At 60.4% G+C, this 56,776-nt stretch carries 56 protein-coding genes (2 of these 56 cut by a window edge); 20 read left to right on the top strand and 36 right to left on the bottom strand.

Annotation, left to right across the window (positions count from 1 at the left end; all coding sequences use genetic code 11):
- Positions 1-1,110, top strand: partial view of a thymidine phosphorylase gene (gene deoA, locus J5278_RS00790; RefSeq protein ID WP_209182284.1) — the 3' portion only. Its footprint begins 204 nt before the window's first position; 1,110 of the gene's 1,314 nt are visible here — the last part of the coding sequence; the start codon falls outside the window, past its left edge; it ends in the stop codon at positions 1,108-1,110.
- 6 nt (positions 1,111-1,116) lie between these two features.
- Here deoA and J5278_RS00785 read toward each other — a convergent pair whose 3' ends face one another.
- The 7 genes from J5278_RS00785 to J5278_RS00755 form a co-directional block, all read right to left on the bottom strand.
- Entirely contained in the window at positions 1,117-1,641 is a 525-nt protein-coding gene (locus J5278_RS00785; protein WP_209182444.1) for a TIGR02281 family clan AA aspartic protease, read from the bottom strand.
- A gap of 163 nt (positions 1,642-1,804) precedes the next feature.
- On the bottom strand, positions 1,805-2,434 hold the full coding sequence (gene upp / locus J5278_RS00780) for a uracil phosphoribosyltransferase (RefSeq protein WP_111215855.1): 630 nt from the start codon (positions 2,432-2,434) through the stop codon (positions 1,805-1,807).
- Positions 2,435-2,552: 118 nt separating this feature from the next.
- Positions 2,553-3,521 carry an adenosine deaminase gene (locus tag J5278_RS00775; protein ID WP_209182290.1) on the bottom strand — a complete coding sequence of 323 codons (969 nt, stop codon included), beginning with the start codon at positions 3,519-3,521 and terminating at the stop codon, positions 2,553-2,555.
- Positions 3,518-4,738, bottom strand: a complete 1,221-nt coding sequence (locus tag J5278_RS00770; protein ID WP_209182292.1) for a phosphopentomutase — start codon at positions 4,736-4,738, stop codon at positions 3,518-3,520. Before J5278_RS00770 ends, J5278_RS00775 begins: the two co-directional genes overlap by 4 nt.
- Before the next feature lie 124 nt (positions 4,739-4,862).
- Positions 4,863-5,441, bottom strand: coding sequence for a TadE/TadG family type IV pilus assembly protein (locus J5278_RS00765; RefSeq protein ID WP_209182445.1), 579 nt, complete (start codon positions 5,439-5,441; stop codon positions 4,863-4,865).
- Between the two features lie 38 nt (positions 5,442-5,479).
- Positions 5,480-6,121, bottom strand: coding sequence for a TadE/TadG family type IV pilus assembly protein (locus tag J5278_RS00760; RefSeq protein WP_209182446.1), 642 nt, complete (start codon positions 6,119-6,121; stop codon positions 5,480-5,482).
- A 93-nt stretch (positions 6,122-6,214) separates the two neighbouring features.
- Positions 6,215-6,634, bottom strand: coding sequence for a pilus assembly protein N-terminal domain-containing protein (locus J5278_RS00755; protein ID WP_142829991.1), 420 nt, complete (start codon positions 6,632-6,634; stop codon positions 6,215-6,217).
- A 403-nt stretch (positions 6,635-7,037) separates the two neighbouring features.
- On the opposite strand from J5278_RS00755, the gene J5278_RS00750 reads away from it, so the two are divergent.
- The 9 genes from J5278_RS00750 to J5278_RS00710 all read left to right on the top strand — a co-directional run bounded on the left by J5278_RS00750 (position 7,038) and on the right by J5278_RS00710 (position 15,929).
- Positions 7,038-7,211, top strand: a complete 174-nt coding sequence (locus tag J5278_RS00750) for a Flp family type IVb pilin (protein ID WP_209182294.1) — start codon at positions 7,038-7,040, stop codon at positions 7,209-7,211.
- A gap of 137 nt (positions 7,212-7,348) precedes the next feature.
- A complete protein-coding gene (locus J5278_RS00745; protein WP_209182301.1) occupies positions 7,349-7,858 on the top strand; it encodes a prepilin peptidase in 510 nt (169 codons plus the stop codon).
- 127 nt (positions 7,859-7,985) lie between these two features.
- Positions 7,986-8,795: a Flp pilus assembly protein CpaB gene (gene cpaB, locus J5278_RS00740; protein ID WP_209182305.1), complete on the top strand. Its 810-nt coding sequence runs from the start codon at positions 7,986-7,988 to the stop codon at positions 8,793-8,795.
- Positions 8,792-10,333, top strand: coding sequence for a type II and III secretion system protein family protein (locus J5278_RS00735; RefSeq protein WP_374108248.1), 1,542 nt, complete (start codon positions 8,792-8,794; stop codon positions 10,331-10,333). The genes cpaB and J5278_RS00735 overlap by 4 nt, the downstream gene beginning before the upstream one ends.
- 9 nt (positions 10,334-10,342) lie before the next feature.
- On the top strand, positions 10,343-11,098 hold the full coding sequence (locus tag J5278_RS00730; protein WP_209182307.1) for a CpaD family pilus assembly protein: 756 nt from the start codon (positions 10,343-10,345) through the stop codon (positions 11,096-11,098).
- Positions 11,099-11,144: 46 nt separating this feature from the next.
- On the top strand, positions 11,145-12,413 hold the full coding sequence (locus J5278_RS00725) for a CpaE family protein (protein ID WP_142830001.1): 1,269 nt from the start codon (positions 11,145-11,147) through the stop codon (positions 12,411-12,413).
- A gap of 29 nt (positions 12,414-12,442) precedes the next feature.
- On the top strand, positions 12,443-13,915 hold the full coding sequence (locus J5278_RS00720; protein WP_209182309.1) for a CpaF family protein: 1,473 nt from the start codon (positions 12,443-12,445) through the stop codon (positions 13,913-13,915).
- A 10-nt stretch (positions 13,916-13,925) separates the two neighbouring features.
- Complete coding sequence (locus tag J5278_RS00715; RefSeq protein ID WP_142830005.1) at positions 13,926-14,933, top strand: type II secretion system F family protein; 1,008 nt, start codon at positions 13,926-13,928, stop codon at positions 14,931-14,933.
- Between the two features lie 15 nt (positions 14,934-14,948).
- The gene (locus J5278_RS00710; RefSeq protein WP_209182311.1) at positions 14,949-15,929 is read left to right on the top strand and encodes a type II secretion system F family protein; all 981 of its coding nucleotides are present in this window, start codon (positions 14,949-14,951) and stop codon (positions 15,927-15,929) included.
- Positions 15,930-15,994: 65 nt separating this feature from the next.
- On the opposite strand, the gene J5278_RS00705 is transcribed toward J5278_RS00710, so the two are convergent.
- On the bottom strand, positions 15,995-16,816 hold the full coding sequence (locus tag J5278_RS00705; RefSeq protein ID WP_142830009.1) for a tetratricopeptide repeat protein: 822 nt from the start codon (positions 16,814-16,816) through the stop codon (positions 15,995-15,997).
- Positions 16,817-16,959: 143 nt separating this feature from the next.
- Here J5278_RS00705 and J5278_RS00700 point away from each other — a divergent pair, with 143 nt between their 5' ends.
- The 5 genes from J5278_RS00700 (at position 16,960) to J5278_RS31560 (ending at position 20,597) form a co-directional block, all read left to right on the top strand.
- Positions 16,960-18,351, top strand: coding sequence for a M17 family metallopeptidase (locus J5278_RS00700; RefSeq protein WP_209182318.1), 1,392 nt, complete (start codon positions 16,960-16,962; stop codon positions 18,349-18,351).
- Between the two features lie 85 nt (positions 18,352-18,436).
- Entirely contained in the window at positions 18,437-18,787 is a 351-nt protein-coding gene (locus J5278_RS00695; RefSeq protein ID WP_209182319.1) for a MarR family winged helix-turn-helix transcriptional regulator, read from the top strand.
- Positions 18,788-18,798: 11 nt separating this feature from the next.
- On the top strand, positions 18,799-19,653 hold the full coding sequence (locus tag J5278_RS00690; protein ID WP_209182327.1) for an NlpC/P60 family protein: 855 nt from the start codon (positions 18,799-18,801) through the stop codon (positions 19,651-19,653).
- A gap of 294 nt (positions 19,654-19,947) precedes the next feature.
- Positions 19,948-20,172, top strand: coding sequence for a hypothetical protein (locus tag J5278_RS00685; protein WP_142830017.1), 225 nt, complete (start codon positions 19,948-19,950; stop codon positions 20,170-20,172).
- A 122-nt stretch (positions 20,173-20,294) separates the two neighbouring features.
- Positions 20,295-20,597, top strand: a complete 303-nt coding sequence (locus J5278_RS31560; RefSeq protein WP_374108247.1) for a GCG_CRPN prefix-to-repeats domain-containing protein — start codon at positions 20,295-20,297, stop codon at positions 20,595-20,597.
- A gap of 49 nt (positions 20,598-20,646) precedes the next feature.
- On the opposite strand, the gene J5278_RS00680 is transcribed toward J5278_RS31560, so the two are convergent.
- From J5278_RS00680 to cyoA, 5 genes are all read right to left on the bottom strand, one after another.
- A complete protein-coding gene (locus J5278_RS00680) occupies positions 20,647-21,402 on the bottom strand; it encodes an SURF1 family protein (RefSeq protein WP_209182328.1) in 756 nt (251 codons plus the stop codon).
- A gap of 87 nt (positions 21,403-21,489) precedes the next feature.
- Entirely contained in the window at positions 21,490-21,915 is a 426-nt protein-coding gene (gene cyoD, locus J5278_RS00675; protein WP_142830023.1) for a cytochrome o ubiquinol oxidase subunit IV, read from the bottom strand.
- Positions 21,912-22,541, bottom strand: coding sequence for a cytochrome o ubiquinol oxidase subunit III (cyoC, locus tag J5278_RS00670; RefSeq protein ID WP_209182330.1), 630 nt, complete (start codon positions 22,539-22,541; stop codon positions 21,912-21,914). Before cyoC ends, cyoD begins: the two co-directional genes overlap by 4 nt.
- Before the next feature lie 4 nt (positions 22,542-22,545).
- Entirely contained in the window at positions 22,546-24,549 is a 2,004-nt protein-coding gene (cyoB, locus tag J5278_RS00665) for a cytochrome o ubiquinol oxidase subunit I (protein ID WP_219258297.1), read from the bottom strand.
- Between the two features lie 52 nt (positions 24,550-24,601).
- A complete protein-coding gene (gene cyoA / locus J5278_RS00660; RefSeq protein WP_209182447.1) occupies positions 24,602-25,630 on the bottom strand; it encodes a ubiquinol oxidase subunit II in 1,029 nt (342 codons plus the stop codon).
- A gap of 428 nt (positions 25,631-26,058) precedes the next feature.
- Between cyoA and J5278_RS00655 the strand changes: the two genes are divergently transcribed.
- The gene (locus J5278_RS00655) at positions 26,059-27,396 is read left to right on the top strand and encodes an MFS transporter (protein ID WP_142830030.1); all 1,338 of its coding nucleotides are present in this window, start codon (positions 26,059-26,061) and stop codon (positions 27,394-27,396) included.
- Positions 27,397-27,463: 67 nt separating this feature from the next.
- Here the strand turns inward: J5278_RS00655 and J5278_RS00650 are convergent, their stop codons facing one another.
- Genes J5278_RS00650 through J5278_RS00635 form a run of 4 tightly spaced genes read right to left on the bottom strand, consistent with a single transcriptional unit; the run spans position 27,464 to position 31,056 of the window.
- Positions 27,464-28,327, bottom strand: a complete 864-nt coding sequence (locus J5278_RS00650) for an HlyD family secretion protein (RefSeq protein WP_209182333.1) — start codon at positions 28,325-28,327, stop codon at positions 27,464-27,466.
- Positions 28,324-28,533, bottom strand: a complete 210-nt coding sequence (locus J5278_RS00645) for a DUF1656 domain-containing protein (protein ID WP_209182335.1) — start codon at positions 28,531-28,533, stop codon at positions 28,324-28,326. Before J5278_RS00645 ends, J5278_RS00650 begins: the two co-directional genes overlap by 4 nt.
- Complete coding sequence (locus J5278_RS00640; protein ID WP_209182337.1) at positions 28,530-30,611, bottom strand: FUSC family protein; 2,082 nt, start codon at positions 30,609-30,611, stop codon at positions 28,530-28,532. Before J5278_RS00640 ends, J5278_RS00645 begins: the two co-directional genes overlap by 4 nt.
- Entirely contained in the window at positions 30,601-31,056 is a 456-nt protein-coding gene (locus tag J5278_RS00635; protein ID WP_202617167.1) for a MarR family winged helix-turn-helix transcriptional regulator, read from the bottom strand. The genes J5278_RS00640 and J5278_RS00635 overlap by 11 nt, the downstream gene beginning before the upstream one ends.
- A gap of 231 nt (positions 31,057-31,287) precedes the next feature.
- Between J5278_RS00635 and J5278_RS00630 the strand changes: the two genes are divergently transcribed.
- The 3 genes from J5278_RS00630 (at position 31,288) to J5278_RS00620 (ending at position 35,076) form a co-directional block, all read left to right on the top strand.
- Complete coding sequence (locus J5278_RS00630) at positions 31,288-32,307, top strand: iron ABC transporter substrate-binding protein (RefSeq protein WP_142830039.1); 1,020 nt, start codon at positions 31,288-31,290, stop codon at positions 32,305-32,307.
- Positions 32,308-32,425: 118 nt separating this feature from the next.
- Complete coding sequence (locus J5278_RS00625; RefSeq protein WP_209182339.1) at positions 32,426-34,024, top strand: iron ABC transporter permease; 1,599 nt, start codon at positions 32,426-32,428, stop codon at positions 34,022-34,024.
- Positions 34,021-35,076, top strand: coding sequence for an ABC transporter ATP-binding protein (locus tag J5278_RS00620; protein WP_209182346.1), 1,056 nt, complete (start codon positions 34,021-34,023; stop codon positions 35,074-35,076). The genes J5278_RS00625 and J5278_RS00620 overlap by 4 nt, the downstream gene beginning before the upstream one ends.
- Before the next feature lie 29 nt (positions 35,077-35,105).
- Here the strand turns inward: J5278_RS00620 and J5278_RS00615 are convergent, their stop codons facing one another.
- The 9 genes from J5278_RS00615 to J5278_RS00575 form a co-directional block, all read right to left on the bottom strand.
- Positions 35,106-36,884 (bottom strand): adenine deaminase, encoded by a 1,779-nt coding sequence (locus J5278_RS00615; RefSeq protein WP_209182348.1) that lies wholly within the window; start codon positions 36,882-36,884, stop codon positions 35,106-35,108.
- Positions 36,881-37,804 (bottom strand): nucleoside hydrolase, encoded by a 924-nt coding sequence (locus tag J5278_RS00610; RefSeq protein ID WP_209182350.1) that lies wholly within the window; start codon positions 37,802-37,804, stop codon positions 36,881-36,883. The genes J5278_RS00615 and J5278_RS00610 overlap by 4 nt, the downstream gene beginning before the upstream one ends.
- Positions 37,805-37,807: 3 nt before the next feature.
- A complete protein-coding gene (locus J5278_RS00605; RefSeq protein ID WP_209182352.1) occupies positions 37,808-38,836 on the bottom strand; it encodes an ABC transporter ATP-binding protein in 1,029 nt (342 codons plus the stop codon).
- Entirely contained in the window at positions 38,829-39,608 is a 780-nt protein-coding gene (locus J5278_RS00600; protein WP_209182355.1) for an ABC transporter permease, read from the bottom strand. Before J5278_RS00600 ends, J5278_RS00605 begins: the two co-directional genes overlap by 8 nt.
- Positions 39,605-40,435 carry an ABC transporter permease gene (locus tag J5278_RS00595; RefSeq protein WP_209182357.1) on the bottom strand — a complete coding sequence of 277 codons (831 nt, stop codon included), beginning with the start codon at positions 40,433-40,435 and terminating at the stop codon, positions 39,605-39,607. The genes J5278_RS00600 and J5278_RS00595 overlap by 4 nt, the downstream gene beginning before the upstream one ends.
- A gap of 74 nt (positions 40,436-40,509) precedes the next feature.
- Positions 40,510-41,532: an ABC transporter substrate-binding protein gene (locus J5278_RS00590; protein WP_142830054.1), complete on the bottom strand. Its 1,023-nt coding sequence runs from the start codon at positions 41,530-41,532 to the stop codon at positions 40,510-40,512.
- A complete protein-coding gene (locus tag J5278_RS00585; protein WP_202617172.1) occupies positions 41,529-42,596 on the bottom strand; it encodes a LacI family DNA-binding transcriptional regulator in 1,068 nt (355 codons plus the stop codon). The genes J5278_RS00590 and J5278_RS00585 overlap by 4 nt, the downstream gene beginning before the upstream one ends.
- A 159-nt stretch (positions 42,597-42,755) precedes the next feature.
- On the bottom strand, positions 42,756-44,144 hold the full coding sequence (locus tag J5278_RS00580) for a M20/M25/M40 family metallo-hydrolase (RefSeq protein WP_209182360.1): 1,389 nt from the start codon (positions 44,142-44,144) through the stop codon (positions 42,756-42,758).
- 119 nt (positions 44,145-44,263) lie between these two features.
- The gene (locus J5278_RS00575; RefSeq protein WP_209182362.1) at positions 44,264-44,695 is read right to left on the bottom strand and encodes a MarR family winged helix-turn-helix transcriptional regulator; all 432 of its coding nucleotides are present in this window, start codon (positions 44,693-44,695) and stop codon (positions 44,264-44,266) included.
- 401 nt (positions 44,696-45,096) lie between these two features.
- Between J5278_RS00575 and polA the strand changes: the two genes are divergently transcribed.
- Positions 45,097-48,090 carry a DNA polymerase I gene (gene polA / locus J5278_RS00570; RefSeq protein WP_209182448.1) on the top strand — a complete coding sequence of 998 codons (2,994 nt, stop codon included), beginning with the start codon at positions 45,097-45,099 and terminating at the stop codon, positions 48,088-48,090.
- Between the two features lie 17 nt (positions 48,091-48,107).
- On the opposite strand, the gene phnN is transcribed toward polA, so the two are convergent.
- The 10 genes from phnN to phnK all read right to left on the bottom strand — a co-directional run.
- The gene (gene phnN / locus J5278_RS00565; RefSeq protein ID WP_247748939.1) at positions 48,108-48,710 is read right to left on the bottom strand and encodes a phosphonate metabolism protein/1,5-bisphosphokinase (PRPP-forming) PhnN; all 603 of its coding nucleotides are present in this window, start codon (positions 48,708-48,710) and stop codon (positions 48,108-48,110) included.
- Entirely contained in the window at positions 48,710-49,849 is a 1,140-nt protein-coding gene (locus J5278_RS00560) for an alpha-D-ribose 1-methylphosphonate 5-triphosphate diphosphatase (protein ID WP_142830062.1), read from the bottom strand. The genes phnN and J5278_RS00560 overlap by 1 nt, the downstream gene beginning before the upstream one ends.
- Positions 49,850-49,862: 13 nt before the next feature.
- Entirely contained in the window at positions 49,863-50,558 is a 696-nt protein-coding gene (locus J5278_RS00555; RefSeq protein WP_209182364.1) for a DUF1045 domain-containing protein, read from the bottom strand.
- A gap of 122 nt (positions 50,559-50,680) precedes the next feature.
- On the bottom strand, positions 50,681-52,024 hold the full coding sequence (gene phnE, locus J5278_RS00550; protein WP_209182366.1) for a phosphonate ABC transporter, permease protein PhnE: 1,344 nt from the start codon (positions 52,022-52,024) through the stop codon (positions 50,681-50,683).
- A gap of 7 nt (positions 52,025-52,031) precedes the next feature.
- Positions 52,032-52,997 (bottom strand): phosphonate ABC transporter, permease protein PhnE, encoded by a 966-nt coding sequence (gene phnE / locus J5278_RS00545; RefSeq protein ID WP_209182369.1) that lies wholly within the window; start codon positions 52,995-52,997, stop codon positions 52,032-52,034.
- Positions 52,998-53,075: 78 nt separating this feature from the next.
- A complete protein-coding gene (phnD, locus tag J5278_RS00540) occupies positions 53,076-53,984 on the bottom strand; it encodes a phosphonate ABC transporter substrate-binding protein (protein ID WP_111215945.1) in 909 nt (302 codons plus the stop codon).
- Between the two features lie 89 nt (positions 53,985-54,073).
- The gene (gene phnC / locus J5278_RS00535; RefSeq protein WP_111215946.1) at positions 54,074-54,928 is read right to left on the bottom strand and encodes a phosphonate ABC transporter ATP-binding protein; all 855 of its coding nucleotides are present in this window, start codon (positions 54,926-54,928) and stop codon (positions 54,074-54,076) included.
- Positions 54,929-55,084: 156 nt separating this feature from the next.
- A complete protein-coding gene (locus tag J5278_RS00530; protein ID WP_142830074.1) occupies positions 55,085-55,702 on the bottom strand; it encodes a DapH/DapD/GlmU-related protein in 618 nt (205 codons plus the stop codon).
- Positions 55,703-55,780: 78 nt separating this feature from the next.
- Entirely contained in the window at positions 55,781-56,500 is a 720-nt protein-coding gene (gene phnL, locus J5278_RS00525; RefSeq protein WP_209182371.1) for a phosphonate C-P lyase system protein PhnL, read from the bottom strand.
- A 12-nt stretch (positions 56,501-56,512) separates the two neighbouring features.
- A protein-coding gene (gene phnK / locus J5278_RS00520) for a phosphonate C-P lyase system protein PhnK (protein WP_111215949.1) crosses the window boundary here: on the bottom strand, positions 56,513-56,776 show its 3' portion. The gene runs 513 nt beyond the window's last position; only the last 264 of its 777 coding nucleotides appear in the window; the start codon falls outside the window, past its right edge; it ends in the stop codon at positions 56,513-56,515.

The raw sequence follows: 56,776 nt of genomic DNA, 5'->3' as shown, positions 1-56,776 counted from the left end.
CTGAGCTGGAAGGGCCTCGATAAGCCGGTAGCCGACAAACATTCGACCGGCGGCATCGGTGACAACGTCTCGCTGGTGCTGGCGCCGGTTGCCGCTGCCTGCGGCTTGGCCGTGCCGATGATTTCCGGTCGTGGCCTCGGCCACACTGGCGGCACGCTGGATAAGCTGGAATCGATCCCCGGATACGACATCACGCCGGATGCGGCGCGTTTTCGCAAGGTGGTCGACGACGCAGGCTGCGCGATCATCGGCCAGACCGCTTCGCTCGCTCCGGCCGACCGGCGCCTCTATGCAATCAGGGATGTGACTGCCACCGTCGATTCGGTACCGCTCATCACGGCCTCGATCCTGTCGAAGAAGCTTGCGGCCGGACTTCAGACACTGGTCCTCGACGTGAAGATCGGCAATGGCGCCTTCATGACATCCCGGGAAGAGGCGGAAGTGCTGGCTCGCTCGCTTGTAGAAGTCGCCAACGGCGCCGGCTTGCGGACATCGGCATTGATCACCGACATGAACGAACCCTTGGCCGACGCTGCTGGAAACGTGTTGGAACTGCGCAATGCGATCGAATGCCTGAAAGGCGATAAACCAGGGACCAGACTTGAAACACTGGTACTGGCTTTCGCCGCCGAGATGCTGCTCGGTGCGAAAATGGCGGCCAGCCTCGAGCTCGGCGAGGAGCTGGCGCGTCAAGCGCTGGCATCTGGTGCAGCCGCAGAAGCATTTTCACGCATGGTTGCGGGTCTCGGCGGACCGGCCGATCTCATGGAGCGGCCAGACGCCTATCTCATTGGCTCGCCTGTCCAGAAAGCCGTTCTTTCCACTTCCGATGGCTGGCTTGCGGGCTGCGACGCACGCGCCATCGGTATGGAGGTCATCGCGCTCGGCGCCGGTCGTCTTCGGCCGGAGGATAAAATCGATCATCGCGTCGGTTTCAGCGATTTTCTGCCGCTAGGGTCATTCGTCCGGAAGGGTGACCGCATCGCCACCGTCCACGCAGCAGAGATGTCCGCCGCCGAAAGGGCGGCTTCCATTGTTTCGGCGACATACACAATCACCGAGGAGCGGCCCGATCAGGAACCGCTCATCGTCGCGCGCATTTCAGGATGACGAGGCTTATTGTTCCAGACGGAGCGCGCCATCCTCGACGCTGTAGGAAGCCAGCTTCTTCAGAAAGCTGACGCCGATCAAGGTTGAACTCAATGCTTCATCCTTCAGGACCAGCGCATCGACGTCGCGCACACGGATACCACCGATATCGATATGGTCGAGGCGCACATAGGCAGCCTTCGTCTGGCCATTGGCGGTGTTGACCGCATTGCGGAAATCGAGCGATGTCATCGCATAGCCAAGATGGCGGGCCGTCGTCTCGTTCAGGGCCACATAGGTAGCGCCCGTGTCGATCAGGCCCTGCACGGACTTGCCGTTGATCTTGAAATTTCCGCTGTAGTGACCTTGCGCATCTGCCCTGAGCTGTACATTGCCGTGGGCATCGACTGCCAGCGCCTGTTGTGAAGGTGCGGAGATGCTGAGAAGGGATGGTACCGGATTTTGGGCCGCGCCACTCGTTTGGAAGAACGAGGGCACCTGGGTGGCGAGCGTCGCGAAAACGCCAGCAAATACGAGGCTCCGTACAAGCATCGACAAGAATCCTTCCTGTATAAACCTGGCGTCATGCGAGGCGTGATGTGTTGCAACCCATATCTTAAGATTACTGCCAAGTTACTAATGCCGCGCGGCAGAATCGAGCAGATTTGAGAAACGAAATGCACAACTACAGGCATAGGTTAAGGAAGTATGAAGCCTATTTGGTCCCATACATCCTGTCGCCGGCGTCGCCGAGGCCAGGGACGATATAGCCCTTTTCGTTAAGGTGACTGTCGATCGACGCAGTGTAGACAGGCACATCGGGATGGGCGTCGGTGAAATTCTTCAGACCTTCCGGTGCGGCCAGCAGGCAGAGGAAACGGATGTTGTGAGCGCCGCGTTCCTTCAGCTTGTCGATAGCTGCAATCGATGAATTACCGGTCGCCAGCATCGGATCGACAACAATGATCAGTCGTTCGGCAATATCTTCCGGCGCCTTGAAGTAATACTCCACCGGCTGCAGCGTCTCATGGTCACGATAGACGCCGATATGTGAGACACGTGCTGAAGGCACGAGGTCGAGCATACCCTCGAGCAAGCCATTGCCGGCACGCAGGATCGACGCGAAGACGAGCTTCTTGCCTTCGAGGATCGGCGATTCCATCTCCTGCAATGGCGTCTCGATGGTTTCCATCGTCAGTTCGAGGTCGCGTGTGACTTCATAGCAGAGCAGTGTCGAAATCTCGCGCAGCAGGCGTCGAAAGCTGCCGGTCGAGGTGTCCTTGCGCCGCATGATGGTGAGTTTGTGCTGCACAAGCGGGTGATTGATAACCGTAACGCCGTCCATGATTTCAGCCTTCCGCTTGGATTCCAGAATAAAGCCTGTTCTTCCACGGAAGTTGCCCTCACCGCAAGAGAACGTGGCGATTCGGTTCCAAGCATCCCCAGTCTCTGATCGCCGACGGTCAAATCATCGCTAGCAGCCTTGAACGTGTCTCATCGTCTACAAAGGCTGCTTCCAGACCGGTGCGGGTCATCGCGTTGATCTCGGCCTCGCTGAAGCCGAATGCCAAACTCGCCAGCGCATATTCGCGTTCCAGCGACGTCTTGAAAAACGGTGGATCGTCGGAGCTGATTGTGACGCGGACCCCCGCTTCCTTCAGACGGCGTAGCGGATGCGATTTGAAGTCGGGAAAGACATTCAGAGCGATGTTGGAGCCGGGGCAGACTTCGAGGACAGTGCCGAGATCTGCGAGGCGCCTGACAAGCTCGCTATCCTCGATCGCGCGAACGCCGTGGCCGATGCGGCTCGGGCGAACGAGATCGAGGGCATCCGACACGCTGAAGGCCCCACAGACTTCGCCGGCATGGATCGTCAGGCCAAGGCCCGCGTCGCGCGCGATATCGAACGCCCGGGCGTAATCGGCAACACGCCCCATGCGCTCTTCACCTGCCATGTTGAAACCGGTAATCAGCGGATTGTCGCTCCGGGCGGCATATTCAGCAGCCTTGATGACGCGCTCAGGGCCGAAATGCCGTTCCCCGGTGACAATCAGCCGGGCCTCGATCCCGGTTCTCGCCTTTGCCGCGTGAATGCCGGCCGATACTCCGGCAATATAGGCATCGGCACCAAGGCCTATGCGGTCGCCGTGGTCCGGAGATACGATCAACTCGCTGTAAATCGTTCCGATAGCCGCCAACTCCTCGAGATAGGTCTCGGTCAGGAGGGCATAGTCTTCCTCTGTGCGGTAGACTGACGCGACCTGGTCGTAGGCGACGATAAATTCCGCGAAATCATTCCAGAGATAAGTACCATCGCGCAGGAAGCCGCTGGTATCGACACCGTATTTCAGCGCTTGCTCTGCCGTCAGGCTCGGCGGGGCGGCACCCTCGAGGTGGCAATGAAGCTCGATCTTTTTCAGGTGCGATGTCACAGAAAGCTCCTCCCGTAGGGTCCAGCGGCAATGCCGAGATGGGCAGCGACGGTCTCGCCGATATCGGCAAAGCTTTGACGAATGCCGATGGCACGCGAGCGGAGGCCGGGTCCGTAGGCGATGATCGGGACGCGCTCGCGGGTATGGTCGGTGCCGCGCCAGGTGGGGTCGCAGCCATGGTCGGCGGTCAGGATCACCAGATCGCCCGCCTTGAGCTTGCGATGCACCTCCGGAAGGCGCGCATCGAATGCCTCGAGTGCGGCAGCATACCCGGCTACATCGCGACGGTGACCATAGACCATGTCGAAATCGACGAAATTGGTGAACACAAGATCGCCGTCCTCGGCATATTCCATGGCCTTCAGCGATGCGTCCATCAAAGCGTCGTTGCCGTTTGCCTTGACCTCCGTCGAGATACCCTGATGGGCAAAGATATCGCCGATCTTGCCGATCGCATGGACTTTTCGGCCCCCGGCGACCAGCCGATCCAGCAGCGTCGGCTCCGGCGGCAGGACGGAAAAATCACGACGGTTACCGGTGCGCTCGAAATTTGCAGCCGTATTGCCGACGAACGGTCTGGCAATGACACGCCCGATATTGAATTCATCGAGCAGCGCCCGGGCGATGCGGCACACATGCAGCAGGCGATCGAGCCCGAAACTAACCTCGTGCGCGGCTATCTGGAATACTGAATCCGAGGACGTGTAGCAGATAGGCCTGCCGGTCCGCATATGCTCTTCGCCATGGCGGGCAATGATGTCGGTTCCCGATGCGTGGCAATTGCCGAGGATGCCGGGGATTTCGGCAGCACGGCAGAAGCTCGCCACGAATTCCGGGGGGAAGGCGTCGCCCTCCGCTGGAAAATAGCCCCAGTCGAAGGTTACGGGCGTACCGGCGATTTCCCAATGACCGGAGGGTGTGTCCTTGCCGCGCGACACTTCATTGGCGCATCCATAGAGACCATAAATGCGCTCCGGCATCGTCATTCCGGCGGGGTAGGCACCAGCCGCACTCTTGGCGATCTGCATCAGCCCCAGCGCCGACATGTTAGGGAGCATCAGCGGACCCGCGCGAAGGCCTGCACGGTCTGCCGCTCCTGCGGCGCAAAACTCGGCAATATGGCCAAGCGTATCGGCGCCCTGGTCGCCGTAGGATGCTGCGTCCGGGCCACCGCCGACGCCGAAGGAATCAAGAACGAAGAGAAAAGCGCGCGCCATGAGCTACCCGACAAAGACGATCAGTATCCGCAACGGATCTTCCGGCGGCTTGCAGGCGAGTACCCATATAGTGGCAGTAGGCACTTGGCAATTTCAGCGGGTGTCGTCGTCCTGCGTCAGTGCTTTAGCAATCGTCGCACTTGATCGAAGTTCCGGTGCGCTGACGGTAGAAATATTGCCGCTGCATAGTGATCGAATTCATGCCCGCCGGTAGGAAGTCCGGTCCAAAGCTGATGAGCTTGTAAGGCACCCCAAGCTCGGTTCTGACCAGGAACGAATTTGGTTTGTTGAGTGCTGTCGGCACCCCTGTCACAGCACTGTTGACCGCATAGGCAGTCGTCCCGTCCTGCTCCCACGACCAAAGCACCGTAGCCTTGCTGCTGGCATCGATCTGGATGCCGGTGATCTTCAGCGTCATGCCGGTAGTGGCGTAAGGCACAAAGATTGCATTGACGACGGATGGCATGGTCGAGAGGATAGATTTCGATACCGTCGACTGCTGCGTAACAATATCTGCGACAGTTCCTGCCGCGCGGCTCGTTCGCTGGGCAACGCTGAGCGCGACCGTCGTCTGCAGCGCGCCGAGGTACAGAAGCAGCAGGACCGGAACGAGTATGGCGAATTCGATGGCGCCAACACCGCCCTTGTCGCGCACCAGACGCAAACCGAGGCGCGCAATACGGCTATCGAGCGCCCGTTGCAGCCTCCGGCGAATCCCGTAACTGTGTAGATCCGGGGCGCTCAAGGGTATTTCTCGTTTTGAAAGGCCGTTGTGGCGATAATCAGGAAGTCGGTCGGCATCGAACCGTTGGCCGGTCGGATTGTGGTGATATAGGGCCGCACGATATCGGTTGTAATCTTCCAACGATAATAAGCTCGCACCATGTTGATGGAACTTGGGCCGCCTGGCGCAAATTTGAAGCCCGACGGATCTATGTCGGCGTACGCGGCAGTGGAGACGCGAGGAATTTTCACTGGAATGTCGGCGAAGGACGTGTAGGTCTCAACATCAAGATACAATTTCGCCGGTGTGGCGATCTCGCTCGGGGAGCAGCTGATCATGATGGCAATCTCGGCGCAGAATGCGGTCCGAAACTTCGTTTGATCCATGTCGGTCGCGGTGCGTCCCATCGCGTAGGTAATCTGTCCGGTGCGAAGCTTTCTCGACAGCGTATCCGTGGCATTGACCACCAGTTGTTCGGCAGTGAAGGCGACGAATGTCTCGATGATCGCAAAGATTATGATGAAATAGGGGACCGCCAGCAGGGCAAACTCAATTGCCGTCGCCCCATCTTTCGAGCGGACGATGAGTCTGAGGCGCTTCAGGATAGGATGCCGGACTAGCGCGGTGTCACCTTCGTCCTGCCCATCCACCGTCATCATGATTTCCACGCTTCTATCAACGCGCGGACCCTATGCGGACTTCATTGATATTCCGTTGCGTTTTCTCTTAAACTTCCGATGCCAAGACATCGTCTATGGCGTGGCGGCAACTGGTGCGGCAGCGCTGCTTTGCTGAGCGTGAACCTCGCAGTTCGGTGTGCAGGAAAGAACGGAGCGCTCCGTCTGGCGATAGACGCGAACCGTATTGCCTTCGTCGATCGATACAAGAATACGCTCGTCGACAATCGCGTTGCCGTCGGAGTCGAGAAGAACGATGTTCGTCGTGCCGAAACTGCGACCTGTCAAAACAATCGTCTTCGGATCCGCGACAGTCGCATCGGCCACCTGCGAGTTTCCGATGATCACTTTGCTGACCGGGCGATCTAGCCTCAGGATGCGCGCATGATCCATGAACACCCGCAGCATGTTGTCCCCGGCCACGGAGATCCCTGGCAAGAGTCCTGTCGCTGCGACGATGCAGCCGAATAAAACGGATCTGCCTTGCTGGAACATGAAGGGGGGCCTCTCGGGCGAATTCTCGGTGCTCGTACGCAACAGAATGAAAAGTATTAGTAAACTAAGCGTTAATATGCCGAATAATGCGTCGATTGATGAAGGTTGACGGCATCATATGCGTAGAAATGGGATTTTGAAGGTGAAATCTATGTATCGTAAGGAGCCGTCTGATTTACTCTGTGACATGTCTGTCGCTGCTGCGGCCGTGCAAAAGATGACTCGAAACAATACTATACGTTAATCACTCTCTTCGTTAACTACCATGATCGCGAAAGCCTATTATCATTTTGTTTACTACTTTTTTTAAGTCGATTGAAACAGCCGTTCGATAATTTCCCCTCATCCGATCAACGGCAAACAGTTGGCGGACTTGCTGTCAACATGTGGAGTAGGAGTTTCCATGACCAAGCTTTTCGCGCGTTTCTTGAAAGACGAATCCGGTGCGACTGCAATTGAATACGGCTTGATCGCTGCTCTGATCTCCGTAGCCCTGATCGCCGGTGCAACCACGCTCGGCACTGCCTTGAACAACCAGTTCAAGAATATTGCCCTCAAGTTGAACTACGCAGGCTGATAAGTCTCGCCGATAAATTTGAATGAAAAGCCGCATCCCCTCAGGGCAGCGGCTTTTTGCCATTTACGGCGTCGTAGACCGGTCATTCTTCCTTAGGCAATGGCTGTTACCATCATAGCGACTTTATGGAGATAAGCATGATCGGGGCCGCAATTTTCTTGATTTTTCCGCTTTGCATGGCGGTTGCTGCATTCTCCGATCTTTTCACCATGACCATCCCCAATCGGGTTTCCGTCATCCTCGTCGGGGCATTTCTGCTGGTCGCCCCCTTCACGGGCCTACCGCTGGCAGTAATCGGAATGCATTTTCTGGGTGCACTGATTGTCTTTGCCGTTTGCTTCGGCTTCTTCGCGCTCAACATTATGGGCGGTGGCGATGCCAAGCTCCTGAGCGCCGCCGCATTGTGGTTCGGGTTCGACCAGTCTCTTCTGGAATTCGTCGTGTATGTCAGCGTCGTCGGCGGCATTATGACATTGCTGATCTTCGCCATGCGCGCCCGCGCCGACATCCTTTCCGTCATCGGTATGTCGATACCCCAATCCCTAACACATGCTAAGAAGATACCGTACGGCATCGCGATCGGCATTGGCGGGTTTATCGCTTTCCCGTCGTCTCCCCTGTTTCTGGCTGCTCTCAATCAGTCATGATCTCGGGGTTGGAACGAAGTCTGTATTCATGACTTCTTAAGCTAAGTTGTAAGTCATTCATTAACCATAAGTATACCAATTGCGGTGCATCCTTGCTGGCGAACAGTCTTGTTCCCAAGGATGAATAATGAAACCCGCTCGCCTGATCATTCTCGTTGTTGCAGTTGGCGCGGCAGGTCTTGCCGGCATACTGGCAATGCGCCTTGCGGGCGGTCGCAATGTCGTTCCGGAAGTTGCAACGGTGATGCAGAGGGAACCTTCCGTCAAGGTTCTGGTCGCAGCCGCCAATTTGCCCATCGGCTCACGCTTGAACGATAGCTCGATACGCTGGATGGACTGGCCGGAAGCGGGTGTCGTCAAGGGCGTCATCACCGAGACGGACCGTCCGGATGCGTTGAAAGACATGCTCGGCGCAGTGGTTCGCCTGCCGATCTTCGAAGGCGAACCGATCCGCGAGGAAAAGGTCGCCGATTCCAACAGCCGCATCCTTTCCTCGCTGCTGCCCGCCGGCAAGCGGGCCGTGGCCACGGAAATCTCGGTCGCGACAGGCGCGGGTGGCTTCATTCTTCCCAACGACCGCGTCGATATTTTGATGGTTCGCAAGGGCGATTCTGCCAAGTTTCAGACAGAGACGATTCTGAGCAACGTGCGCGTGCTCGCTATCGACCAGCAGATCGAGCAGAAGCCTGATGGCTCGAAGTCAGCCGTCGGTGCGACCGCGACGCTGGAACTGACCCCCGACCAGGCGAAGGTGCTGGCGACGGCACAGCAGATGGCTGACAAATTGTCCATGGCACTGCGCTCGGTCGCAGATGCGCAGGAGCCCGACACAGGCGCTGCCGACTACCTGTTGTCTGGAGACAGTGGTGCATCTGTCGTGCAGGTCATCAAATCCGGCGCCATCGTCCCAAGCGGCGCGGCGATCAAGGTACAATGAAAAAGGGCGCGACCATGCGGATGACTAAACCAGGGACTAGCCGTTCGCTCTCGGCGCTGCTCGCATTCTCTGTCGCCTTCGGCGGTCTGCCCCTGCAGATCGTGCCGCACTTCCTGTCGGTAGACGAAGCTCTGGCCGAGACGTCCGACAGTATCGTGACCATCGCCGGGATCGGTAACCACAAGCGGCTGAATCTCGGTCTCAACAAGGCATTGGTCGTCGATCTGCCTGCCGATGCCCATGACATCCTCGTCTCCGACCCGACGATGGCCGATGCGGTGACACGGACCTCGCGCCGCATCTACCTGTTCGGCAAGACGGTCGGCCAGACCAACATCTTCGTATTCGGCGCCAATGGCGAGGAAGTCGCGACCCTCGACATCTCCATCGAGCGCGACATCACAGGTCTGCAGGCCAATCTCAAGCGCTTCATTCCAGACTCTGATATCCATGTCGAAATCGTCTCCGACAACATCGTCCTGACCGGCACCGTCCGCACGCCGATGGATTCGTCGCGCGCCGTCGACCTTGCGCAGGCGTTCCTCAAGGGTGGCGAAGCAACGACCCGAAACACGACCGCCAGCGGCAGCGGATCCAGCAGCGCAGTGGCGATTTTCGCTGAAAACCGGCAGACGTCCTCCATCAAGAACTTTTTGCAGATCGATGGCGAAGACCAGGTAACGCTGAAAGTCACCGTTGCTGAGATCAAGCGGAGCGTCCTGAAGCAGATTGGCTTCGATAACCTTGTCGGAAATTCGTCCGGCCTGACGGTCGCCCAACTTGGAAACATCAACACAAATTCCACCACAGGCCTGATTGGCGGTGATCCTGCTGTCGCGGCCGGCAATGGTGGCTTGGCTGCCCTTTTCAAATTTGCGGTCGGCAAGTACGACATCCACAGCTACATGAACGCATTGGAGCAGGCCAAGGCCATTCGCACCTTGGCGGAGCCGACGCTGACGGCAATTTCCGGGCAGGCGGCCACCTTCAATTCCGGTGGCCAGACCCTCTATTCCTCGACCGACAGCGATGGCAAGGTCACGATCACCCCTTACACCTACGGCATCAGCCTCTCGTTCACGCCCGTGGTGCTCTCTGCCGGTCGCATCAGCTTGCACATCAACACACAGGTTTCCGAACCGGTCGGAACGGCCGGTACGGCGACCTACAATCAGCGCGCTGCCGACACGTCTGTAGAGTTGCCATCCGGCGGCTCCATCGCGCTTGCCGGCTTGCTAAGCGACAACATCCAGCAGACCACCAACGGCACTCCGGGTGCATCCAAGATTCCGATCCTCGGCGCCCTGTTCCGGCAGAAAAGCGTCGAGCGAGACGAAAGCGAACTGGTGATCATCGCCACGCCCTATCTCGTGCGCCCCGTTGCTCGCAATGCGCTGTCACGTCCGGACGATAATTTCTCGCCCGCCAACGATGCAGGCGCCTTCTTCCTCAACCGTGTCAACAAGGTCTATGGCCGCCGTGACACTCCCGTCGCGGATGCTGAGTTTCATGGCTCCGTCGGCTTCATCTACAAGTAGGGGCGCGTGATGACGATCCGCCAGTCAACCAACGCCGAGAGAGATGTCGCCATGTCCCGCACCCGAATGCATGTTTTGAACGTAAGCGGCTTGAGGGTAGCGTCTGCAGCAATGCTGGTCGCTGTCCTCGCCGGCTGCGCCAACCACGACGACATGACGACCGGCTCTGTCCACGACGATTACCGCCAACGTCATCCCATCGTCCTGACGCAGGCCGAACATAACGTCGACATTCCGGTTGCCGCCAGCGATCGTCGCCTCACCCAAGGCACGCGGGATATGATCCGGGGCTTCGTCCAGGACTACAAGGCCCACGCGACCGGCACTGTCGAAATCATGACGCCGCAGGGTGCGATGAACAGCCAGGCGATTGCCGACGTGCGCCATCAGGTTCGCCAGGAACTGGTGGCCAGCGGCATCCCGTCCCGGCGCATCGCTGATAGCTTCTATCCTGCGGGTGGAGCAGGCGACGCGGCGCCGATCCGGCTGCATTTCATGGCCACCACCGCGGTTACGAACGCTTGCGGGCAGTGGCCTGAAGATCTGGCGGACAAACCCTTCGACAACCAGAATTACTATAACTTCGGCTGTGCGTCTCAAAGCAACCTGGCGGCACAGGTAGCCAACCCTACCGATCTCGTCGCGCCAAGGGCGCAGACACCGATCGATGCGGAACAGCGCGGCAAGGTGATCGAGAGCTATCGCAGCGGCTCCACCCCGACGAGTTCATCGTCGATAGGCGGGTTCAGCGGCAGCGGCGGATGATCTTCAGGCTGGAGGCTCTGACCGGGAAACACGACAGGACACGACCATGAGCGCGATCGATTACGATATCCAGATGGAAAAGGCGGATGCGGCCAGTCCCCGCATCGGCGATCTCGAGAGCATGCGTCCTCTTCCGCGCATCTCCGTGCATGCCTTTTGCGAGAGCGAATCGCTGCAGCAGTTGATGGAGCGTTTTGGCAACGACCGGCGCATGGCAAAGGTCAGCCTGCGCATCACCAGCGGCGGCGCTGCGGCTGCGGCGAACATGTTTTCCAGCGCCCCGACGCCGAACCTGATCATTATCGAGACTCGCTCTCCGCCGGCATCCATCCTGACCGATCTCGCCCCGGTTGCTGCGGTCTGCGACCCCAGCACCAAGGTCGTTATCGTCGGCTACCACAACGACATCACGCTCTATCGCGAACTGATGCGCAACGGCATCTCGGAATACATGGTCCAGCCGGTAGCAATGTCCGACCTTATGGCGGCGATGTCGACGATCTTCATCGATCCGGATGCCGAGCCGATCGGCCGCAGCATCGCATTCATTGGCGCCAAGGGCGGCGTCGGGGCTTCGACGATTGCTCACAACTGCGCTTTCGGCATCTCCAACCTGTTTTCCACCGAGACTATACTTGCAGACTTGGATCTCCCTTTCGGCACGGCAAATATCGATTTCGACCAGGATCCGGCCCAGGGGATAGCCGAGGCAGTCTTTGCGCCGGACCGTCTGGACGAGGTCTTTCTCGATCGCCTGCTGACGAAGTGCTCGAAGCACCTGTCGCTGCTGGCCGCTCCGTCGATGCTCGACCGCGCCTATGATTTTGAAGGCCATGCCTTCCAGCCCGTGCTGGACGTGTTGCAGCGAAGCGCGCCAGTGACAGTGCTGGACGTGCCGCATATGTGGTCGGAATGGACCCGGGCTGTACTTTCGAGCGTCGACGACGTGGTGATTTGCGCCATGCCCGACCTCGCAAATCTTCGCAACGCCAAGAACATGCTGGATGCTTTGCGCAAGATGCGGCCGAACGACAAGGTCCCGCATTTGATCCTCAACCAGGTGGGTATGCCGAAAAGACCGGAAATTGGTATCTCGGAATTCTGCGAGCCACTGGAAGTCGATCCGATCGCTATCATTCCATTCGACGTAGCCCTGTTCGGCAACGCGGCGAACAGTGGCCGGATGATTTCGGAGGTCGACGCGAAGTCGCCGATCGCCGAGACATTCTCCCAGATCTCCCACATCGTTACCGGCCGCATCGCAATGAAGAAGTCCCGCAAGGGAGGCCTGATGGGTCTTCTGAAGCGGAAATAAGACGACGACCGAGAAGAATTGGAACGACCATGTTTGGTAAGCGCGGAAACGATGGGTTTGGAAAAGGCGACGGCGCACCCGCGCCGCTGCAGCCGCGTACGTCGACCGCCGCAGTCTCGGCCTCCACGGTGTTGATGGAGCCCTCCCGCGAAAATACCCAGCGCCAGCAGGTCGCCTCACCACCGATCCAGACGCCGCAGCGCCGGCGCCCGCAGCGTACCGAGGAATATTACGATACCAAGGCGCAGGTCTTCGGTGCTCTGATCGATACCATAGACCTGTCCCAGCTTTCCAAGCTCGATGGCGAAAGCGCGCGTGAGGAAATTCGCGACATCGTCAACGACATCATCACGATCAAGAATTTCGCGATGTCGATCTCCGAGCAGGAAGAGCTGCTCGATGACATCTGCAACGACGTACTGGGGTACGGTCCGCTCGAGCCGCTGCTGGCCCGCGACGATATTTCCGACATCATGGTCAACGGCTCCGGCCAGACCTTTATCGAAGTTGGCGGCAAGACGATCGAATCGGAAATCCGCTTTCGCGACAATAGCCAGCTGCTGTCGATCTGCCAGCGCATCGTCAGCCAGGTCGGCCGTCGCGTCGACGAATCCAGCCCCATCTGCGATGCGCGCCTGCCGGATGGCTCGCGTGTCAACGTCATCGCGCCGCCACTGGCGATCGATGGCCCGGCTCTGACAATCCGTAAATTCAAGAAGGACAAGCTGACTCTCGACCAGCTCGTCCGCTTCGGCGCGATCACGCCGGAAGGCGCCATCATCCTGCAGATCATCGGTCGGGTCCGCTGCAATGTGGTTATCTCTGGCGGTACCGGCTCGGGCAAGACGACGCTGCTCAATTGCCTGACGCGTTATATCGACGAAGACGAGCGGATCATCACCTGCGAAGACACAGCAGAACTGCAATTGCAACAGCCGCACGTAGTACGTCTCGAAACACGCCCGCCGAATATCGAAGGTGAGGGCGAGATCACCATGCGCGACCTCGTCAAGAACTGCCTGCGCATGCGCCCTGAGCGGATCATCGTCGGCGAAGTGCGCGGGCCCGAAGTGTTCGACCTTTTGCAGGCGATGAACACTGGCCATGACGGATCCATGGGAACGATCCACTCGAATACGCCTCGTGAATGTTTGAGCCGTATCGAGTCGATGATCGCGATGGGCGGTTTTACCTTGCCTGCAAAGACTGTGCGCGAAATCATCGCCGGCTCCGTCGACGTCATCATCCAGGCTGCACGCTTGAGAGACGGATCCCGCCGCATCACCCAGATCACCGAGGTCATCGGGATGGAAGGTGATGTCATCATCACCCAGGATCTGATGCGCTACGAAATCGAAGGCGAAGACGCCAATGGCCGCATCGTCGGTCGCCACGTGTCGACCGGCATCGGTAAGCCGCATTTCTGGGATCGCGCCCGTTACTACAATGAGGAAAAGCGATTGGCAGCGGTGCTGGACGAGATGGACAAACAATCGAAGTAGGGTTTGACCGATGTTCGGCATTGATTCCACCATCCTCCTCATCGTGCTGCTAGCAGCCATATCTGCGGCTGCGTTGAGCTACAGCTTCCTGTTTTCGAGTATGGAAACCGACAAGAAGACGGCCAGTCGCGTCAGTCGCGTCAAGGCGACAGAAAGCGAGCTGAACAAGGTCAGTGCGGCGCGGGACCGCGTCCAGGAGTTGTCGAAGCGTCGGAGGTCCGTGCAGGATTCGCTGAAAGACCTCGAAAAGCGGAATCTGGAAAAAAGCAAGAAATCACAGTCCCTGAAGGCCCGACTGGCTCAAACAGGCCTGCCGATCACCATCGGTCGCTTCTATCTGTTCAGCGCTCTTTTTGCTCTTGTCGTCATGCTTGCCGCCTTCATCCTGGGCGCGCCGCTGGCGATCGTCCTGGGATTGCCGTTTACCGCCGGTGTCGGTCTCCCCCGGTGGATCATAGGTTTTCTCGTCAAGCGCCGGCAGAACAAGTTCCTCAACGAGTTTCCGAATGCGCTCGATGTGATCACCCGCTCGCTGCGCTCCGGCCTGCCGCTCAACGACGCGATCCGCCTTGTGTCAGCCGATGCGCGCGAGCCGGTCAAGACGGAGTTTCGCCAATTGGTGGAGGCCCAGCAGGTCGGTCTCAGCATGGCGGATGCCTGCGCCCGCATGGCTGTCGGACTTCCGCTGCAGGAGGTCAACTTCTTCGCCATTGTGATTGCAATCCAGTCGCAGTCCGGCGGCAACCTGTCGGAAGCGCTCGGAAATCTCGCGCGTGTCCTTCGTGAGCGCAAGAAGATGAAGGCGAAGGTGCAGGCCCTGTCGATGGAAGCCAAGGCATCGGCCTGCATCATTGGCGCCCTGCCGTTCATCGTCGCCACGCTCGTCTATCTGACGTCGCCACAATATATCATGGCCCTCTTTACCGATCCGCGCGGCCATCTCATCCTGATGTTTGCCGGAGTTTGGATGGCTCTCGGTATGTTCGTCATGCGCCAAATGATCAATTTCGACATCTGACCGAAGGTTGCCACCATGTCCGACATTGCCAGCCAGTTGACCGATCCCAGCCTGATCCTTGCGGTCGTGGTTTCGATCGCTGTGTTCGCAACGTTCTACACGCTGGCCATTCCCTATTTCGACCGCGGCGATCTGAACAAGCGCATGAAGGCAGTCTCGACCGAGCGCGACCAGATCCGCGCCCGCGAAAGAGCGCGGATGAACGACGGCGGCAAGGCGACGCTGCGCAACCAGAACAACCAGTCGGTCCGCAATATCGCCGAGCGCTTCAATCTGAAAGAGGCGCTGGTCGACGCCAACACCGTCAACCGACTGCGGGCGGCAGGGCTACGATCCGAAAATGCCTTGAACACTTTCCTGGTTGCGCGCTTCCTGCTGCCATTTTTGTTCCTCGCCCTTGCTGGCTTCTGGGTCTTCGGTCTCGGCAATCTCGAAAGCAAGGGCTTCATGATCCGCGTTCTCGCGGTGCTAGGCGTTGGATATCTCGGTTTTTACGCGCCAAATATTTATGTGTCGAACCGCATGGGAAAGCGCCAGAAGTCCATCAAGCGGGCGTGGCCGGATGCTCTGGATCTGATGCTGATCTGCGTCGAGTCGGGAATTTCGGTGGAAGCCGGCATGCGCCGTGTCTCGGAAGAGCTAGCCGAGCAATCCCCGGAACTCGCAGAAGAAATGGTGCTGACCAACGCGGAACTGTCGTTCCTTCAAGACCGCCGTACCGCACTCGATAACCTGGCTGTCCGCACGCAGTTGGAGAATGTCAAATCGGTCACCCAGGCGCTGATCCAGGCCGAGCGTTACGGCACTCCCGTTGCCCAGGCCTTGCGCGTGCTTGCCCAGGAGGGGCGTGACGACCGGATGAACGATGCCGAAAAGAAGGCTGCGGCTCTGCCGCCGAAACTGACCGTGCCGATGATCGTATTTTTCCTGCCGGTGCTGATCGCCGTCATCCTCGGACCGGCCATCCTCCAGGTCATGGACCGGTTCCACAACTGACGTTTCAGGATCAACCGGTGCAAGGGCCTATCGTGTCACACCTGGAGGCCGGATAAGGGCTTCCGTCAGTTGACAGGTCTCGGCGCGCCGTCCTTGCTGGCAAGCTTCTGCCAGGAATTCTGCTGGGCCAGCATGGTGCGCAGATAATTGACGTTGGCATTGGCCTGCTGCTGCGTCAGTTCCGACCGGGCGATCTGCTCGGCCTCGGGAAAGCGCCCCTGGAGGCCGACGACAAGCGCCAGGTTTTGTCGGACGCGACTGTCGGCAGTCGGCTGGGCGACGGCTGAGCGCAGGTAGGTCTCGGCCGTCTTCAGATCTCCGGTCAGGACATAGGACATGCCGAGATTGGATAGGATCGAGGGCTCGTTCGGTTGCAGGTCCAGTGCGTCGCGATATTTACCCCTTGCTTCGGTGGCGCGGCCGAGCTGATCGAGGATAGCGCCCTGCGCTGAGACCAGCCGCCAGTCTGGCCGGTCAGGTGTCTGGGCGCGCTCGATTGTGGCGAGAGCCTCATTCAATTGTCCTGCCGCCGCCTGTGCCTTGCCGTAGGCAGCCAGAACGCCACGGTCGTTGGGATTGGCGATTGCCACCTGCTGCATGACAGCGAGGGACTGGGCATTGCGACCGCTGGCGCGCAGTGCATTGGCGTAATTGACGCCGACAACGGGGTTCCGCGGGTTTGCGTCGTATGCCTTGCCGAGCGCTGCCGTGCTGCCGGAGAGCTCGCCGGGGCTCATGTCGTCGGCAGACTTCGACATTTTCGGGATTGAGCCTGTGGTAGTCTTGTCCGTCGTCGTCGCGCAGCCGGCAAGCAGTAGTGCTGCCAGCAGGGCGACGCTGGCCTGAAGGCTGCGGATTGTCGAAAAAGAGGGTGCCGAAGCGGTCATGGCGCGATCCGTGAAATCGATTGGTCCTGCGCCAGATCCATAAAGACAGCAGATAATAGTGTGGCGCAATCTTCGCTCCAGCAATAATCTGTTAACCCTAACAGATCGTTAATTTACCGACTCAGGCGGATCGAAGGATCATCATGGCCCCCTACCAGTATATCGACCGAGCCACACCCTTTAATACCAAGGGTGGCAAGACCCTCCCGGTCTTCGCAGTCACGCCCGCGCATATCGAAACAGGCACCATCGATCCTATCGCTCTCGATTGGGCTCGAAAGACCGGCTACAAGGCGGATAGCGGCACTTTGCTACTTATCCCGACGGAGGAGGGGCACCTCGGCGGCGCCTTGTTCGGCCTCGGGGCCAACCCCTCGGAACAGCCCTATCTCACCGGCCGTCTTGCCCGCTCGCTGCCGCCCGGCGACTGGCACATCGAGACCGCCCCGCTTACCGCCCATCGGCTGGCACTGGGATTCGGCCTCGGCAGCTATCGTTTCGACCGCTACAAGGCGGACAAGACGGTTGCACCGACGCTGATGATCCCGCGTGATGCCGATGCTGCCGATATCAGGCGGCAGCTGGCGGGTGTGTTTCTTGCCCGCGATCTGATCAACACGCCCACCAACGATATGGGCCCGGGCCATCTGGAAGAAGTCTTCCGGGCGCTCGCCGCCCACTACAATGCTCAATGCACCGTCATTACAGGCGACGACCTGCTGACGCAGAACTTTCCGCTGGTCCATGTCGTCGGCCGCGCCAGCGCCGACGCGCCGCGGTTACTTGAGCTGCGCTGGGGGAAGAAAGGCCATCGTCGCATCACGCTCGTCGGCAAGGGCGTGTGCTTCGATACCGGCGGCCTTGACATCAAGCCGTCCGCCTCGATGCTTCTGATGAAGAAGGACATGGGCGGTGCCGCCAATATCCTCGGTCTGGCGCTGATGATCATGGATGCAAAACTCAAGGTCGACCTGCGCGTCATCATACCGGTTGTTGAAAATTCGATTTCCGCCAACGCTTTCCGACCCGGCGACATTTACAAGAGCCGCAAGGGCCTGACTGTCCAGATCGACAATACCGATGCGGAAGGCCGCCTCATCCTGGCCGACGCACTGGCCTACGCCGATGAGGAGTCGCCCGATCTCATGATCGACATGGCCACATTGACGGGGGCTGCGCGCGTCGCACTCGGCCCCGACCTGCCGCCGCTCTTTACCGATGACGAAGGCCTTGCAGACGACCTCGCCGAAGCAAGCCTGGAGACGGACGATCCCCTGTGGCGGATGCCGCTCTACATGGGCTACGACAAGGATATCCGGACCAAGTTTGCCGATATCACCAATGCTCCGGCCGGCGGCATGGCAGGCGCCATCACGGCCGCACTGTTTCTCAAGCGCTTCGTCACCAATACCAAAAGCTGGGCGCATCTCGATATCTATGGCTGGGCACCAAGCGAGCGCCCGCATTCGCCGGGCGGCGGCGAGGCACAGGCTATCCGAGCCCTTTACCATTATATACGGCAGAAAGTCCGGTAAGGGGCGGGATCCGGAAACGCCTCTTGAAATGGTCACGAACTCGCAGGACAATGAAACGGCTGCGTAACGGACCCCGGAGTGCGTCTTGTCCCTTGAACTGACCGCTTCCCAGGCATTGGGGCTGTGGCATGGCGTTACCATGGAGCAGGTTCATCTCGACAAGCGGGATCTCACCTTGCGACAGATGGCGATCCTGCTGCAGATCTATCTGGTGCCGCCGCCCCACACGGTTCGTGGACTGGCGGCGACTTTGGGTGTCAGCAAGCCGGTCATCACCCGCGCCCTCGATACGATGGGGGCGATGGGCCTTGTCGACCGCGTGCGGGACGCCAAGGATCGCCGCAATGTCATCATCAAGCGCACAGTCACGGGCGCGCTTTATCTGGAAAAACTCGGCGATCTGGTCATCGGCCAGAGCCGCCGGCTCACCTCCTGAAGGATAAAAAGATGAAACTTGACCGCCGCCTCAATGCCTATCGTCCGGATCTCGCCGACATTGCGCTCGAGGGGATGGTGAATGCCGAGCGCTTTGTCACCGGAAACCCGGCGCTGATCAGCGTACCGGTCATCGGCCTGCGTCCCAGGGCGGACATGGCGGCGGGCATCGACACTGAATTTCTACGCGGCGAGGCGGTGACTGTGTTCGAGCGCAAGGACGGGTGGTGCTGGGTAAAGGCAGCGTCTGACGGGTATGTCGGCTATCTGCCGGAGGATGCCCTGTCGGTCGCCGGAGCCAATCCGACGCATGTCGTCTGGCCCCAACGCAGCCCGCTTTATCCGAAGCCGGAGCTTCGCAAGCCGCACGTCGCCGTGTTGTCCATGGGAAGCCGGGTCTGCGTGACGGAGGAGGCGGAAGTTCGGGGAAATCGATACGTCGTTCTGGACGATGGTACTGCGCTCTATGCCAAGCATGTACGACCGATCGGCGACGCGGTAGAAAGTGACTACGTCACCGTCGCTGGCCGCTTTATCGAGACGCCCTATCTCTGGGGCGGCCGCTCCGGGCTGGGCATCGATTGCTCCGGGCTGGTCCAGTTGGCGATGGCCATGGTGGGTAAAGCTGCGCCCCGCGATGCCGACATGCAGGCGGCTGGCCTCGGCGAACCGATCGAGCGGGGCGACCTTCGCCGCGGCGACCTCGTGTTCTGGAAAGGGCACGTCGCAATCATGGAGGATGCCGAGACGATCATCCATGCCAACGGCCTTACGATGACGGTTGCCCGCGAGAACTTCGCCGACGCCGTGGAGCGGATCGGCTGGCTCTACGAGCAGCCGACGGGATACCGTCGTCCCACTGCCTGAAGGTAGTATCAGGCAGGTTTGCGCACCGCGCCCTGCCTTGCCACGGCGGGGCCAATGGCCTATCTATAATGTTATAGAGATGGTTCGAAGACATTGGTTCAGCGAACTGCCGTCATTGTTTTCAACGTTTCAATAATGGCTTCCGAGCGGAGCCTTCGTCCCGACCATCTCCGGCTTGCCTCGATCGGTTAGCCTTCTTTCTATGACAGACGAATGCGGCGTCATTGTTCCATCAGGTGATGACGACGCGTATTCGCCCGCCGCTCCAACTCACATCAACGAAGGACACGCGGCATGCCGAAAACTGCAAAAGACTCATTTTTCAAGACGGACAAGACCGGCAAGCGCGATAAGAACGCCGCCGATGCGCCTCCCTTTCGCACCATCGCCCACGAGGAGTCCGCCGCGCGTTTGCGCAAAACCGCGCGCCTCAAGGAGCAGCGCCTGTTGAAGGAAGCCGAAGACGCCAAGCTGGAGCCTGTCGAAAAGGTGAAGAAGGCAGCTCCGAAGAGCGTCTGATCGAACAGGCGACCTATCGATAGGTCGTGTTCGATGAACGGAAAGCTCTCGTTCAATTCAGTCCCGGTTAAGGCGCGGAAGCGTAATTTACCGGGGATGGTTCGAACGAAAGGTCATCAGATATGCGATACTCTTTGATAGCTTCCGCCGTAGTTTGGACGGGTCTCGCCGTCTCCGCAGCCCAGGCAATGCCCGTTGGCCCGTCTACGTTCAACACGGATAACGCGCCGATCGTTCAAGTCGATTACGCCTGCGGTCGGGGATGGCACGAATCGTGGAATGGCGAATGCCGGCCGAATGAATGGCGTCGCGGTCCGCCGCCTTTCTGGGACCGCGACCGCTGGGCCCCGCATCATCACCATCATTGGGACGAGTATGGCGGAGGCGATGGAGACTGGGGCCGTCCTCCACCGCCCCGCTGGTAAAGTCCACCGTTAAAAAGGGATTGCCGTTGCGAGATGGCAGTCCCTTTTTTCACGATATCTTCCGTTTGCGTTCGAGGAAAACAAGATAGCCGGTCATGCCGAACGACATGATCGCCATCCCGAACCACGTGAAGGCATAGACCAGATGGCTGTTCGGGAAAACGATCTGTGTCAGCCCGCCGACGGGTAATCCGCCTGGATTGGGCTCGGAATCCGCATCGATGAAATAGGGCGCAACGTCCGTCAGGCCCCGGGCAGCGGCCATCGCCGCCACGTCGCGGGAATACCAGCGCTCGTCTTGCGGCACGTTCGACCGCAGCAAAGTGCCCTTCGGTTCGTTGATGCGCAGAAGGCCGGTGATGGTGGTGGGTGTCGAGATTTCTCCTTCCGGCCTCGTTTTCGGATTGCGCTTGTCCGTCGGAACGAAGCCACGATTGATCCAAGTTATCGTTCCGTCCGCGGATTTCATCGGGGCCAGCACCCAGAAACCGGGACCGAGGTTCGTCACCGCGTAGACCTGGGTCTCCTTGTCGTTCATCAAGGTTCCGGCAATGCGTACATGGCGATATTCGTCGTCATTGGCGTTTATCGAAGACCATGTCGAAGGGCCGGGTGCGGGCTGCGGCGGAGCGTGCACCCGAGCATCGACGCGGGCAATCAGGTCCAGCTTCCAGTGCAGCCGTTTAACCTGCCAGGTTCCAAGCCCGATGAAGACAGCAGTCAACAGCAGCAGGCAGATAACCCACATTACCAAGGCAAATCTTGACCGGTGGGACGTCGAAGGGGGCGCGGAAACAGGTGTCATGGCGCGAGGCTCCATCGGAGGCGCGTAACCGGCGAGCAGGTGCTCAAGCCGGAGAGGCCGGGCGATCCTGGACCGCCCGGCAGTGCTTTACGGCATGTTGCGCATCATGTCCGGGGACATCGGCATCATGTTGACGTTTAGGTTGTGCATGACCCAGAGCGAACCGCTGAGCGCAATCACGACGATCACCACGGTGAAAGTCAGCGCCAGTGCGTTCCAGCCGCCTTCAGACTTGGTGTTCATGTGCAGGAAATAGACCATGTGGACGACGATCTGTACGGCGCCGAGTGCCATGACGATGCCGGCGGTCGTTACCGGGCTTTCGATGACCTTTGCCATCACCAGCCAGAACGGGATGACGGTCAGGATTACCGAGAGGACAAACCCGGTCATGTAGCTCTTGAACGTACCGTGAGCCGCTTCGTGCCCGCCATGGCCATGGCCATCGTGCCCGTGTGTCGCGTGTCCGTGATCGCTGCCTGCAGTGTGTGGAGTGTGCGTGTTCGAGCTCATCCGAGAACCCCCATGAGATAGACGAAGGAGAAAACGCCGATCCAGACGACGTCGAGGAAGTGCCAGAACATGCTGAGGCACATCAGGCGGCGCTTGTTCTCGTGGATAAGGCCATGTTTGGCGACCTGAACCATGAGGGTGACGAGCCAGACGATACCGCAGGTGACGTGCAGTCCGTGGGTGCCGACAAGCGTGAAGAATGCCGACAGGAATGCACTGCGCTGCGGGCCGGCACCCTCGAGGATCAGGTGGTAGAATTCGTTGAGCTCGAGCGCAACGAAGGCGATCCCGAAGAGGCCGGTGATCCCCAGCCACAGCAGGGTCGACCGGGTGTTGTTCTTCTCCATGCTCAGCATGGCAAAGCCATACGTGATCGAGGAGAGCAGCAGCATCGTGGTATTGATCGCCACGGTCGACAGCTCGAACAGGTCGGCTGGCGAAGGGCCGGCCGCATAGGAGCGGCCGAGCACGGCGTAGGTTGCGAAGAGCACTGCGAAGATCAGGCAGTCGCTCATGATGTAGATCCAGAAGCCGAGCATCGTGCTCTCTTCCGGGTGGTGCTCTTCCTTCAGGTAGAAGGCAGGCGTTTTGCCATTTGCGGCAGCGTCTGCATGCATTGCTGTCATTGTCTTATACCCGTTCTGCAAGCAGCTTGGTCCGCGCGTTTTCGGTTCTGATCACTTCTTCGACCGGAATGTAGAAGTCACGCTTGTAGTTGAAGGTATGGGCGATAGTAACGACCACCATGGCGACGAAGCCAAGTGCTGCCATCCACCAGATATGCCACACCATGCCGAAACCGAAGACGATGCTGAGGATACCGAGGATAATGCCGGCGCTCGTGCTTTTCGGCATGTGGATCGGCAGGAAGCCTTCCGTCGGACGAACATGACCGCGAGCCTTCATGTCCCACCACGAGTCGTGATCGTAAACGATCGGGGTGAGGGCGAAGTTGTAGCTCGGGGGTGGCGACGAAGTCGACCATTCCAGGGTACGACCGCCCCAGGGGTCGCCTGTGAAGTCGGCAAGAGCTTCGCGGTTCTTGATGCTGACGAAGATCTGGATCAGGAACGAAGCAATACCGATGGCAATCAGGCCGGCACCGAAGGCTGCAATAACGAAGTAGATCTGCAGCGACGGATCCTCGAACTGGCTGAGGCGGCGGGTGACGCCCATTAGGCCAAGGATGTAGAGCGGCATGAAGGCGAAGTAGAAGCCGACCAGCCAGAACCAGAAGGACATCTTGCCCCAGAACGGATCGAGCTTGAAGCCGAATGCCTTCGGGAACCAGTAGTTAATGCCTGCGAACGCGCCGAACACCACGCCGCCAATGATGACATTATGGAAGTGGGCGATGAGGAACAGCGAGTTGTGCAGCACGAAGTCGGCCGGCGGAACTGCGAGCATGACGCCCGTCATGCCACCGATGACGAAGGTCACCATGAAGCCCATGGCCCACAGCATCGGAACCTCGAAGCGAATGCGACCACGATACATGGTGAAGAGCCAGTTGAAGATCTTCGCCCCTGTCGGGATCGAGATGATCATCGTGGTGATGCCGAAGAACGAGTTTACGCTGGCGCCCGAGCCCATCGTGAAGAAGTGGTGCAGCCAGACGAGGTAGGAAAGGATGGTGATGACGACGGTGGCGTAGACCATCGACGCGTAACCAAACAGGCGCTTGCTGCAGAATGTCGCAACGACTTCCGAAAACACGCCGAATGCCGGCAGGATGAGGATGTAAACTTCCGGGTGACCCCAGATCCAGATGAGGTTGACATACATCATCGGGTTGCCGCCGAGGTCATTGGTAAAGAAGTTTGTTCCGGCGTAGCGGTCGAGCGACAGCAGGGCGAGAACGGCGGTCAGTACCGGGAAGGCGGCGACGATCAGGACGTTGGTGCAGAGAGCCGTCCAGGTGAAGATTGGCATCTTCATCATGGTCATGCCCGGCGCACGCATCTTGACGATGGTGGCAATCAGGTTGACGCCCGACAAAAGGGTACCAATACCCGCGATTTGCAGACCCCAGATATAGTAATCGACACCGACATCGGGACTATAGGCGCTTTCCGACAGCGGCGGGTAGGCCAGCCAGCCAGTACGTGCGAACTCGCCGATGAACAACGAGATCATGATCAGCATTGAGCCGGCCGTGGTCATCCAGAAGCTGAAGTTGTTCAGGAACGGGAACGACACGTCGCGCGCGCCGATCTGGAGCGGAACCGCAAAGTTCATCAGGCCGGTTACCAGCGGCATTGCCACGAAAAAGATCATGCTCACGCCGTGCGCGGTAAAGATCTGGTCGTAGTGATGCGGCGGCAGATAGCCTTCGGATCCGTTGAATGCCATTGCCTGCTGCGTGCGCATCAGGAGGGCATCTGAGAAGCCACGCAACAGCATGATGATCGCGAGCACCATGTACATGATGCCGATCTTCTTGTGGTCGATGCTGGTGAACCATTCGTTCCACAGATAGCCCCACAGCTTGAAGTAGGTCAGCAAGCCTAGAACGGTGGCGCCGCCGATTGCCACGACGATGAACGTCACGATCAGGATCGGTTCGTGATAGGGGATCGAGTCGAGGGTCAGTCGACCGAAGATGAACTTCAAGAGGTCCGGGTTTGAGAACATGGATTGCCTCTGTCCTTATGAATGTCTTGTTCTGAATACGCAGTCACGGAGATCATTTGCTCGGCGTGGCAGGGGCGGCGGAACTGTTGCCCATGTCCATGCCCGGCATCGATGTGTCGCCGTGGTCCATAGTGGCCGGCGCGACGTCATTGGCGGCATCGCGATTGTCGTGAATCAGTTTTTCGCGGTTTTCATGGCTTTCCTTACCCGCACCACCGCTGGCATCGATATGCATCATCTCGTTCATGCACATTTTGCCGGGAGTAGCGCACATGTTGAGGATGGAATTGTAGAGACCGTCGCCAACAGAGGAAAAGTACTGAACCGGGTCCTTGATGCTCGGCTTGGCGAGCTCGGCGTAGCTGGTCGTATCCAGCGCCTTGCCTTCGCTCTTGGCCTTCTGGACCCATTGGTCGAAAGCCGCCTGGTCGAGGCCATGGAATTTGAAGCGCATGTTCGAGAAGCCAGCGCCGCTGTAGTTGGCGGAGATGCCCTCGAATTCGCCCGGCTTGTTGATCACGGCGTGCAGTTTCGTTTCCATTCCCGCCATGGCGTAGATCTGGCCAGCCAGCGCCGGGATGTAAAACGAGTTCATGACCGTGCCGGACGTGATCTTGAAGTTGATTGGCGTATTGACCGGTGCTGCCAGCTCGTTGACTGTCGCAATTCCGAGGTCAGGGTAGAAGAACAGCCATTTCCAGTCGAGCGCCACGACCTCGACGGTCATCGGCTTCACGTCCTTGGCAAGCGGCGTTGCGCTGTCAATGCGGTCTAGCGGCCGGTAAGGGTCGAGCTTATGGGTGCTGATCCACGTGACGGCGCCAAGAGCGATGATGATCACCAGCGGAGCCGACCAGATCATGACCTCGAGACGCGTCGAATGATGCCAATCGGGATCATACTTGGCATCCGTGTTCGACTGACGGTATTTCCAGCCGAAAAAGAAGATCAGGAAGATCACCGGAATGATGATGAGGAGCATCAGCACCGTGGAAATCACGATGAGGTCGCGCTGCTGAACGGCGATGTCGCCGGATGGCGCCATGACCACCATGTTACAGCCCGCTAGCAGGACCAGCATGGAAAGGGCGGATAAACGGCTGAAGATTTTCGATGCTCTGTGCACGTCGCAAGCTCTTTTTGTTTCGACACTGCCGTGACTTAATTGACGGAGGTCATGAACGATATGAGGTGTTTCGTCGCAGCGCAGCAAGCTTACTGCGTCGCGGCAACGTCGGTATTGCACCTACCGGCAAAAGGTCGAGAAATCCAGACAGATTTACATGCCGAAAGCGTTTCTCGGAAGTGAATATATCCCACCCGTGACAAATCTCCATCGGTTGGTCGAAACAAAGCCTCTGGATCTTCGAAATGGCGTAAATCGTGCGATTTTAACGTCTCGATGATCAGATTAGCAGTTTCTGACTTGATAACGGGCAGAGTTAGGCCGAACATCGCTTTCGGGGCGAGTTCGTGGAGGAGCGAGCCCAGGGGCAGGGAGGTTTCACTATGGCTAATTTTACGCATGTGAGCGCAGAACCGACATCATCCGGACTGGAGCGGGATGCCCGCAAGATACACTCGGACAGACCAGTCGCGGCCGGCAATATCGCCATCGGAGTGATCATTGGTCGCACGTCTGAATTCTTCGATTTCTTCATCTACGGCATCGCCTCGGTGCTGGTCTTTCCGAAGCTGTTCTTTCCGTTCGCCGATGCCCTGCAAGGCACGCTTTATTCGTTCCTCATTTTCTCGCTGGCCTTCATTGCCCGACCAATCGGCTCGGTCATCTTCATGGCGGTCGATCGGACCTACGGGCGCGGCGTGAAGCTGACGATCGCGCTTTTCCTGCTCGGAGGATCGACTGTCTCCATCAGCTTCCTGTCCGGCTATGATGAGATCGGCGTCGCGGCCATCTGGCTGCTGGCCGCATTTCGCATCGGCCAAGGTCTTGCGTTGGGGGGAGCCTGGGATGGCTTGGCATCGCTGCTTGCGCTGAATGCGCCAGCCAATCGCCGTGGCTGGTATGCGATGATCCCCCAGCTTGGAGCCCCCATCGGCTTCATGATTGCCAGCGCGCTGTTTGCCTATTTCGTCTTCAGCCTGTCGACCGAGGATTTCCTTTCCTGGGGCTGGCGCTATCCGTTCTTCTGCGCTTTCGCCGTCAATGTCGTTGCGTTGTTTGCCCGGTTGCGGCTGGTGGCGACGCCGGAGTTCGGCTCGCTGCTGGAGCGGCACGAGCTTGAAGCAACCAAGGTCGTCGACATGCTGAGTGCTCATGGACGCGATGTCGTCATCGGTGCCTTTGCACCGCTCGCAAGTTTCGCGCTGTTTCACCTGATGACGGTCTTCCCGCTCGGCTGGGTGACGCTTTACAGCGAGCAGGCGCCGGCCTCCTTCCTGATGGTCGAGTTCGTCGGAGCGATCTTTGCCATTGTCGGCATCGTCTGTTCCGGGCTGATTGCCGATCGCATCGGTCGTCGCGGACAACTGGCCGTCTGCGCAGTGCTGATCGCGATCTTCAGCTTTATCGCCCCGCACCTGCTCGATGGTGGCCAGACCGGCCGCTACACCTTCGTCATCATCGGCTACTCATTGCTCGGCTTGTCCTTCGGCCAGGCGGCCGGTGCTCTCGCCTCGCGCTTCCGCCAAACCTACCGCTACACGGGCGCTGCAATCACCTCGGACCTCTCCTGGCTGATCGGCGCCGGCTTTGCGCCCTTCGTGGCGCTCAGCCTGTCCAGCCAGTTCGGCATTGCATTTGCCGGCTACTACCTGCTGTCCGGCGCGCTCTGCACGCTCGCTGCCCTGGCGTTCAGCCGCCGCCTGGAAACGCTGGATACCTGATAGGTACTGGCTAATTGCAAAGGCCGCGGCGTCAGAGATGCCGCGGTATTTCTCTGCTGGTCGCAGCTTAGGGTGTGATCGTCACGCTAGCAGTTCGTCCCGCCACCAGCGCAGTGCCTGCAGGCACGTCCGAGAGGGCGACGCGCACCGGCACGCGCTGGGCGAGGCGAACCCAGGTGAAGGTCGGCGTGACGTTGGCCAGCAGGCTGCTCGTTTCCGTGCGCTCCCGGTCCTCGATGCCTCCCGCGATGCCGACAACGCGGCCCTTCAGGGCGTCCTTCGTTCCCATCAGATGCACGACGGCGCCATCGCCGACCTTGATCCGATCCAGCTTGTTTTCCTCGAAATAGCCATCGATGTAATAGGAATCTGCGTCGATCAGCGCGGTGACGGCACTCCCGGCGGTCACATAGTTGCCAGGCTGGAGCGAGAAGTTGCTGAGAATCCCGTTGACGGGTGCCCGCACGGTCGAGCGGTCGATATTCAGCTGTGCGGTGTCGCGGCTGACCACCGCTTCCTCCAGCGCGGCCTGATCCTGTGCGACGGTGGCCTGCGTCTGTTGGATCTTCTGGCGCGTTACCGACCCGTCGCCAAGGCGCTGGTAGAGTTCGAGGTCGCTCTTGGCCATGCCGAGCGCCGCCTGAGCACTGGTGATTTGCGCTTCGGCCTGCCGCAGGGCAAGCGAGAAGCGCGCCTGGTCGATGCGGAAGATAACATCGCCCTTCTTGATGCTCTGGTTGTCCTTGACGTCGACCTCGGTCACGAAGCCCGAGACATCGGCAGCCACCCGCACGACGTCGGCGCGTACCTTGCCATCCCGCGTCCAGGGCGCGTTCATATAATAATCCCAGAGGTGCCACCCAAGGACGCCAGCCAGAACGACGACAACGGCGGTGAGCAGGAAACGACCTGAAAATGCCAGGAACTTCATAGGGGTATCCGATTGATTGTCAGCACGAGGGCGCCGAGCAGGCAGAAATAGAGGGCGGTATCGAACAACGGCCGATGCCAGACGAGGCGATAGAAGCCGGTTGTTGCCAGCGCCCGCCTGAGGATTGCGTTAATAAAGAAGGCGATGACGGCCATCGCGCCCAGTGTCGGGATATAGACCCCGTAAATGTCGACCTCCGGTCTCATGCCGCTTTCTCCGCTGTGGTCACATCCGGGGCGGCCCGGTTTTCGTTGGCCGCAAAGATCGGTGCGTCGGGAAAGAGGTTGTATCGCAGCCCGGTCATCGCACGCCGGGCGCCGGCGGCTTCCGTCGATATCGCGTCTGCGCCGAGGATGGCGAGCGAGCGATCGAGCGTTGCCAGAAGGTTGCCGGATGGATCGTCTGCTGCATCTCGCTTCGCCCGGTAGTGGTCCGCCACCGAGACGAGGACAGCATCCACGGCCGCGCTGTCGGTTGCCGACAGCGACGGCCTGAGCCGCTGCAGGTCGACCGTATTAAGGCCGTTGCGCAGATCCTTCAGGACATCGTTCGGCGTCAATGCGGCGCTTGCCGGCAATGAGGCAAGACGTGGCGCTGCAAGGCCGAGGCGATCGACCATGCGATGCAGGAGCCCGGTAACATCACCGTCCTTTTGCCGCCGTGTCGCAGCGGCTATGTCCGCCCAGCCGGCTTGGAGAAGGCGGCGGGCGCTCCACTCCGCTCCAACGCTGCGCACCAGTGCTGTCGTGCAGCAGGCAATGACGAGCCCGATAATCAAAGCCGTATTCGAGTTGAGAAATGTCTGCAGGTCGAGGCTCAGTCGTCCCTGTAGCGACAGCATGTTCGGCAGGTTGACGCCGAAGCCGAGGCCGAGAAGCATCGTCTTCGGCTTCGCCATCAGGACACCGGCAGGAATGAGGAAGAGGCCGAGCGCGGCCGAGAGCGCCCAGTAGCTGTAGACCATCGGGAATACGCCGAACTCGAGGACGAAGGCTGCCACGACGGCGGCAAGGCTCGCCGTGATGAAGCCCCGGATTGCCGGTGTCGGATCGTCCATGGCGGCAAACAAGCAGCAGATGACGCCGGCCATCATCGCCGCCGTACTTCCCTGCGGCCAGCCTGTGAGGATCCAGGCGGCGGTCGCAATGCAGGTCGAAAGCATCGCCACGAGTGCCGAATAGATCGCCATGCCGTAGTCCTTGTGCATCGGCTGTGTATCGAGCGACGGGCCGAAGCGGTTCCATCTCAAGGCGTGCCGCGATCCCGAGGCGATGTCCGACTTGAGGTCGATGCAGTCGCTCCAGATCTGGATGAGATCCCGCATGCGCGCGACGACATTCTGGACCAGCAGTTGGGCCCAGGGCGGCCGGTCGTCAGTGTCGTTTTCCGCCTCCTCCATCAGCGTCAGAAAAGTCTGCCGCTGGTCGGGCGAGAGTGGCTGGCCGCTCTCGAGCCAGTCGGACACAGCATCGATCAGCCGGATCATGGCCGGCGTATATGTGGTCACACGCGACAGGGTAGCGAGCACGTCTGCAAGACCGGAGGTCACGGGAAGCAGCACGATCATGCGGCGTTGCAGCGCGCGAGCGCAGTCCACCATGTCTCGATGGCTGGAGGTGTCGTAGGAAACATGGGTCGTGAACGCATGCAGATCGACGGCATCGGCTGAAAGGCGTCCGACCAGCGCTGTGTTGGCGGGATCGCTGTAGCGGCCACGGAGTGTTCCGAGGGCAAGGGCCGCGCCGTCCTTCAGCCAGGCATCGATGCGCGTGGCAAGGACAGGGCCGGCGTGGCGGGGCAAAAGCACGCGGCTGACAACCGCCGCGCAGACGATAGCCACTGCAATCTCGATGACCCGGGCCGCCGCGTAGGTGAAGGCAATCTCCGGCGTTGCAACGATCGGAAATGCCGTCAGCGCCGTCGTATAGCCGGCAAGCATGAAGACATAGCTGCGCGGTGTCCGGTCGAGCAGCGCTAAGGCGAGACAGAGCCCCATCCACAAGGAGATGGCGAGCGTCAGGACTTCGGGTGAATTGACCAGATTGGGAAGCAGGATGACGGTCATTGTGCCGCCGATCGCCGTCCCGAGCAGGCGATAGACGGCCTTCGACGTGCTTGCACCCGACAGGGGATGCGAAACGATATAGACAGTGCCCACAGCCCAGTAGGGATTCTGAAGGTCGAAACAGAGGGCAATCGCCAACGCCAGCATCGCCGCGATAAAGGTCTTCAGCGAAAAGACGACGTCGCCCAGCTCCGGAAAACGGCTTGCATTACTGGTCATCGTCGGATGCCCCGGTAAAGGAAGAAGCCTTTGTGGAAATGATCCTGAGGACGTCGAGCGCCGCCAGCATCTGCTCTGGTGGAATGTCGCCGAGCATCGTTTCACGCAGCTTCGCGGCACATTTCTCACAGCGTTCGGCGACGATTTTTCCGGCTGGGGTCAGTTCCACCAGCTTGATGCGACGATCCGTATCGTCGGGTACGCGGCAGATCAGGCCGTCGCTTTCCAGTCCATCGAGCACGCGCACCAGCGTCGGGCCTTCTATTCCAACCCTGTCGGCCAGTACGCCCTGAGGAATGCGGTCGCCCAGCCGAAGAAGGGTGATCAGCGGTGCGGCAGTCGCGTCCGACAGATTGTGTTCCACCAGCATGATGTTGAGAGCCCGCCGCCAGCCGCGCCCGGAGACGAGCAGAAGCGGGGCGAACTCGGCCCATAAACTCTTCAAATTAGTTTTCATGCTTATCGGTAGCATTCAACTGATTTGAGTGCAATCGGATTTTAGGCAGGGAAGAAGGCTGCAAGTCCGGAAGATCTCAAGATCGGGGCCCAAAGCAGCATTCGGATGCCATTTTCAATATTTTGTGACCCTGCCCGCATCGTCTAAACTTGAAATGGCTACTCATGTTAAATATAGGGCTGGGGGAGAAATCTGTCCGCCCACCCAATCGAGGATGCCATGAAGTTTTCCCGCTCATTTTTTGCCGGCCTGACACTTGCCTGCGCTACCGCAGCAGGCCCGTTGGCTGTTTCCCTGGCGCACGCGCAGGATGATGGCATCGTCGTCTACAATGCCCAGCATGAGACACTGACCCAGGCATGGGCCGAAGGGTTCACCAAAGACACCGGCATCAAGGTTACGGTTCGCAATGGCAGCGACATGCAGTTCGCCAATCAGATCATCGAGGAAGGCGCAGCATCGCCAGCCGACGTGTTCCTGACCGAAAATTCCCCGGCGATGGTCCTGGTCGATGCCGCCGGCCTTTTCGCCCCGATCGACGCGGATACGCTGGCCCAGCTTCCTGAGACCTTCAAGGCGGCAGACGGCAAATGGACGGGCGTTGCCGCCCGGACCACCGTCTTTGCCTATGACAAGACGAAGCTGAAGGAAGCCGATCTGCCGAAATCCATGATGGATCTTGCCGATCCGAAGTGGAAGGGACGCTGGGGCGCCTCGCCGGGCGGCGCGGATTTCCAGGCAATCGTCAGCGCCTTTCTGGAATTGAAGGGCGAGGCGGAGACCGCCAAATGGCTGAAGGCGCTGAAAGAGAATGCAACGAGCTACAAGGGTAACAGCGTTGCGATGAAAGCCGTCAATGCCGGCGAGATCGAAGGCGCGCTGATCTATCACTATTACTGGTTCGGCGATCAGGCGAAGACCGGCGAAAACAGCAAGAATGTCGCCCTGCATTACTTCAAGAACCAGGATCCGGGCGCGTTCGTCAGCATTTCCGGCGGCGCTGTGCTTGCCTCCAGCCAGCATCAGAAAGAAGCCCAGGCCTTCATCAAGTGGATCACCGGCAAGGGTGGCCAGACGGTGCTGCGCGATGGCAATTCATTCGAGTATGCGGTTGGCAACGGTGCGCAGTCCAATCCCAAGCTGGTGCCGCTTGCCGAGTTGCAGGCCCCCAAGATCGAGCCGTCCAAGCTGAACAGCAAGAAGGTGACCGATCTGATGACGGCCGCCGGCCTCATCTGATACCTCTTGCGCAAGGCTCGCCTGCCCTGCTAGGGCCTTGGCAACAGCGTCACGCATTATCATCGGCAATCGCCCACTGGCGGTTGCCGTGCTGTATTCAGAAATGAGGGCAGCCGTCATGCTGCAAAAGAACAGCCAAGCCGCACCCGGCTATCCGGCCGATGCCCTGCGCCTGACACGGCCGGCGGCATCTCGCGGCCGCGTGCCGAACGTGCCGGTTTTCGTTGTTGCTGCCCTCGTGTCGTTGCTCAGCCTCCTGCCGCTAGGCTTCATAGTCTGGATTACTATCCAGACCGGCTGGCAGCAGGTGATCGCGCTGGTCTTTCGAAATCGCGTCGGCGAGCTGCTGATCAACACTGTGCTGCTCGAAGTCTGCACGCTGCCGCTCTGCATCATCCTTGCGGTCACGCTCGCCTGGCTTACCGAACGCACCGACATTTTCGGCGCGCGGATATGGTCGTGGCTCTCGGCAGCACCGCTCGCAGTTCCTGCCTTCGTACACAGCTACGCCTGGGTCAGCCTGGTTCCCGGTATGCGTGGCCTGTCGAGCGGCGTGCTTGTTTCGGTTCTCGCCTACTATCCATTTCTCTACCTCCCGGTCGCAGCCGCCTTGCGCCGTCTCGATCCGGCCATCGAAGATGCGGCCGCCTCTCTCGGGCTGGGCCCCTGGCGTGTCTTTTTCCGCGCCGTACTGCCGCAGCTGCGACTGGCGATTTGCGGCGGCTCTCTGTTGATCGGCCTCCATCTCCTGGCCGAATACGGCCTGTTCATCATGATCCGCTTCGATACGTTCGCGACCGCCATCGTCGACCAGTTCCAGTCTGCCTACAACAGCCCGGCCGCCAATATGCTCGGCGGCGTGCTGGTGCTGTGCTGCCTGCTGATGCTTGGCCTCGATGCGCTGATCCGCGGCAATGAACGCTACGCCCGTGTCGGCTCCGGTGCCGCCCGTCCGGCAGATTGCCGCCGTCTCGGCCGCCTCGCGCTCCCCTGCATCCTGTTGCCGGTCATCACCGCAGCGCTGGCTCTGGGCGTGCCCTTCGTGACGCTGGCGCGCTGGCTGGTGATCGGCGGCGCTGACATCTGGCGGATGGATATGCTCGGATCGGCTTTCGCGCAGACAATGGTGCTGGCAATCGCCGGCGGCATCCTGGCAACGGTCGCTGCAGCGCCGATGGCCTGGCTCTCCGTGCGTGCGCCGGGCAGGCTGCAACGGCTGCTCGAAGCCTGCCACTATTATGTGGGCTCGCTGCCGGGCGTTGTCGTGGCGCTGGCGCTCGTCTCGATCACCGTGCGAATGATCCTGCCGCTCTATCAGACATTTGCGACGCTGCTGGTTGCCTACATGCTACTGTTTCTGCCGCGTGCCATGGTCGGCCTCAGGGCCAGCATCGCCCAGGCGCCGGTCGAATTGGAGCGGGCAGCCATGGCCCTTGGCCGCACGCCAGGTCAGGCGGTCCGCCAGATTACCATGCGGCTTGCGGCCCCCGGCGCCGCGGCAAGCGTTGCACTTGTCGCGCTCGGCATCACCAACGAGCTGACTGCAACGCTGATGCTCTCGCCAAACGGCACCGTAACGCTGGCGACAAAATTCTGGTCGCTGACCAGCGAGATCGACTATGTCTCGGCTGCCCCTTATGCCCTGATGATGGTCGTCCTGTCGTTGCCGCTCACCCTTCTTCTTCACATGCAATCCAAGCGAACGGCCGGGCAATGACCTTCCTGACGATCCAAGATATCAGCAAGCGCTACGGCCCCGTCCTGGCGCTCGACAGCATCGACCTGCAGGTGGAAGTTGGCAGCCGCACCGCTATCGTCGGCCCGTCGGGCTCCGGCAAGACAACCCTGCTGCGTATCATCGCGGGGTTCGAACAGCCGGATCATGGCCGCGTCGTCTTGCAGGGCGAGACACTGGCCGATGGACCTTCCATCGTGCCGGCGCATCGTCGTGGCATTGGCATAGTCTCCCAGGACGGCGCTCTATTTCCACATCTGAGCGTTGCCGAAAACATCGGCTTCGGCATCGAGCGCAGCGTCGCTGATCGCAGCAAGATCATTCGCGACCTCGTGGATATGGTCGAGCTCGATCATGCTATGCTCGACAGACGCCCGCATCAGCTGTCCGGCGGCCAACAGCAGCGTGTCGCACTGGCCCGCGCACTTGCCCGCAAGCCGAAGCTGATGCTGCTCGACGAGCCCTTTTCGGCACTCGACACCGGGCTTCGCGAAAACATGCGCAAGGCCGTAGCGAGAGTTTTACAGACGGCCGGTATCACCGCAATTCTCGTTACCCACGATCAGGCCGAGGCCTTGTCTTTCGCAGATCAGGTTGCCGTGTTGCGCGGTGGACAACTGGTCCAGGCCGGCCCGCCCCAGTCGCTTTACCTCCGCCCTGTCGATCGTGAAACGGCAACGTTTCTCGGAGATGCATTGCTTTTGCCTGCCGATCTCGAAGGGGGCTTTGCCGATTGCGTGCTGGGCCGGATCGTAACGGACGCGCCAGCGCAAAGTGGCCGATCCGAAATCATGTTGCGCCCCGAGCAGCTTCATCTCTCCCTTGCCGAAGGCGCGCCGGACGGAACGGGATGCCGGGGAACCGTGGACGACATCGAGTTCGGCGGCGCGCTTTGCACCGTCACCCTGCGTCTCGCCGAACAGAACGGCGGCTCCACACTGATGGTCAAATGCTCCGGGATAGGCCTTCCCGCCATTGGCAGCGCGGTCGAGGTGACCGTGCGCGGTAGCGCCCATGTCTTTGCCACGCTTTAGGCATGGCAAAGGTTAGGCCGACAACTCTCTCAGAGAACCGGACTTTCCAGCAGCTGGCCGGTTGTCACGTCGGCAATGCCACGGTCGGTCTGGTGCGGCCCGATGTTGCAAGCGAGCGCCGCGCCGAAACACGCCTTGAACACCAGATAGGGCGGCTTCCAGTCGACAACCCGCGTCATGGCCTTGCGTATGGCGCCAAACCCCGCCGCGATTTCCTCCAGCCCAGCCTCGCTGACAAGGCCGGAGAGCGGTAGCGGCAAGATGGCATCGAGCCTGCCGTTCGAGGCCACCGCCATACCGCCGCCCGCAGCGATCACGGCATTTGCAGCCAGCGTCATGTCGCGCACATTGCCACCGAACACAGTCAGGTTGTGGCTGTCATGCGATACAGTCGTACAGAAAGCACCTCGCCATTCACCCCAACCGGTGAGAAAGCCGATTCGCGGCCGGTCATCGACGCGGCCATGTCGGTGCGCGATCGCGAGCAGGGTCGTCCCCGGCGGCGGAACGACGAAGCCACCTGCAACATCGGCAGTCATCTCGCCCCAGGCCGTAAATCGTGGCTGGTCTATGGTGGCGATGCGTACCCTGTCTCCGTCCGCCAATACGCGAAAATCGCCTTCGGAAAGCGGTTCCAGCTTGACGGAATGCCGCAATGGCTCCGGATCGAGCCTCGCCGCTGTAAACAGCGCTTTGCCGTTACGGGCAACGGGCTTGCCATCGGCGAGGACAAGCCTTGCCCGGAAATCCTCGAGATCGTCGAATAGCACGATGTCGGCTCGACGACCGGCGGCAATCAGGCCTAGGTCAGGCCGGTTCAAGCGCATTGCGGCGTTCAGGGTTGCTGCGCGCAAAGCCCACTCTGGACGTAGGCCATCGCGCACCAGCCGCCGCACGACATCGTCAAGACCGCCATCCCGGTGGAGTTCGTCGGGAAAAACATCGTCGGTGCATAGCGTGATGGTCTGCGGCATATGGCCGAGATTTTTGATTTCGTTCACGAATTGCGTCAGGAGGTAATCATGTGAACCGCGCAGTTCGATCGTCATTCCGGCCGAGAGTTTTGCTAGGAAGTCGGCGCCGGAGGTGAGCTCATGGTCCGATGTCACGCCGGCTGCCATAAAGGCGTTGAGATCGGCTCCCTCAAGCCCCCGCGCGTGGCCTGCAACGATCTTGCCTGAAGCGAGACCGGCGTTGACGATGCCGGTCATGCGCGGATCGCCGTCGATGACGCCGCGCATGTTCATCACCTCGGCGACGCCACCGATCTCAGGCCAGGACAGGATCTCGGCAATCACGGCCGCGTCGAAGTCCGCGCCGGCGCATTCCAGTCCCGGTGCCGAGGGAACGCTGGAAGGCGCAAGGGTGATCACTCGCAAAGGCAGGGGCCGCGTGGCCTCCACAGCCCAGCGCACGGCTGCCAGCCCGTGGACATTGCCGAATTCATGGGGATCCCAGACAATTGTCGTAACGCCGCGCGGCATGACGCATTCCGCATAGGCCGCAGGCGTGATCATCGAGCTTTCGATGTGCATATGCGTGTCGATGAGCCCCGGCGACAGGAATGCGCCGGCCGCATCGATGATTTCGCTCGCGTCGGTTCTGCTGCCAGCCGGATGCACGCTGGCAATCAGGGCTCCCGTCAGTCCGATATCGCAGTTGTCGATTTGCCCTGTGACCATGTTGACGAGTCGACCGCCGGTAATCAGCACATCAAACGATGTATCGCCCCGCGCTGCGGAGGAGGCACGGGCCCTGAGAGCCGGATGGTTGAGGTCTGCGGGATCGCGCGCGCGAGTTTCGGTCATCGGCTTGCCTCGTCGGCAAGGGCACGCATGACGATGACGCGAGCCCTGGCTGCATCGATCCCGGCCACATAATGTGCGTTGAAAATGCCACGCGAGGCGCGCGTTTCCACGACCGTCCGTCCCCGCGTGTGGGATCCCTGCAACTCCACATCGATGCGGGCAGGTCGAAAGTCGGCGATATCTGGCGCAACGAAGATGGCAGCAGCGGTCGGATCGTAGAGCGCCATGCCGGCACGGCCGCGGCTGGTTCCAATCGTCACGTAGCCGCCAAGAAGATCGGCCAGCAACGTGGCTTTTTCGCTGGCTACCAGACGAAGAGCATCGACGTCCTCCGGGGTTGCGATCACCTTGCGACAGATATCGAGATCGACCATGCGCAGCGGCAGGCCGTGGGCAAGGACGATAGCGAGCGCCTCAGGATCGGCAAAGGCATTGAATTCGGCCGATGCCGTATGATTGCCCGATGTAACGCCACCGCCCATCCAGACCAGTTCCGTCACGCGGATTGCAAGATCGGGCCGCGCCAGCGCCAGCGCCGCGATATTGGTGAGAGGCCCGAGCGCTAGGATCCGGCAGGGACCCTGGTTGGTCTCAAGCCATTGGCAAAGCGCGGCAAAGGCATTGCCCGGAGGCAGCCGCTCTGCTGCCGGCAGCGTCCTTCCCAGCGTGGGAATTCCGCTTGAGCCAAGGATCGCCTCGGCTGTTTCCAGCTGGCATAGTACCGGCATCGCCCGCCCGCTGTGGATTTGAAAGCGCCAACCGAAAAATGCCGCCGCACTGGCTGCGTTGGCTCTCACCTGGTCGAGCGGGGTATTCCCCATGATCAGCGAGACGCCGTCGATCTCAAGCCCCGAATGCGCCACCACCAGAATGGCGGCGATGTCGTCGAAGCCCATGTCGGTATCGATCCAGACCCCCATGTTTCACCCGAACCTTTCCAGCACCGCTGCCGCATCGACCGGCAGATCGAATGCAAGCTCGCTGCCCATCGGCTGCGCAGCCAGGGCTGCTCCGACTTCGGCCTTGATGGGACCGAGCGGCGTGTCGAGCAGGTACTCGCGTGTGTTTCCGGCAAAGGACGTGCCCCGGACGATGCCTTGAAACGGACCGACGCCGAGCGTGACCGCACGCGGACGCCAGGCGAGCCCCGCAGCACCTCGTGGCACGGGTTGAGACAGCGGCACGGCGCCACCGGCCGCTTTCATCCCGGTGCTCTCGGTGGGAAAGATGTTCTCGAATCCGACGAAGTCGGCAACGAAGGCGGAGACTGGTCGGTTATAGATCTCCTCCGGCGTACCGATCTGCTCGATTGCGCCATTCCGCATGACCACGATCCTGTCGGCTAGCGCCAGCGCCTCCACTTGGTCATGGGTGACGAAAATCATCGTCACGCCGGTCTCCTTCTGGACCCGCTGCAGTTCGGTGCGCATTTCCAACCTGAGACGTGCATCGAGGTTGGAGAGCGGCTCGTCGAGCAGCAGCACTTTAGGCTCCATCACCATCGAGCGTGCCAACGCTACGCGCTGTTGCTGGCCGCCCGACAGTTCCCCTGGTTTCCGGCGCGAGAAATCGCCAAGGCCCACAGACGTCAGGCCAGCGCCTACGCGCGCATCTAGGTCGCCGCCGCGCAGGCCCTTGAGGCGCAATCCGAAGGCGATGTTCTCGTAGACGGAAAGATGCGGAAAGAGGGCATAGGACTGGAAGACCAGGCCGACTGCCCGTTTATTGGCGGAAACACGGGTGATGTCGACACCGTCTAGGCTGATCTTGCCTGAGGAGGGCGTCAGCAGTCCGGCGATTGCGCGCATCGTCGTCGTCTTGCCGCAGCCGGACGGGCCGAGCAGCGCCACCAGTTCCCCCCGACCGATCGTCAGGTCCAGATCCCTGACGGCAACGGTGCTGCCGTAGGCAAGCGTCAGCTTCTGGAGCGTGAGATAGGAGGCGTCAGACATAGCGGGAAAATCCTAGAAAGCGCTCGGCCAGAAAGACGATGCCGATCGACAGGAAGGCGAGCAGCGCCGAAAGAGCGGCCACGGAGGGATCGTAGGTCGTCTCCATGTAGCCGAGCATGTTGATCGGCAGGGTCTGGATTCCGGGGCCCGACAGAAACAGCGACACCGGCACCTGATTGAAGCTGGTAACAAACCCGAGGATAAACGCCGCCAGCACGCCACCGCGTATATTCGGCAGCACAACGCGGAAGAAGGCGCCCGGCCGCGAAGAACCGAGCAGCACTGCGGCTTCCTCGATGTCGGACCGCAGGTTGTCGAGGCTGGCCGAGACGACGCGCACGGCATAGGGCAGCACCAGCGCCGTATGGGCGCAGAACAGCGCGGCGGTAATGCTGAAGCCGAAGGGCACGACGAGATACCGTAGGATGGAGAGCCCGACGATGATGCCTGGTACGATGATGGGCGCTGACACGACCGTGCGGATGGTCTCGGCAAACGGCAGCCTGTAGCGGGAGAGCGCATAGGCGGCCGGCACGCCCAGGACCAGCGCACACAGGGTGCCGCCGACCGCAAGCAGCATGGACATGGCAAAGCTGGCGCGAAAGCTGTCAACGGTGAAGACTTTTTCCACCCAACGCAGCGAGAGGCCCTGCGGCGGAAAAGCCAGCGTCTCGCCGGCTGAAAGCGAGGCGGCAACAATGATGACGAACGGCCCGATCAGGAAGACCAGCAGCAAAGACAGGGCAATCGGTGAAAACAGCCGGCGGCTCATATGCGGCTCCTCGCGGTTGCCACGCGCTTCAGCAGCAGATTGGCGCCGAAGCTCATGACGATGAGGATGAAGGCGATGACGCTCGCCGAGACGAAATCGCTGGAAACCGTGACCCGCTGGTAGAGCAGCGTTTCCAGCATCAGCACCTTGGAGCCACCAAGGATCGCAGGCGTGATATAGGCCGTCAGCGAACCGGTGAAAACCAGCGTGCCGCCGATCACCAGTCCCTCGCGGGTGAGCGGCAGGATAACTTTCCAGAACACCTGCAGCCAGTTTGCACCGAGCACTCGCGCCGCGGCGATCGCATCTTTCGGCATGTTTTCAAGCGCACTGATCAGCGACAGGATCATCAGGGGCAGGAACAATTGCAGCAGGCCGAGAAAAACTGCGGTCTCGCTGAAGAGAATGCGGAACGGGGTGTCTATCACATGCAGCCCGATCAGCGCCTCGTTGACGATGCCGGTGCGCCCGAGGATGACGATCCAGGCATAGGTGCGGGCAACCGGTGAAATCATCAATGGCAGCACGACAAGGCCGACCATGCGACCCTTGCTCTTCGGCGGTAGGTTGACGATGGCAAATGCGCCGGCATAGCCGATGACCGCAGAAACGGCCGTGACCTCGAGCCCGAGGCGTAGCGTGCGCAGGAAGACGGTACGATTGAGCGCCTCGGAGAAAAATGCCGTGTAGGCGCCGATCGACCACGCCCCATCGGGCGCGTGAAACCCCTCAGACAAAAGCAGGATGACCGGCACCAGGAAAACCACTGCCGCAAACAGTGCTGCCGGAAGCGCCAGCGCGAGGCCCTCGGTTCTATTCTGGAACATGCAGATCTTTCCCGCAGGCAGTGTCGTCTGAACGATATCCGCGGTGCTGGATTCGGATATTCCGCACCGGCAGCTTACTGGCCAACCGTCTCGTTCCATTCCTTCACCCAGGCCTCTCGCTCGTCGAGCGCCAGAGCGGAGGGGATGAGCTTGAGGCTCCTGGCGGTGTCTTCGCCAAAGGTCAGGTTGCTGGTGATGTCAGCCGGCAGCTTGACCTCCTTGTTGGCAGGGCTGTCGACCAGCTTCTGGCCAAGCGCGGTCTGCACATCCGTCGAAAGCCAGAAATCCATGAACTGCAACGCTAGATCCCGGTTCTTCGAACCTTTGGTCAGGATCATGACATTCATGCCACCTGTTTGGCCCTCCTTGGGGTCGGCCCAGGCAACGGGGACATCGAGCTTGGTAAAGCCGGCCCAGGAAAAGCGACCGATCGGCGCTGCCCAGATTTCCTCCTGCTGCATAAGTTGCACCAGTTGCGAGGACTTTTCGTAGAAGGTAACGATGTCGTCTTTATTTTCACCGATCGCAGCAATCGGCGCTTTGAGATCCGGCGTGTTCTTGCCCATTGCCTCGCCCAGCATGTAGAGCGCTGGCGGTCCCTGGTTGGTCGTCACATTCGGGAAGGCAATATGGCCCACATATTCGGGCTTCAGGAGATCGGCCCAGGACGTGATCTTCATTTTATCGGGGCGATAGGCGATGGACGTGGCGTAGAAGGTGTAGCCGACGCTCATACTGTCGCCGTTCGGGTCCTTGGCGATGTCGTAGAGCTTGTCGAAATTGGAAAGCCTTGACGTATCGATCTTGTCTGTGAGACCTGCGCGAGACGCCTGTAGCGCATCGGCCATCGAGACGACTGCCATGTCGATCACCGGATGGGCCTTGTTCGCCTCCATTTTTGCCAGCCGCTCGACGCTGTTGCCGGTCTCCACGACCAGCTTGCAGCCGCATTTCGCTTCGAATGGATCGTAGACCAGCTTCCTGTAGTCGTCCTGGGCAAACGCATAGACGGAGATCGTCAGCGTCTTGTCCGCAGCGCCTGCTGTCAGTGGAAAAAGGCAACAAACCGCGATGGACGTGCTCAGCAGCCAATTCATGGGACGGGATCTCCACCGGGTTCCTGCATCGCCGGTCCGGGAGGACCGGAGGACTGACGTGCTATAAGCCGCATCGGTACCCGTGAAACCGCCGCGGTGACGATGCGGCTGGCGTGCGGGGTCTCTTCTGCCAAAGATTGGTCGCGGGCGCCCATTTCGATGACGTCGACGAGCGCGCCGACGGCAATTTTTGCGATAGCCGGCATGTCCATACGCATCGTCGTTATGCCGGGCGTGACAACCGAGGACCAGATCAGGTCGTCGAAGCCGGTGACGCTGACGCTATCCGGCACGGATATGCCTGCCTGCTGCAATTCCGTCAGGGCCCGCAGCGCAGCGAGATCCGAGATGGCGGCAAAGGCGGTGAACCCTTGTCTGACTTTTTCCGCAAGCCCCAGCATGCAGCCTGCGCCATGCTCGGCTTCGATCTTTTCGATCCACATGACGCCCGTGGTGACGCTCGCGTCGAATGCCGATTTCAGGCCGCCGATGCGGTCGTTCTGGACGTTGGAGGCGGGGTTGTTACCCAGCAATATGATCTTGCGATGCCCGAGTTCATACAGATGTTGCGCCACCTGTACTCCGCCCTGCCAGTGATCAGCAGAGACGGTGTTGCCCGGCGTCGATGGCGTATCGATGACGGCTACCGGACAGCCGATGTCCGCAATCCGGGTGCCGCGCCGGGGGACAATGATCATGCCATCCACGCCGCGCTCCAGCAGACGATTGATAGCGTCGGTCTGGTGGCCGATATCGCCACGTGAATCGGCGATCAGCATGCCGTAGCCGGCAACCGAGGCAGCGTATTCCATAGCCTGGGCGATTTGCGGGAAGAGCGGATTGGCGATATCGGGCAGGACAAGGCCGAGCACCGCGCTTCTGCCGGTCCGCAACGCCCGCCCTGCCTGGCTCGGCACATAACCGAGGGCCGCTGCGGTCGCCCGTATACGGTCGCCGAGTTCGGCAGACACCCGGCCTTTGCCGGAAAGAGCATTGGAGACGCTGGCGACGGAAACACCGAGCGATGCCGCGATGCGGCTGAGATTAGGTCCGGAACGGTTGATAGCCAATGACATCACAATAAATGGTTAATCGTTTAATCAATCGATATATCACCTGATTTGATTTGTCGAATCGAATCTTGGCCCTGCAGTCATTTATGATGGTCGTGACGCCGGCAAGCAAGCCGCGAAGTGGTCGCATCCTGCTTGCCGGCTTTATTGTTATGCCGCCAGGGCGTCGAGGATCCGGATCCAGGAGCGTATGCCCTTGTGATAGGAGGCGAGCTCATACTTCTCGTTCGGCGAATGAATACGGTCGTCGTTCAGGCCGAACCCGACCAGCAACGACTCCATGCCGAGCATCTTCTGGAAATCGCCGACGATGGGAATGGAGCCGCCCATGCCGATGACGACAGCAGGCTTCGGCCACTCGTCAGAGAGGGCTGCCTTCGCCTTGTTGAGCAGCGCCGATTCATAAGATAGTTGAATGCCCGGAGACCCGCCGTGACCGTGAAATTCAACGGAGCAATCGGCCGGGATCTTCGACTTTACATAAGCGCGGAAACTGTCGCGGATGGCTGCCGGGTTCTGGTCGCCGACCAGCCGGAAGGATATCTTGGCGGATGCCTTCGAGGCGATGACGGTCTTGAAGCCGTCGCCCGTATAGCCACCGGTGATGCCGTTGACCTCTGCTGTCGGACGCGCCCAGGTCAGTTCCAGAGCGGAGCGCCCCTTTTCGCCTGATGGGATCGACAGTCCGATTTCACCGAGCAGCTTTTCCGCCGAGGCGTCGAGCTTTTCCCAGCTTGCCTTGATATCGGCAGGCGTCTCGTTGACGCCGTCGTAGAAGCCCGGAAGCGTGACCCTGCCGGTTGCGTCATGCAGGCCGGCGACGATGTCGGCGAGGATATGGATCGGATTTGCGGCAAGTCCGCCGAACATGCCGGAATGCAGATCGCGGTCTGCTGCCGTTACGACGATCTCATCGCCGACCAATCCGCGAAGGCCGGCGGCAATTGCCGGCGTTTCAGCATCCCACATGCCGGTATCACAGACGAGCGCGTAGTCTGCCGTCAGTTCTGCGGCATTGGCCTCGAGGAAAGGTTTCAGCGATGGCGAGCCTGATTCCTCTTCGCCTTCGAACAGGATGGTGATGCGGCATGGAAGCGCGCCGTTGATGTCCTTGTACGCCCGGCAGGCTTCAACGAAGGTCATCAGCTGGCCTTTGTCGTCCGACGTGCCACGACCGGTGATGACCTTGCGACCATTGCCGATCTCCTTGATGGCTGGCGAGAAAGGGTCGTTCTCCCAGAGCTCGATCGGATCGACTGGCTGCACGTCGTAGTGACCGTAGAACAGCAGGTGCGGCGCATCGGCACTGGCGCCTGCATGGTGCGCGACGACCATCGGATGGCCGGGAGTATCGCGAACCGAGGCTTCGAAGCCGATCGATACCAGATAGGCCGTCAGCCACTCTGCCGCCTTGCGGCATTCCGGCTTGAAGGCAGGATCGGTGGAAATCGACTTGATCCTGAGCAGTTCGAACAGCTTGTCGAGGCTGGTGGGCAGGTTCTGGTCGGCGCGGTCGAGAATGGGGGATATGGCAGTCATGGATGGTCCTTCTTCCGATTTGGAGAGACGATAGACCAAAGCGGGGGGTGTTTCGAGCCGAAATCGGCTGTGTGTTAGATCGTGGCGGTCGGTGAAATGTTAAAGAACTGCGATCGCCGCTAGAGGCGCTTGGCATTGTCGAGGACGCGCCGAATATATTCCAGCAGCAACTCACGCTCGAAGACCCTGAAACCTTTGAAGAGATCCTGGTCTGCAGCCATGGCTGCATCGACCGCGTCTTGCTGCATGGCAGATCCCTTTTCCGTCAGGTAGACGAGCTGAGCCCGCTTGTCGGAAGGATGAGGCTTGCGCTCGATCAGTTGATCGCGCTCCATCCGCGAAAGCGTGTTTGCCATCGTGGCCTGTTCGATGTCGACGCGCTCCAGCAGTTGCTTCTGCGTCAGGCCATCCTCGGCCCACAATTCGACCAGGATTGGAAACTGTCCGGGAGAGAAGCCGATTCCTGCCGCTCGCTGTTGCAAGGAGCGACTGAAACCCTTTGCAAGCCGGCTCGCAAGGTAGGCTGCGGAGTCTGTTCGACTATATCCCATGACGTGTGCTTATGCGCTATTTCAAGCCGAAACAACGCGTAATTCGCGTGCGACGGGCCATAGACGGGCGGGTTGCTGCACTACCTGCTTTGATGGAAAAAGCCGCCATGGCCTGGAGGGAAACCATGGCGGCTAAAAATAGGGACAAAGGCCCGGAGAGGGGGGTAAGGCCTTTGTCCAAGTCTGATGCGGCAGGGGACATGCCAGCGACCAGACCCGCGACGTTTGTTAAGCGCCGGTGAGAGAGAAATGCTAATTCAAATGCGGCTTTTCAAGGGAATGGTCTCGCCGGGGCCGTTACAAATCGGTAACGTTTCGGTGACGCCGGGCACTGCATCCCTTAGCGAAAAGCAGGCAACGCGGTCTGGACCTCGGGCATGCCGCAGGCTATCCATTTCGGCATGAAAAATGGTGATCATCTCTTCCTCGTCGATGGCTCGGGCTTCATTTTCCGCGCCTTCCACGCCATTCCGCCGCTCAACCGCAAATCCGATGGTTTGCCGGTGAATGCCGTGTCGGGATTTTGCAACATGCTGTGGAAGTTGCTGCGTGACGCGCGCAACACCGATGTCGGGGTAACGCCCACCCATTTTGCCGTTATCTTTGACTATTCCTCAAAGACGTTCCGCAACGATCTATACCATCTCTACAAAGCCAACCGCTCGGCGCCGCCCGAGGACCTGGTGCCGCAGTTCGGTCTGATCCGCGAGGCGACCCGCGCCTTTAATCTTCCGTGCATCGAAACTGAAGGTTTCGAAGCCGACGACATTATCGCCACCTATGCGCGGCTGGCAGAAGCCACCGGCGCCGATGTCACCATCATCTCGTCCGACAAGGACCTGATGCAGTTGGTGACGCCCAACGTGCATATGTACGATGCCATGAAGGACAAGCAGATCGGCATTCCCGATGTCGTCGAGAAATGGGGCGTCGCGCCTGAAAAGATGATCGACCTGCAGGCGCTGACCGGTGATTCCACCGACAACGTGCCGGGCATTCCGGGGATCGGTCCGAAGACCGCAGCCCAGCTTCTGGAAGAATTCGGCGATCTCGAAACGCTGCTGTCGCGGGCCGGCGAGATCAAGCAGCAGAAACGCCGCGAAAGTATCATTGCCAATGCCGATCTCGCACGGCTGTCGCGCCAGCTGGTCGAACTGCGCACCGACGTACCGCTCGACGTACCCCTCGAGGATCTGACACTCGAGCCCCAGGATGGCCCGAAACTCATCGCCTTCCTGAAGGCCATGGAATTCACCTCGCTGACCCGCCGCGTCGCCGATGCGACCGGCGCGAATGCTGCTGGCATCGAGGCGGCGGTCGTCGCGGTCGAGCTCGTTGCCGAGGCTCACGGCCCCGACATGGACACGCTCGCCTCCGCCACCGAGGGGGAGCGCTCCGAGGAGACGATCAAGTCGTCGCCGACCGATCCGCTGGCAGTCGAGGCGCCGCATCGGGGTGCAACGCCTACCGATCTTGCCAGGAGCCGGGCAGAAAGTTTCGCCGCCGCCAAACTCGATGCCTCTGCCTATGTCACCATCCGAGACCTCCCAACGCTCTCGAACAGGATTGCCGCCTGTCGCGAAACCGGCCTGGTCGCCTTCGATACCGAGACCACCTCGATCGATGTCATGCAGGCGGATCTGGTCGGTTTCTCGCTTGCCTACGCCGATCCCGCCGATGCGTCGGGCCTCACCATCCACGCCGCGTATGTGCCGCTTGCCCACAAGACCGGCAGCGAGGATCTGTTCAGCGACGGCGTCAAGCTGGCGCCGGACCAGATACCCATGGACGATGCACTGGCCCTGCTGAAGGGACTGCTGGAGGACCCGTCCGTCCTCAAGGTAGCCCAGAACCTCAAATACGATTACCTGCTGATGAAGCGCTATGGCATCATCACCCGGGGGTTTGACGACACCATGCTGATGTCCTACGTGCTCGATGCCGGTGCCACGACCCATGGCATGGACACGCTGTCCGAGCGCTGGCTCGGGCACAAGCCCATCGCCTTCAAGGATGTCGCCGGCAGCGGCAAGTCGCTCGTCACCTTCGACCGTGTCGCCATCGACAAGGCCACGGCCTATGCCGCCGAGGATGCCGATGTGACGCTGCGGCTGTGGATGGTGCTGAAGCCGCGCCTCGCCGCGCAGAAACTGACCTCGGTCTATGAGCGCCTGGAGCGGCCGCTCGTGCCGGTGCTCGCCCGCATGGAAGAGCGCGGCATCACCGTCGATCGCCAGATCCTGTCACGGCTCTCCGGCGAACTTGCCCAGAAGGCGGCAGCCTTCGAGGACGAGATCTATGAACTGGCCGGCGAGCGCTTCAACATCGGCTCGCCCAAGCAGCTCGGCGATATCCTGTTCGGGAAGATGGGCCTTGCCGGTGGCGGCAAGACCAAGACCGGACAGTGGTCCACCTCGGCAAGCGTGCTCGAGGATCTGGCCGCCGAGGGCCTGCCGCTGCCGCGCAAGATTGTCGACTGGCGCCAGTTGACCAAGCTGAAGTCGACCTACACCGACGCGCTGCCAGGCTACATCCACCCCCTGACCAAACGCGTCCACACATCCTACTCGCTGGCCGCGACCACCACCGGCCGGCTATCCTCGTCCGAGCCGAACCTGCAAAATATTCCGGTGCGCACCGTCGAAGGCCGCAAGATCCGCACGGCTTTCGTTTCGACACCCGGCCACAAGCTGCTGTCGGCCGATTACAGCCAGATCGAGCTGCGTGTGTTGGCCCATGTCGCCAACATTCCGCAGCTGACCCAGGCGTTTTCCGACGGCGTGGACATCCATGCGATGACGGCCTCGGAGATGTTCGGTGTGCCGGTCGAGGGCATGCCGTCGGACGTGCGCCGTCGCGCCAAGGCGATCAACTTCGGCATCATTTACGGCATCTCGGCCTTCGGCCTTGCCAACCAGCTTTCAATCGAGCGCTCCGAGGCCGGTGAATACATCAAGCGCTACTTCGAGCGCTTCCCCGGCATCAAGGACTATATGGAGGCCACCAAGGCCTATGCCCGTGACAAGGGCTATGTCGAGACCATCTTCGGCCGCCGCATCCATTATCCGGAAATTCGCTCGTCCAATCCTTCGATGCGCGCTTTCAACGAACGCGCCGCCATCAACGCGCCAATCCAGGGCTCGGCCGCAGACGTTATCAGGCGTGCTATGATCCAGATTGAGCCGGCATTGGCTGAAGCCGGGCTCGGCGAGCGCGTCCGCATGCTGCTGCAGGTCCATGACGAATTGATTTTCGAAGTGGAGGATGGCGATGTCGAGCGGACCCAGCCGGTCATCGTCTCCGTCATGGAAAATGCTGCCATGCCGGCTGTCGAGATGAGCGTGCCGCTTAAGGTCGATGCGCGTGCTGCCGACAACTGGGACGAAGCCCACTAGTAGAACCGGACCCGCCGTCAGCCGCGGAGTATCGCCTCGAGCGCATCGATCATCGCATGCGTCGCTGAATCCAGCGTGCCGCTGTTGTCGATGGTGACGACATCGAAGTCGCCTTGTACGGTCAGCGATCCGCGTTCCAGGCGCTTCAGGATGTCCGCACGGGTTTCACGTCCCCGCGCTTCCAGACGCTCTGCCAGTACCTCCGGCCGGGCTGTGACGTTGATGATCGTCAGTCTCGGGAAGGCCGCCTTGAAGCGATCGAGTACCGACCGCGAGCCGTTGGCGATGACGATGTTGCCCTGTGCCAGTTCCTGGCGAACGGCGGCCGGGATCCCGTATTTCAGGCCGTGTGCATCCCAGGATATGGCAAAGCTGCCGGCCCTTTCCATCGCGTCGAACCCGCCCTCGGAGACGCTGACATGGTCCTCGCCACCCGCGTCGGCGCCGCGTGTGATGACGCGTCTCGCAAAGTGCACATCCGTCCGTCCGTCAAAATATTCTGCGGCGCGGCCGATCAGCGTGTCCTTGCCGGCGCCGCTTGGGCCGACCACCACCACCATCATGCCTGTTGCGGTCGGCGCGGCATTTCCGGTCTGCGGATTGGCCTCAAGCTCGGCCATCAGGCGACCCTTCGTCCTTCGCGCCAAATCGCGCGTGTCACAGGCACGCCGGTATCGCGGCGCACTCGCACGAGGTCTGCGCGCAGTCCGACCGCGATGCGGCCCCGGTCGTCGAGGCTGACGGTGCGGGCAGGGGTTGCCGTCACCATCGCAATCGCCTTCGGCAGCGAGATCGACTCGACCTCGTCGGCCAGTATGAACGGTGCATGCAGCAGGCTGAACGGCACGTAATCCGACGACAGCACGTCGAGTACGCCGAGTTCTGCCAGGTCCCGTGCGGCGATATTGCCGGAATGCGACATGCCGCGGACGATGTTCGGCGCTCCCATCAACACGCTCATGCCGGCAGCATGCGAGGCCTTGGCGGCCTCGACGCTGGTCGGAAACTCTGCCAGACGGACACCATAGGCAACGGCTTCATCGACATGCTCGAGCGTCGCATCATCATGGCTGGCAATGGTGATGCCGCGCTCGTGGCAGATCTTGGTGATGGCGTCGCGGTGCGGCGTCGAATACTTGGCCGACTCCTCGAGGCGCTTTGCAATGAACACCGCAAAGGCCTCATCGGTCAGGCCGCGCTTCTTCTGGTAGTAGAAGATGTACTTGTCCATCGTCTGGAACTGTCGCTGGCCGGGCGCATGATCCATCAGCGACACAAGGCGAACCGCGTTGTCTTGCTGGAAGTCGGCAAAATGCTCGAGTACGTTTTGCGAAGACACCTCGCAGCGCAGATGGATCAGATGGTCGGCGCGCAGCCGGCCGTCGTTCTGTGCCGCCTCGATGGCATCGGCCATGTCGCGCATCTCGCCGTGGTCGAAGCCGTCATCCTCGTCGGAGCCCATGCGCAGGCAGTCGAACACGGTGGTTATGCCCGAGGTGACGATCTGCGCATCGTGCGCCTGTATGGCCGCCGTCTTGTTCCAGCGCACGCCGGGCCGCGGCGAGTAATGGGACTCCAGATGGTCGGTATGCAGTTCCACAAGGCCTGGCATCAGATAATCGCCCTCGAAATCCTCTCCGACAGCGGACGCTCCCTCGGAGATCTCGGCGATCTTGCCGTCGCGGATGATCACTGTGCCCGACACGATCTGGTCTTCGAGAATGATGCGGGCATTGGAGAGGATGGTTTCCTGGGACATGTCAGACGGTCTTTCAGCTTGCAGCGTGGGCGAGGGGTAACCAGGCGCGGACGGTAAATGGTGCGCCGCGCGTCTCTTCGACGAAGATGGCGAGGCCGGAGATAGGAAGGGGGCGGCCGACATAATCGGCAAATTTATTCTGAAGCACGGTTCTGAACGCATCCTGGCGCTCGGGCGACACCTGGCCGGTCAGGGTCATGTGGAAACGAAACTGCTCCATGACATAGGGATAGCCCCAGCGAAGCAGATTGGCGCGGTGGGCGTCATCGAGCTGTTCAGGCGTGCGGCGGGCAATATCTGCCTCCGACAACGCGGCGCGGAAGGGCTCGAACGAGCGCACGACGTCGGCGGAGAAATCCTGCAGCGTCGGATACAGATCGCCCGGCACCAGCGCAAAGAAACGCCCAAGCTGGCCGAGAACAAGCTCCGGCAGAGTGAACGCCGGCGTTTTCGCAGCAAATTCGGCAGCCACTTCCAGAAGATCGCGCTCGGTGACAGAGCTGGCAAGCTCGAAAGGCGCCTTCAGCGTGGCATGAAAACCGTAGCGGCGCGGATCTTCCGTTATCGCCAGTCGCTCGTCCGCGTGGATATCACCGGCATCTGCTGCAGGAAACGTCTCGCCGGTAAACGCATCGCGGCCAAGCCAGCGGCTGGCAGCCGTCGTCAGCGGATCGTCATGCGGCGGCGTGAAGTAGAGGGCGTAGCGCAAGTGGCCATCCTTGGGTCATGCGGGGAGCGCACAGTGACGTGATTTCTCGACCGACGGCAAGATGGTTCTGCGCTAAAAGATTTCCGTGACAGAATGATGATCAAACGCGCGGTATGCCGTCTTTATCGCTCGTTCCGGGTTCCCATGAGCCGGCTCCGCAAGGCGTTGGAGGCGGCATCGAAGATCATGACTACGGCAAGCGTCAGAAGCACCATGTAAGCGACGTTTTCCCAGTTCTTGTTGGTGCGCATCGCCTCCCAGAGCTTGAGGCCGATACCGCCGGCACCGACCGCCCCGATGATCGTCGCACCGCGTACATTCGATTCCCACTGGTAGAGCGTCTGGCTGACGATGATCGGCACGATCTGCGGCATCACGCCGTAGCGCTGCACCAGCATTTCAGATGCGCCGGTCGACTGGATGCCTTCGCGTGGCTTGTCGTCGATGTTCTCCAGCGCTTCGGCGTAGATCTTGCCGAGCGTACCGGTCTCGGTAAAGAAGATCGCCGCGCTGCCTGCCAGCGGCCCCGGTCCGAAGGCCCGCGTGAAAAACAGCGCCCAGATCAGCATGTCCATAGACCGCAGGAAGTCGAAGAAACGCTTGAATATGTGGTTGACGATGCGGCTCGATGTGATGTTGCGCGCCGCCAGAAAAGCCAGCGGAAAGGAAACGATGGCGCCGAGCAGCGTGCCCAGGAATGCCATGACGATCGTCTGCAGCAGCTTCGTCAGCACATCGCCGTGCTGCCACTGGTTGTTGTTCCAGAAATCGTCGAATGCCAGCGACCAGTTGGACTGGCCTTTGACCAGCGGCGGACCGCTGAACAACAGGGTTGCGACTTCGGAAGGTGATTTCTCGAAAAACTTCGAGCTCGTGTCGAAGATGAAGTTCGGCCAGCCTAGAAAGCGCTTCCGGATCTTGACCCGGTCGTTGTCGATGCTGACGTCACCGGCAAAGCCGAGGTCGGCAAGCACGTTGTCGTCATAGACGGTCATCCAGGCAGGCACAGGGCCAATAACCTTCGGCTGGCCGCTTACAAGCGATACTGCGACCCGTTCGCCGTTGGCAACGACTGTCACCTCCGTCTTGGTAATCTCGATCATCTTGGCCTTGCCGGCAACCTCTACCGTCGTGCTGCCGTCGGCGTTGGCCTTTACCCAATCCGGATGCGGATCGTCGCCGAGCGGCGAAAAGCGCGGATAATGCGGCGCCACCTGATCTCCGGAGAGCCGAAACTCCGGCTGCACGTCGTAGCTGACCCACTGGCTGAGAAAGATGCCGACCCGGTCCCAGTGAGCGTCGCCGAGGATCTTCGGCAGCTGGAAGAACCAGACGGAATAGAGGGCGTAGAGCAGCAGCCCGATCACCACCAGGAGGCCGCCGAAGCGCTTGCGGAAGGGCGGGTTGAAGGCTTGCGGAAAGCGCTCTTCTATGGATGCCGCATGGCTTGCGTCGGTCAGCGTCATGGGAGCCTCAGTGATGCAGCAGGAAGGCGTGTTCGCCAACAAGCCGCTTGCGCAGCCAGGCGGAGAACTGGTCGACGGCGAGAATGGTGACGAAGAGCAGCAGGATCAGCGCCATCGTCTTGGCGCCGAAGCCGCGCGAGATGGAGAGCTTCAGCTCCTCGCCGATGCCGCCGCCGCCGACGGCGCCGATGATCGTCGAGGCCCGGACGTTAATCTCCACTCGCAGCAGGGTATAGGACATGAAGTTAGGCAGGACCTGCGGCAGGGTCGCAAACCGTACCCGCTCGCTCCAGCTGGCACCGACCGAGCGGATGCCTTCATCGGCCCGCATGTCGGCGTTTTCGATTGTCTCATAGAACAGCTTGCCCAGCGCGCCAATCGAGTGAAGGCCGACGGCGATGATGGCCGAGACCGGCCCTATCGAGATGATTGCGGCAAACAGCCCGGCAATGACAATTTCCGGAAAGGCCCTGAGCACCTCCATGACGCGCTTGACGACGATCCGCAAAGGCTTCGACGGCGTCAGGTTGCGTGATGCGATGAACGACAGTGGCAGGGCAAAGATGAAGCCGATGATCGTCGACACCAGCGCCACGTTGATGGTGATGAGCATCAGTTCGAAGTATTCGGGGATATAGAAATCGCCGAAGACATAGACGCGACCGCGCGGGAAATTGAACTCCTCGCCGCCCGTTCCCGGATCGTTGGGGCTGGCTATGTCGAAGAGGGCGCGCCAGACGTCGTTCCAGTCTTTCGGAACCAGCCAGCTGACGAAGTCGAAGAGATGCGGCAGGCGCTCGAAGAAGTGTCCGGCATTGCTGTCATTGGCAAATTGCATCGACGAGACGAAGGCCGCCAGCAGCACCAGAAGTCCGAAAATCGTGTAGACCCGCCGGCGCGCGACCTGCCTCGCCCAGCTGTCGCCGATCTGCTGCGCCGTTGGCATCTGCGAATGGGTGTCGGCTAGGGTCATGAAACGCTGCTCGTCGGACGGAGTTCAGGCACGTCAAAAAGGCGGCCGGTGGGACCGGCCGCCTTCAGTGATCTCGGATCAGCCGCCGATAGCTGCTTTGCGGACTTCAACGATTGCGTTGTAGAAGTCGGCCTTGACAGGAACGTAGCCCTTGAAGTCGCCGCCTTCGATGGCGTCGAAGCACTTCTTGTCCTTGGTCGGGAGCTGGGTGAAGAAGTCGGCCAGCTTGGTCTGCCATTCAGTGCCGAGCTTGTTGGAAACGACCAGCGGGCCGTTCGGGATCAGCGGCGAACGCCAGACTTCAACCAGCTTGTTCGGGTCGACAGCGCCCTTGTTGACTTCCTTGCGGAAGGTGCCGGAGGTGTAGCCGTCCTTGAAGTTGCCAATGCCGGAGGAATCGTCGACTGCAACATCGACCTTACCGTCATAGGCTGCGAGCAGGTTGTTCTCGTGGCCGCCGTTGAACTGCGTCGAACCGAAGAACTTGTCGTTCGGAACGCCCGTGGTCTTCGGGATCTGTGTCAGCGGAACGAGGTAGCCGGAGGTGGAGTCCGGGTCGGCGTAGCCGAGCTTCTTGCCCTTGGCGTCCATGATGGTCTTGATGCCGGAGGACTTCAGGGCCAGACCGATGGAGTAGTAGCCGGTCGCGCCGTCGGCCTGCTGAGTCGTCAGGATAGGGGTGACGGCCTTCGGATCCTTGATGAAGGTCGCGGCATAACCGGAGGCGCCGAGTTCTGCGAAATCGAGCGTGCCGCCCAGCAGGCCTTGGATAACGCCGTCATAATCGGCAGCCGGGAACAGCGAGACCTTTTCAAAACCGAAGGTTTCCTTGAGATGGTCGGCAAGGCAGGCGTAGTTGCGTAGACGGTCGGCTTCGTTCTCGCCGCCGAGAATGCCGACGCGGAATTCCTTGAGGTCGGCTGCGGATGCTGCCTGGCCGACGAGCGAAAGGATCGCCGTGGCTGCAAGAAGTGTCTTCTTCAACATGGGTTTCGTCTCCTGATTAACCGGTGTCCCCGGATGTTCGGTCTGAATGGATGCACCCGTGACGTGGGCCTTCGATCCCGGTCTCTCCCTCAGAGACCGGCCAGTGCCAGCGGCGAGGCGCCGGCAGATTGCTGAGCCACGCTTGCAGCAGGCAAGCTGGCAGTATTGATGCTCGTCGACGTCATCGTCTCGTCGATGCCCGCGCCATCCCGATCGGTGCCGTAGATGGCATTGACCGCGTCGGCGGTCAGCGCTGAAGGCGGACCGTCGAAGACGACGCGGCCGGACGCCATGCCGATGATGCGCTCACAATAATTGCGGGCTGTATCCAGCGTATGCAGGTTGGTGATGACCGTAATACCGTCGCGCTCGTTGATGTCGCGCAGCGCATCCATGACGATCTTCGCATTCAGAGGATCGAGGGAAGCGATCGGCTCGTCGGCAAGCAGCATCTTGGGCTTCTGCATCAGTGCCCGGGCAATTGCCACACGCTGCTGCTGGCCGCCGGAAAGGGTGCCTGCCATCTGCATTGCCGTCTGCTCGATACCGAGACGCTCTAGCGCCATGATGGCATCGATGCGCTCTTCGCGGGTGAAGATATTGAGCAGGCTGAGTGCCGTCGGCCGGTGGTTGAGCCGCCCGAGCATGACGTTGGTGAGTACATCGAGGCGGGGCACGAGATTGAACTGCTGGAAGATCATCGCGCAGTCGCGCTGCCAGTTGCGCAGGGCCTTGCCGCGAAATGCCGAAACCTCGGCGCCGGCGAAATGGATGGAGCCCGACGAGGGAAGTGCGAGATGGTTTATCATGCGCAGCAGCGTCGACTTGCCGGCGCCCGATCGACCGATGATGCCGACCATTTGGCCCTGCGGGATGTCCAGCGTCACGGAATCGACAGCGATCTTGTTTCCGAAAGTGCGGGTTACATCCCTGAGTTCGAACATCTGGTCTCTCTTTTCGCGACGACACACGTCATGTGTGAAGCTTTCAAAAAAGGCGCGTCTGAACGCGCCTATCGGTTGAAATGCTTACCGAAGGTTGATGAACCTCCGATGTCAGATTTGTGTAACTGCTGTCACAAATCCCGTCGGAGGCGTCCTTCAGCCACCGTAGCGGCTAAGAAAATCCTCGCCTGAAAGGGCACGGAAATCCTCCAGCGCAGTGCGCAGCCGGTTGTGGTCCCAATCCCACCAGGCCAAGGCATCCATCCGCTCGCCGACAGCCTTTGAAAATCGCTCGCGGATCAGTTTGGCGGGCACCCCACCGACGATTGTGTAGGGCGCGACGTCTTTCGAAACCACTGCTCCGGCGCCGATCACGGCACCGTTTCCGACCTTCACGCCGGGAAGCACAGTCGCGCCATGGCCGATCCAGACGTCGTTGCCGATGACGACGCGGTTCTCACGGCGCCAGGCGAAGAAGTCGGTTTCCAGGTCGGCATCCGGCCAGTAGTCCTTGGCACGGTAGGTGAAATGGTGAAGGGTGGCGCGCCATGTCGGATGGTTGGTCGCGTTGATGCGCACGGCGGCGGCGATATTGACGAATTTGCCAATGGTCGTGCACCAGACTGCACCATCCTGCATGATATAGGAATAGTCGCCCATATCGACCTCATCGAGCCGGCAGCGCTCGGACACCTCGGTATAGCGTCCGAGGGTCGACTGGCTGACGCGCGCCGTCGGATCGATAGAGGGCTGCTCGCCAATTTTCCTGGTCATCTCAATGTCTCCGGGCGCAGTTTCACCTTCACGCCGCAGGTCTGCGGCGCCATAGGTTTCTCGTTGGATTGGCAAAGTTCAGGCCTCGGCCGGAACGCGGGATATGCGTGGCGAGAACGCACTGACATCGAGGATGCGGTCGGCGACAGCAGCCCGAACCTCATCGTCATGGAAGATGCCGAGCAAGGCCACGCCGGCCTTCTTCTTGGCGGCGATCAACTCCACGACGACAGCGCGGTTGCGCGCGTCGAGCGATGCCGTCGGCTCATCGAGCAACAGGATCGCGTGATCGGTGATGAAGCCGCGGGCAACGTTGACGCGCTGTTGCTCGCCACCGGAAAATGTCGCCGGCGGCAGCTGCCATAGTTCCTCGGGCAGGTTGAGCCGCGATAGCAGTTCTGCGGCCCGTTCCCGGGCCACGATGTGGCTTTCGCCACGCGCCGTCAGCGGTTCCGCGACGACATCGATGGCGGCGACGCGTGGTACGGTGCGCAAGAACTGGCTGACATAACCCATCGTGTGGCGGCGCACGTCGATGACGGTGCGGGGATCCGCGGTCGCAAGGTCGACGATGCGGCCCTTGTGGACGACGAGGATCTGGCCACCATCGACGGCGTAGTTGCCGTAGGTCATTTTCAGCAGCGAGCTTTTGCCGATGCCCGATGGACCGCCGAGCACGACGCACTCCCCGGCGGCGACCGAGAACGAGACGTCGGCGACAACAGGCAGGCGAATGCCGTCGCGCAGATGCATGACGAAGCTTTTGAAAACTTCGGAGACGACGAGAGGGGTTGCCATGACGTTCTTTCCCTAGACTTGCAGGATCGAGGATACGAGCAGTTGCGTGTAGGGCTCCTGCGGATCGTCCAGCACGCGGTCGGTCAGGCCGTGCTCGATGACATTGCCGTCCTTCATCACCATCATCCGGTGCGAGAGCAGCCGCGCGACGGCGAGATCGTGGGTGACTACGATTGCAGAGAGGCCGAGATCCTGGACGAGGCCGCGCACGAGATCGAGCAGGCGGGCCTGCACGGAGACGTCCAGACCACCGGTCGGCTCGTCCATGAAGACCAG

The sequence above is a fragment of the Rhizobium sp. B21/90 genome, assembly GCF_019355815.1.
Lineage (GTDB): Bacteria > Pseudomonadota > Alphaproteobacteria > Rhizobiales > Rhizobiaceae > Rhizobium > Rhizobium rhododendri.
This window is presented reverse-complemented; position numbering and strand designations above follow the sequence as displayed.

Bases quoted from the DNA above. Each gene is read 5' to 3' on its own strand.
- J5278_RS00785 (WP_209182444.1), bottom strand. From the start codon at position 1,641: ATGCTTGTACGGAGCCTCGTATTTGCTGGCGTTTTCGCGACGCTCGCC.
- upp (WP_111215855.1), bottom strand. From the start codon at position 2,434: ATGGACGGCGTTACGGTTATCAATCACCCGCTTGTGCAGCACAAACTC.
- J5278_RS00770 (WP_209182292.1), bottom strand. From the start codon at position 4,738: ATGGCGCGCGCTTTTCTCTTCGTTCTTGATTCCTTCGGCGTCGGCGGT.
- J5278_RS00760 (WP_209182446.1), bottom strand. From the start codon at position 6,121: ATGATGACGGTGGATGGGCAGGACGAAGGTGACACCGCGCTAGTCCGG.
- J5278_RS00755 (WP_142829991.1), bottom strand. From the start codon at position 6,634: ATGTTCCAGCAAGGCAGATCCGTTTTATTCGGCTGCATCGTCGCAGCG.
- J5278_RS00750 (WP_209182294.1), top strand. From the start codon at position 7,038: ATGACCAAGCTTTTCGCGCGTTTCTTGAAAGACGAATCCGGTGCGACT.
- J5278_RS00745 (WP_209182301.1), top strand. From the start codon at position 7,349: ATGATCGGGGCCGCAATTTTCTTGATTTTTCCGCTTTGCATGGCGGTT.
- cpaB (WP_209182305.1), top strand. From the start codon at position 7,986: ATGAAACCCGCTCGCCTGATCATTCTCGTTGTTGCAGTTGGCGCGGCA.
- J5278_RS00735 (WP_374108248.1), top strand. From the start codon at position 8,792: ATGAAAAAGGGCGCGACCATGCGGATGACTAAACCAGGGACTAGCCGT.
- J5278_RS00730 (WP_209182307.1), top strand. From the start codon at position 10,343: ATGACGATCCGCCAGTCAACCAACGCCGAGAGAGATGTCGCCATGTCC.
- J5278_RS00725 (WP_142830001.1), top strand. From the start codon at position 11,145: ATGAGCGCGATCGATTACGATATCCAGATGGAAAAGGCGGATGCGGCC.
- J5278_RS00720 (WP_209182309.1), top strand. From the start codon at position 12,443: ATGTTTGGTAAGCGCGGAAACGATGGGTTTGGAAAAGGCGACGGCGCA.
- J5278_RS00715 (WP_142830005.1), top strand. From the start codon at position 13,926: ATGTTCGGCATTGATTCCACCATCCTCCTCATCGTGCTGCTAGCAGCC.
- J5278_RS00710 (WP_209182311.1), top strand. From the start codon at position 14,949: ATGTCCGACATTGCCAGCCAGTTGACCGATCCCAGCCTGATCCTTGCG.
- J5278_RS00705 (WP_142830009.1), bottom strand. From the start codon at position 16,816: ATGACCGCTTCGGCACCCTCTTTTTCGACAATCCGCAGCCTTCAGGCC.
- J5278_RS00700 (WP_209182318.1), top strand. From the start codon at position 16,960: ATGGCCCCCTACCAGTATATCGACCGAGCCACACCCTTTAATACCAAG.
- J5278_RS00690 (WP_209182327.1), top strand. From the start codon at position 18,799: ATGAAACTTGACCGCCGCCTCAATGCCTATCGTCCGGATCTCGCCGAC.
- J5278_RS00685 (WP_142830017.1), top strand. From the start codon at position 19,948: ATGCCGAAAACTGCAAAAGACTCATTTTTCAAGACGGACAAGACCGGC.
- J5278_RS31560 (WP_374108247.1), top strand. From the start codon at position 20,295: ATGCGATACTCTTTGATAGCTTCCGCCGTAGTTTGGACGGGTCTCGCC.
- J5278_RS00680 (WP_209182328.1), bottom strand. From the start codon at position 21,402: ATGACACCTGTTTCCGCGCCCCCTTCGACGTCCCACCGGTCAAGATTT.
- cyoD (WP_142830023.1), bottom strand. From the start codon at position 21,915: ATGAGCTCGAACACGCACACTCCACACACTGCAGGCAGCGATCACGGA.
- cyoC (WP_209182330.1), bottom strand. From the start codon at position 22,541: ATGACAGCAATGCATGCAGACGCTGCCGCAAATGGCAAAACGCCTGCC.
- cyoB (WP_219258297.1), bottom strand. From the start codon at position 24,549: ATGTTCTCAAACCCGGACCTCTTGAAGTTCATCTTCGGTCGACTGACC.
- cyoA (WP_209182447.1), bottom strand. From the start codon at position 25,630: ATGCTGGTCCTGCTAGCGGGCTGTAACATGGTGGTCATGGCGCCATCC.
- J5278_RS00655 (WP_142830030.1), top strand. From the start codon at position 26,059: ATGGCTAATTTTACGCATGTGAGCGCAGAACCGACATCATCCGGACTG.
- J5278_RS00650 (WP_209182333.1), bottom strand. From the start codon at position 28,327: ATGAAGTTCCTGGCATTTTCAGGTCGTTTCCTGCTCACCGCCGTTGTC.
- J5278_RS00645 (WP_209182335.1), bottom strand. From the start codon at position 28,533: ATGAGACCGGAGGTCGACATTTACGGGGTCTATATCCCGACACTGGGC.
- J5278_RS00640 (WP_209182337.1), bottom strand. From the start codon at position 30,611: ATGACCAGTAATGCAAGCCGTTTTCCGGAGCTGGGCGACGTCGTCTTT.
- J5278_RS00630 (WP_142830039.1), top strand. From the start codon at position 31,288: ATGAAGTTTTCCCGCTCATTTTTTGCCGGCCTGACACTTGCCTGCGCT.
- J5278_RS00625 (WP_209182339.1), top strand. From the start codon at position 32,426: ATGCTGCAAAAGAACAGCCAAGCCGCACCCGGCTATCCGGCCGATGCC.
- J5278_RS00620 (WP_209182346.1), top strand. From the start codon at position 34,021: ATGACCTTCCTGACGATCCAAGATATCAGCAAGCGCTACGGCCCCGTC.
- J5278_RS00615 (WP_209182348.1), bottom strand. From the start codon at position 36,884: ATGACCGAAACTCGCGCGCGCGATCCCGCAGACCTCAACCATCCGGCT.
- J5278_RS00610 (WP_209182350.1), bottom strand. From the start codon at position 37,804: ATGGGGGTCTGGATCGATACCGACATGGGCTTCGACGACATCGCCGCC.
- J5278_RS00605 (WP_209182352.1), bottom strand. From the start codon at position 38,836: ATGTCTGACGCCTCCTATCTCACGCTCCAGAAGCTGACGCTTGCCTAC.
- J5278_RS00600 (WP_209182355.1), bottom strand. From the start codon at position 39,608: ATGAGCCGCCGGCTGTTTTCACCGATTGCCCTGTCTTTGCTGCTGGTC.
- J5278_RS00595 (WP_209182357.1), bottom strand. From the start codon at position 40,435: ATGTTCCAGAATAGAACCGAGGGCCTCGCGCTGGCGCTTCCGGCAGCA.
- J5278_RS00590 (WP_142830054.1), bottom strand. From the start codon at position 41,532: ATGAATTGGCTGCTGAGCACGTCCATCGCGGTTTGTTGCCTTTTTCCA.
- J5278_RS00580 (WP_209182360.1), bottom strand. From the start codon at position 44,144: ATGACTGCCATATCCCCCATTCTCGACCGCGCCGACCAGAACCTGCCC.
- J5278_RS00575 (WP_209182362.1), bottom strand. From the start codon at position 44,695: ATGGGATATAGTCGAACAGACTCCGCAGCCTACCTTGCGAGCCGGCTT.
- polA (WP_209182448.1), top strand. From the start codon at position 45,097: ATGAAAAATGGTGATCATCTCTTCCTCGTCGATGGCTCGGGCTTCATT.
- phnN (WP_247748939.1), bottom strand. From the start codon at position 48,710: ATGGCCGAGCTTGAGGCCAATCCGCAGACCGGAAATGCCGCGCCGACC.
- J5278_RS00560 (WP_142830062.1), bottom strand. From the start codon at position 49,849: ATGTCCCAGGAAACCATCCTCTCCAATGCCCGCATCATTCTCGAAGAC.
- phnE (WP_209182366.1), bottom strand. From the start codon at position 52,024: ATGACGCTGACCGACGCAAGCCATGCGGCATCCATAGAAGAGCGCTTT.
- phnE (WP_209182369.1), bottom strand. From the start codon at position 52,997: ATGACCCTAGCCGACACCCATTCGCAGATGCCAACGGCGCAGCAGATC.
- phnD (WP_111215945.1), bottom strand. From the start codon at position 53,984: ATGTTGAAGAAGACACTTCTTGCAGCCACGGCGATCCTTTCGCTCGTC.
- phnC (WP_111215946.1), bottom strand. From the start codon at position 54,928: ATGTTCGAACTCAGGGATGTAACCCGCACTTTCGGAAACAAGATCGCT.
- J5278_RS00530 (WP_142830074.1), bottom strand. From the start codon at position 55,702: ATGACCAGGAAAATTGGCGAGCAGCCCTCTATCGATCCGACGGCGCGC.
- phnL (WP_209182371.1), bottom strand. From the start codon at position 56,500: ATGGCAACCCCTCTCGTCGTCTCCGAAGTTTTCAAAAGCTTCGTCATG.